Annotated in this window: 52 protein-coding genes, 2 pseudogenes and 1 riboswitch (1 of these 55 running past the window's edge); of the genes and pseudogenes, 30 read left to right on the top strand and 24 right to left on the bottom strand. The window is 73.5% G+C overall.

Going from position 1 to position 55,961, the window contains the following annotated elements:
* Positions 1-626 carry the 5' portion of a protein-methionine-sulfoxide reductase catalytic subunit MsrP gene (msrP, locus tag L7N97_RS14000; protein WP_237478968.1) on the bottom strand. It extends 373 nt beyond the left edge of the window, so the window shows 626 of its 999 coding nt (coding positions 1-626); its start codon is at positions 624-626; the stop codon falls past the left edge of the window.
* Between the two features lie 159 nt (positions 627-785).
* Here msrP and L7N97_RS13995 point away from each other — a divergent pair, with 159 nt between their 5' ends.
* Together L7N97_RS13995 and L7N97_RS13990 are read left to right on the top strand one after the other, a co-directional pair.
* Positions 786-1,220 (top strand): protein tyrosine phosphatase family protein, encoded by a 435-nt coding sequence (locus tag L7N97_RS13995; protein ID WP_237478967.1) that lies wholly within the window; start codon positions 786-788, stop codon positions 1,218-1,220.
* A 179-nt stretch (positions 1,221-1,399) separates the two neighbouring features.
* A complete protein-coding gene (locus tag L7N97_RS13990) occupies positions 1,400-3,193 on the top strand; it encodes an ABC transporter ATP-binding protein/permease (protein ID WP_237478966.1) in 1,794 nt (597 codons plus the stop codon).
* Between the two features lie 112 nt (positions 3,194-3,305).
* On the opposite strand, the gene L7N97_RS13985 is transcribed toward L7N97_RS13990, so the two are convergent.
* The gene (locus L7N97_RS13985) at positions 3,306-4,646 is read right to left on the bottom strand and encodes a sodium:proton antiporter (protein WP_237478965.1); all 1,341 of its coding nucleotides are present in this window, start codon (positions 4,644-4,646) and stop codon (positions 3,306-3,308) included.
* A 430-nt stretch (positions 4,647-5,076) separates the two neighbouring features.
* On the opposite strand from L7N97_RS13985, the gene L7N97_RS13980 reads away from it, so the two are divergent.
* Positions 5,077-5,253 (top strand): hypothetical protein, encoded by a 177-nt coding sequence (locus L7N97_RS13980; RefSeq protein WP_237478964.1) that lies wholly within the window; start codon positions 5,077-5,079, stop codon positions 5,251-5,253.
* A 140-nt stretch (positions 5,254-5,393) separates the two neighbouring features.
* Complete coding sequence (locus L7N97_RS13975) at positions 5,394-5,996, top strand: DNA-3-methyladenine glycosylase (protein WP_237478963.1); 603 nt, start codon at positions 5,394-5,396, stop codon at positions 5,994-5,996.
* Here the strand turns inward: L7N97_RS13975 and L7N97_RS13970 are convergent.
* Entirely contained in the window at positions 5,941-6,393 is a 453-nt protein-coding gene (locus L7N97_RS13970; RefSeq protein ID WP_237478962.1) for a DUF5615 family PIN-like protein, read from the bottom strand. The two genes, L7N97_RS13975 and L7N97_RS13970, sit on opposite strands and share 56 nt — an antisense overlap.
* Positions 6,394-6,492: 99 nt before the next feature.
* Here L7N97_RS13970 and L7N97_RS13965 point away from each other — a divergent pair, with 99 nt between their 5' ends.
* Entirely contained in the window at positions 6,493-7,728 is a 1,236-nt protein-coding gene (locus L7N97_RS13965) for an MFS transporter (protein ID WP_237478961.1), read from the top strand.
* 32 nt (positions 7,729-7,760) lie between these two features.
* Positions 7,761-9,227, top strand: a complete 1,467-nt coding sequence (locus L7N97_RS13960; protein ID WP_237478960.1) for an MFS transporter — start codon at positions 7,761-7,763, stop codon at positions 9,225-9,227.
* 168 nt (positions 9,228-9,395) lie between these two features.
* Here L7N97_RS13960 and L7N97_RS13955 read toward each other — a convergent pair whose 3' ends face one another.
* From L7N97_RS13955 to L7N97_RS13945, 3 genes are all read right to left on the bottom strand, one after another.
* Positions 9,396-11,054, bottom strand: a complete 1,659-nt coding sequence (locus L7N97_RS13955; protein ID WP_237478959.1) for a class I SAM-dependent methyltransferase — start codon at positions 11,052-11,054, stop codon at positions 9,396-9,398.
* A 124-nt stretch (positions 11,055-11,178) separates the two neighbouring features.
* On the bottom strand, positions 11,179-12,630 hold the full coding sequence (locus L7N97_RS13950; RefSeq protein ID WP_237478958.1) for a mannose-1-phosphate guanylyltransferase/mannose-6-phosphate isomerase: 1,452 nt from the start codon (positions 12,628-12,630) through the stop codon (positions 11,179-11,181).
* A 150-nt stretch (positions 12,631-12,780) separates the two neighbouring features.
* The gene (locus L7N97_RS13945; protein WP_237478957.1) at positions 12,781-13,209 is read right to left on the bottom strand and encodes a hypothetical protein; all 429 of its coding nucleotides are present in this window, start codon (positions 13,207-13,209) and stop codon (positions 12,781-12,783) included.
* A 133-nt stretch (positions 13,210-13,342) separates the two neighbouring features.
* Here L7N97_RS13945 and ade point away from each other — a divergent pair, with 133 nt between their 5' ends.
* From ade to folD, 5 genes are all read left to right on the top strand, one after another.
* Complete coding sequence (gene ade / locus L7N97_RS13940) at positions 13,343-15,058, top strand: adenine deaminase (protein ID WP_237478956.1); 1,716 nt, start codon at positions 13,343-13,345, stop codon at positions 15,056-15,058.
* A 125-nt stretch (positions 15,059-15,183) separates the two neighbouring features.
* A complete protein-coding gene (locus tag L7N97_RS13935) occupies positions 15,184-15,396 on the top strand; it encodes a hypothetical protein (protein WP_237478955.1) in 213 nt (70 codons plus the stop codon).
* Positions 15,397-15,498: 102 nt separating this feature from the next.
* Positions 15,499-15,711 (top strand): hypothetical protein, encoded by a 213-nt coding sequence (locus tag L7N97_RS13930; RefSeq protein WP_237478954.1) that lies wholly within the window; start codon positions 15,499-15,501, stop codon positions 15,709-15,711.
* Positions 15,712-15,840: 129 nt separating this feature from the next.
* A complete protein-coding gene (gene purU / locus L7N97_RS13925; RefSeq protein WP_237478953.1) occupies positions 15,841-16,740 on the top strand; it encodes a formyltetrahydrofolate deformylase in 900 nt (299 codons plus the stop codon).
* Between the two features lie 129 nt (positions 16,741-16,869).
* A complete protein-coding gene (gene folD, locus L7N97_RS13920) occupies positions 16,870-17,775 on the top strand; it encodes a bifunctional methylenetetrahydrofolate dehydrogenase/methenyltetrahydrofolate cyclohydrolase FolD (protein ID WP_237478952.1) in 906 nt (301 codons plus the stop codon).
* A 28-nt stretch (positions 17,776-17,803) separates the two neighbouring features.
* On the opposite strand, the gene L7N97_RS13915 is transcribed toward folD, so the two are convergent.
* From L7N97_RS13915 to L7N97_RS13905, 3 genes are read right to left on the bottom strand one after another with little or no spacing between them, the layout of a single operon-like run.
* Positions 17,804-19,423, bottom strand: coding sequence for a DHA2 family efflux MFS transporter permease subunit (locus tag L7N97_RS13915; protein WP_237478951.1), 1,620 nt, complete (start codon positions 19,421-19,423; stop codon positions 17,804-17,806).
* On the bottom strand, positions 19,416-20,705 hold the full coding sequence (locus L7N97_RS13910) for an HlyD family secretion protein (protein ID WP_237478950.1): 1,290 nt from the start codon (positions 20,703-20,705) through the stop codon (positions 19,416-19,418). Before L7N97_RS13910 ends, L7N97_RS13915 begins: the two co-directional genes overlap by 8 nt.
* Positions 20,698-21,111 (bottom strand): MarR family winged helix-turn-helix transcriptional regulator, encoded by a 414-nt coding sequence (locus L7N97_RS13905; protein ID WP_237482235.1) that lies wholly within the window; start codon positions 21,109-21,111, stop codon positions 20,698-20,700. Before L7N97_RS13905 ends, L7N97_RS13910 begins: the two co-directional genes overlap by 8 nt.
* A 231-nt stretch (positions 21,112-21,342) precedes the next feature.
* Here L7N97_RS13905 and L7N97_RS13900 point away from each other — a divergent pair, with 231 nt between their 5' ends.
* Positions 21,343-21,684 carry a hypothetical protein gene (locus L7N97_RS13900; protein ID WP_237478949.1) on the top strand — a complete coding sequence of 114 codons (342 nt, stop codon included), beginning with the start codon at positions 21,343-21,345 and terminating at the stop codon, positions 21,682-21,684.
* Between the two features lie 28 nt (positions 21,685-21,712).
* Here the strand turns inward: L7N97_RS13900 and L7N97_RS13895 are convergent, their stop codons facing one another.
* The 4 genes from L7N97_RS13895 to L7N97_RS13880 all read right to left on the bottom strand — a co-directional run bounded on the left by L7N97_RS13895 (position 21,713) and on the right by L7N97_RS13880 (position 26,398).
* On the bottom strand, positions 21,713-22,639 hold the full coding sequence (locus L7N97_RS13895; protein ID WP_309242798.1) for an NAD(P)-dependent oxidoreductase: 927 nt from the start codon (positions 22,637-22,639) through the stop codon (positions 21,713-21,715).
* A gap of 43 nt (positions 22,640-22,682) precedes the next feature.
* Positions 22,683-23,837, bottom strand: a complete 1,155-nt coding sequence (locus L7N97_RS13890; protein WP_237478947.1) for a serine hydrolase domain-containing protein — start codon at positions 23,835-23,837, stop codon at positions 22,683-22,685.
* Positions 23,830-25,155: an LLM class flavin-dependent oxidoreductase gene (locus L7N97_RS13885; RefSeq protein ID WP_237478946.1), complete on the bottom strand. Its 1,326-nt coding sequence runs from the start codon at positions 25,153-25,155 to the stop codon at positions 23,830-23,832. The genes L7N97_RS13890 and L7N97_RS13885 overlap by 8 nt, the downstream gene beginning before the upstream one ends.
* A 187-nt stretch (positions 25,156-25,342) precedes the next feature.
* The gene (locus tag L7N97_RS13880; protein ID WP_237478945.1) at positions 25,343-26,398 is read right to left on the bottom strand and encodes an NAD(P)-dependent alcohol dehydrogenase; all 1,056 of its coding nucleotides are present in this window, start codon (positions 26,396-26,398) and stop codon (positions 25,343-25,345) included.
* Between the two features lie 231 nt (positions 26,399-26,629).
* On the opposite strand from L7N97_RS13880, the gene L7N97_RS13875 reads away from it, so the two are divergent.
* Entirely contained in the window at positions 26,630-27,007 is a 378-nt protein-coding gene (locus L7N97_RS13875; RefSeq protein WP_237478944.1) for a winged helix-turn-helix domain-containing protein, read from the top strand.
* 40 nt (positions 27,008-27,047) lie between these two features.
* On the opposite strand, the gene L7N97_RS13870 is transcribed toward L7N97_RS13875, so the two are convergent.
* Positions 27,048-28,199, bottom strand: coding sequence for an aminotransferase (locus L7N97_RS13870; RefSeq protein ID WP_237478943.1), 1,152 nt, complete (start codon positions 28,197-28,199; stop codon positions 27,048-27,050).
* A gap of 287 nt (positions 28,200-28,486) precedes the next feature.
* Between L7N97_RS13870 and L7N97_RS13865 the strand changes: the two genes are divergently transcribed.
* Entirely contained in the window at positions 28,487-29,545 is a 1,059-nt protein-coding gene (locus tag L7N97_RS13865; RefSeq protein WP_237478942.1) for an HD-GYP domain-containing protein, read from the top strand.
* A 1-nt stretch (position 29,546) separates the two neighbouring features.
* On the opposite strand, the gene L7N97_RS13860 is transcribed toward L7N97_RS13865, so the two are convergent.
* From L7N97_RS13860 to L7N97_RS13840, 5 genes and pseudogenes are all read right to left on the bottom strand, one after another.
* Positions 29,547-30,167, bottom strand: a complete 621-nt coding sequence (locus tag L7N97_RS13860; RefSeq protein ID WP_237478941.1) for a thiamine phosphate synthase — start codon at positions 30,165-30,167, stop codon at positions 29,547-29,549.
* Positions 30,164-30,952, bottom strand: a complete 789-nt coding sequence (thiG, locus tag L7N97_RS13855) for a thiazole synthase (RefSeq protein ID WP_237478940.1) — start codon at positions 30,950-30,952, stop codon at positions 30,164-30,166. Before thiG ends, L7N97_RS13860 begins: the two co-directional genes overlap by 4 nt.
* 1 nt (position 30,953) lies before the next feature.
* Positions 30,954-31,250, bottom strand: coding sequence for a sulfur carrier protein ThiS (gene thiS, locus L7N97_RS13850; RefSeq protein ID WP_237478939.1), 297 nt, complete (start codon positions 31,248-31,250; stop codon positions 30,954-30,956).
* Entirely contained in the window at positions 31,247-32,467 is a 1,221-nt protein-coding gene (thiO, locus tag L7N97_RS13845; protein ID WP_237478938.1) for a glycine oxidase ThiO, read from the bottom strand. Before thiO ends, thiS begins: the two co-directional genes overlap by 4 nt.
* Positions 32,468-32,518: 51 nt before the next feature.
* A riboswitch (TPP riboswitch) is annotated at positions 32,519-32,642 on the bottom strand.
* Between the two features lie 216 nt (positions 32,643-32,858).
* Positions 32,859-33,527: pseudogene (locus L7N97_RS13840) on the bottom strand (response regulator transcription factor); the annotation flags it as partial.
* Between the two features lie 425 nt (positions 33,528-33,952).
* Here L7N97_RS13840 and flgB point away from each other — a divergent pair.
* From flgB to L7N97_RS13800, 8 genes and pseudogenes are all read left to right on the top strand, one after another.
* Positions 33,953-34,330 (top strand): flagellar basal body rod protein FlgB, encoded by a 378-nt coding sequence (gene flgB, locus L7N97_RS13835; protein ID WP_237478937.1) that lies wholly within the window; start codon positions 33,953-33,955, stop codon positions 34,328-34,330.
* Positions 34,331-34,340: 10 nt separating this feature from the next.
* Entirely contained in the window at positions 34,341-34,760 is a 420-nt protein-coding gene (gene flgC / locus L7N97_RS13830; RefSeq protein ID WP_237482234.1) for a flagellar basal body rod protein FlgC, read from the top strand.
* Positions 34,757-35,092 carry a flagellar hook-basal body complex protein FliE gene (fliE, locus tag L7N97_RS13825; protein ID WP_305069257.1) on the top strand — a complete coding sequence of 112 codons (336 nt, stop codon included), beginning with the start codon at positions 34,757-34,759 and terminating at the stop codon, positions 35,090-35,092. The genes flgC and fliE overlap by 4 nt, the downstream gene beginning before the upstream one ends.
* Before the next feature lie 169 nt (positions 35,093-35,261).
* Positions 35,262-36,053 (top strand): flagellar basal-body rod protein FlgG, encoded by a 792-nt coding sequence (gene flgG / locus L7N97_RS13820; RefSeq protein ID WP_237478936.1) that lies wholly within the window; start codon positions 35,262-35,264, stop codon positions 36,051-36,053.
* Positions 36,054-36,058: 5 nt separating this feature from the next.
* Positions 36,059-36,535, top strand: coding sequence for a flagellar basal body P-ring formation chaperone FlgA (gene flgA / locus L7N97_RS13815; RefSeq protein ID WP_237478935.1), 477 nt, complete (start codon positions 36,059-36,061; stop codon positions 36,533-36,535).
* A complete protein-coding gene (gene flgI / locus L7N97_RS13810) occupies positions 36,535-37,644 on the top strand; it encodes a flagellar basal body P-ring protein FlgI (RefSeq protein ID WP_237478934.1) in 1,110 nt (369 codons plus the stop codon). The genes flgA and flgI overlap by 1 nt, the downstream gene beginning before the upstream one ends.
* Before the next feature lie 91 nt (positions 37,645-37,735).
* Positions 37,736-38,779 (top strand): annotated as a pseudogene (locus L7N97_RS30275) (GGDEF domain-containing protein); the annotation flags it as partial.
* A gap of 252 nt (positions 38,780-39,031) precedes the next feature.
* Positions 39,032-40,213, top strand: a complete 1,182-nt coding sequence (locus tag L7N97_RS13800; protein ID WP_237482232.1) for a M20 aminoacylase family protein — start codon at positions 39,032-39,034, stop codon at positions 40,211-40,213.
* Between the two features lie 21 nt (positions 40,214-40,234).
* Here L7N97_RS13800 and L7N97_RS13795 read toward each other — a convergent pair whose 3' ends face one another.
* From L7N97_RS13795 to L7N97_RS13785, 3 genes are read right to left on the bottom strand one after another with little or no spacing between them, the layout of a single operon-like run.
* Positions 40,235-40,495: a DUF6111 family protein gene (locus L7N97_RS13795; protein WP_237478933.1), complete on the bottom strand. Its 261-nt coding sequence runs from the start codon at positions 40,493-40,495 to the stop codon at positions 40,235-40,237.
* On the bottom strand, positions 40,495-41,163 hold the full coding sequence (locus L7N97_RS13790; protein WP_237478932.1) for a CoA pyrophosphatase: 669 nt from the start codon (positions 41,161-41,163) through the stop codon (positions 40,495-40,497). Before L7N97_RS13790 ends, L7N97_RS13795 begins: the two co-directional genes overlap by 1 nt.
* Positions 41,156-41,779: a DUF1285 domain-containing protein gene (locus L7N97_RS13785; RefSeq protein WP_237478931.1), complete on the bottom strand. Its 624-nt coding sequence runs from the start codon at positions 41,777-41,779 to the stop codon at positions 41,156-41,158. The genes L7N97_RS13790 and L7N97_RS13785 overlap by 8 nt, the downstream gene beginning before the upstream one ends.
* A gap of 157 nt (positions 41,780-41,936) precedes the next feature.
* Between L7N97_RS13785 and L7N97_RS13780 the strand changes: the two genes are divergently transcribed.
* The 4 genes from L7N97_RS13780 (at position 41,937) to L7N97_RS13765 (ending at position 49,181) form a co-directional block, all read left to right on the top strand.
* Positions 41,937-42,935, top strand: coding sequence for an AAA family ATPase (locus L7N97_RS13780; protein WP_237482230.1), 999 nt, complete (start codon positions 41,937-41,939; stop codon positions 42,933-42,935).
* A 98-nt stretch (positions 42,936-43,033) separates the two neighbouring features.
* Positions 43,034-43,954 carry a DUF58 domain-containing protein gene (locus L7N97_RS13775; RefSeq protein ID WP_237478930.1) on the top strand — a complete coding sequence of 307 codons (921 nt, stop codon included), beginning with the start codon at positions 43,034-43,036 and terminating at the stop codon, positions 43,952-43,954.
* Positions 43,955-43,963: 9 nt separating this feature from the next.
* Positions 43,964-46,834, top strand: a complete 2,871-nt coding sequence (locus tag L7N97_RS13770; RefSeq protein WP_237478927.1) for a DUF4159 domain-containing protein — start codon at positions 43,964-43,966, stop codon at positions 46,832-46,834.
* A gap of 241 nt (positions 46,835-47,075) precedes the next feature.
* Positions 47,076-49,181: a hypothetical protein gene (locus L7N97_RS13765; protein ID WP_237478925.1), complete on the top strand. Its 2,106-nt coding sequence runs from the start codon at positions 47,076-47,078 to the stop codon at positions 49,179-49,181.
* 188 nt (positions 49,182-49,369) lie between these two features.
* Here the strand turns inward: L7N97_RS13765 and L7N97_RS13760 are convergent, their stop codons facing one another.
* Entirely contained in the window at positions 49,370-50,119 is a 750-nt protein-coding gene (locus L7N97_RS13760) for a dienelactone hydrolase family protein (protein ID WP_237478924.1), read from the bottom strand.
* A 151-nt stretch (positions 50,120-50,270) separates the two neighbouring features.
* Between L7N97_RS13760 and L7N97_RS13755 the strand changes: the two genes are divergently transcribed.
* Together L7N97_RS13755 and L7N97_RS13745 are read left to right on the top strand one after the other, a co-directional pair.
* Entirely contained in the window at positions 50,271-51,074 is an 804-nt protein-coding gene (locus L7N97_RS13755; protein WP_237482228.1) for a PAS domain-containing protein, read from the top strand.
* Between the two features lie 69 nt (positions 51,075-51,143).
* The gene (locus L7N97_RS13745) at positions 51,144-52,229 is read left to right on the top strand and encodes a PAS domain-containing sensor histidine kinase (RefSeq protein WP_428980993.1); all 1,086 of its coding nucleotides are present in this window, start codon (positions 51,144-51,146) and stop codon (positions 52,227-52,229) included.
* Positions 52,230-52,488: 259 nt separating this feature from the next.
* Here L7N97_RS13745 and mutM read toward each other — a convergent pair whose 3' ends face one another.
* The gene (mutM, locus tag L7N97_RS13740) at positions 52,489-53,415 is read right to left on the bottom strand and encodes a bifunctional DNA-formamidopyrimidine glycosylase/DNA-(apurinic or apyrimidinic site) lyase (RefSeq protein ID WP_237478923.1); all 927 of its coding nucleotides are present in this window, start codon (positions 53,413-53,415) and stop codon (positions 52,489-52,491) included.
* 98 nt (positions 53,416-53,513) lie between these two features.
* On the opposite strand from mutM, the gene ubiE reads away from it, so the two are divergent.
* A complete protein-coding gene (ubiE, locus tag L7N97_RS13735) occupies positions 53,514-54,287 on the top strand; it encodes a bifunctional demethylmenaquinone methyltransferase/2-methoxy-6-polyprenyl-1,4-benzoquinol methylase UbiE (RefSeq protein ID WP_237478922.1) in 774 nt (257 codons plus the stop codon).
* Positions 54,288-54,292: 5 nt separating this feature from the next.
* A complete protein-coding gene (gene ubiB, locus L7N97_RS13730; RefSeq protein ID WP_237478921.1) occupies positions 54,293-55,861 on the top strand; it encodes a 2-polyprenylphenol 6-hydroxylase in 1,569 nt (522 codons plus the stop codon).
* The last annotated feature ends 100 nt before the right edge of the window (positions 55,862-55,961 follow it).

Below are 55,961 nucleotides of genomic sequence, written 5' to 3'. Positions count from 1 at the left end.
CCCTCGACGTAAGGCCACTGCAGGATGAAGCTCCGCTGGCCCGGCGCCATCTTGGGGTCCTTGAAGGTCTTCAGCACGATGTACTTGGCCGAGCCGAGCGGCTTGGCGAAGTCGACGAGCTTCTTCACCGGGAAGCCCGTCCACGGCACCTGCATGGCCCAGGCCTCGACGCAGCGGTGGCGGTAGAGCCGCTCCTCCAGCGTCATGGCCTTGAGGAGGTCGTCGATGCCCACCTCCTGCGGCTTCTCGACGAGGCCGGTGAACTTCACCGTCCAGGGGCGCACGCGCAGCATCTGCGCGGCCGCGCTGACGTTCTTCGACGTGCCGTATTCGTAGAAGTTGTTGTAGGTCGTGTTGTCGACCTCCGGCGTCACGGGCCCGGAGATCGTGTAGGCCGGGTTCCGCTTGGCCGGGTAGAGCGAGGCCGAGGGGTCCGGCGCCTCGGGGGCGGCCGGGGCCGCGTCGCCGCCGCCGAACAGGCTGAAGGCCCGCGCCGGGCCGCCCGCCAGCGCGCCGGCGCCCAGCGCAGCGCCGCCCGCGACGAGGGACCGGCGGTTCAGGAACAGGTGCTCGGGGGTGGCGTCGCGCTCGGGGATTTCCCAGGACCGGCGATGGCGGATCAGCATGTTGTCGACCTCCCGTGACGTGCGGCCCGGCCGCGTCTTCCCGCTGGATATGGGGATGCCGGGGCGGGACCGCCCGCCTCCGGCTCTCGATTTCCGCCCCGCTTTGGTGCGGCGCACATCTGCGCTACGGTCCGGCCCGGAACCCCACGCGAGGACGCCATGCACACCGTCAAGCTTTCCGCCGACGTCACCGTCGCGAGCCAGCCGGACCTGTCGGAGTTTCGCGGCATCGCGGCCGACGGTTACGTGGCCGTGGTCAACAACCGGCCGGACGGCGAGGATCCGACGCAGCCGGGCTCGGAGGCCGAGGAAGCCGCCGCCGAGGAGGCCGGCCTCGCCTACGCCCACATCCCCATGGGCCCCGTGACCGAGAGCACGGTGCGCCACTTCCAGTCCGTGGTGCACGGCGCCGCCGGCCCCGTGCTGGTCCACTGCCGCTCGGGGACGCGCTCGGCCAACCTGTGGGCCATCGGCGAGGTGCTGGACGGGCGCCTGGAGATCGCGGACCTCGGCCCCCTGTCCCGCCAGATCGGCCTCGACCTGTCGGGGGCCGCGGGCTGGCTCCGTCAGCACGCCGCCGACGCCAGGGCCTAGGCGCGGCGGAAGGCCACGGCCCGGCGCCGAAGGCTTAGCATTGCCGAAGCTTCACGTGCGGGGTGGCCATCTTTCCGCTTTGATGCGCCGCGACGAGACGGCGGCACCGGGCTCCCCCGGCGCCCCCGACTGAAACCGATGACGAAGCCGGATGCGCCCCGGCCGCGAAAGGTCGATCGATGACGCACTTCGCCCGGGACGTGAAGGACATCTGGCGCCTCGCGATCCCGTACTTCCGTCGCAGGACGCCGGGCGAGATCCACCTGTGGCTGATCGGCCCGGTGCGGATGCCCGAGAACTGGATCGGCCTCGGCCTGCTCGGCTGCGTTGTCGGCCTGGAGGTCGGCGCCTCCTACATGTCGAAGCTGCTCAACAACTGGCAGGAAGGCTTCGGCGACTCCATCCAGTCGAAGGACTGGCACGCCTTCCTGTGGTCGCTGGCGATCTTCTGCGCCATCGCGGTGCCCTACGTGCTGGTCGCGGCCTTCAACAACTACCTCAACCAGGTGCTGCAGATCCGCTGGCGCAAGTCGATGACGGACGACTTCGTCGCCCGCTGGCTGTCGCCCGCCCAGCACTTCCGCATGCGCCTCGTCGCCGGCCCGGCCGACAACCCCGACCAGCGCATCTCCGACGACATCCACCAGTTCGTCGGCAACACCATGGTGCTCGGCATCGGCTTCTTCGGCAACTTCCTGCGGCTCGGCATCTTCCTGCAGGTGCTGTGGGCCATGTCGACCGCCTTCCCGATGACGAGCTTCGGGCTGTCGTTCAACATACCGGGCTATCTCGTTTGGCTCGCCGTGATCTACGCCGGCGCCGGCACGGCCATCACCTACCTGATCGGCCGGCGGCTGGTCGGCCTCAAGTACAACCAGGAGCGCTTCGAGGCGAACTTCCGCTTCGGCATGGCGCGCATCCGCGAGAACTCCGAGCAGATCGCGCTGCTGGGCGGCGAGGGCGCCGAGCGGGCGGCGCTGGGCGAGCGCTACCAGTCGATCCTCGCCAACGTCTACGGCGTGGTGCGGCTGCAGCTCAACCTCACCTTCTTCTCGCAGTTCTTCGGCCTGTTCTCCTCCGTCTTCCCGTTCCTGCTGCTGGGGCCGGCCTTCTTCTTCGGCAAGGCGACCTACGGCATCCTGATGAAGGCGGTGGGCACGTTCAGCCGCGTGCAGGACGGCCTCACCTGGTTCGCCGACTCGTTCCAGCTCCTCGCCAACTACCGCGCCATCGTGCAGCGCCTCGTGAGCTTCGAGGAGGTGATGGCCAAGAGCGACGCCGCCGCGGCGGCCCTGCCCAACATCGCCACGCGGGCGACCTCGGGCGAGGCCTTCGCGGCCGAGGGCGTGGTGGTGAGCCTGCCCGACCGCACGCCGCTCTCCGCCGTGCCGGCCTTCAGCCTGCGCGCGGGCGACCGCGTGCTCCTGTCCGGCCGCTCGGGCGCGGGCAAGACCACGATCCTGCGCGCCTTCTCGGGCGTGTGGCCCTACGGCGAGGGCAAGGTCGAGGTGCCGGACGGCACCCGCACCCTGGTGCTGCCGCAGCGCTCCTACCTGCCGCTCGGCACCCTGCGCCAGGCGCTGAGCTACCCCAACACGCTCGACGCCTATCCGGATGCCGCGGTGCGCGAAGCGCTGGCGGCCGTCGGCCTGGAAGCGCTCGCGGCCGAGCTCGACCACGCCGACAACTGGCCGCAGCGCCTGTCGGGCGGCGAGCAGCAGCGCGTCGGCGTGGCCCGCGCCCTGCTGTCGAAGCCCGACTGGCTGTTCCTCGACGAGGCCACCTCGGCGCTCGACGAGGCCGGCGAGGCGGACCTCTACCGGACGCTGATCGAGCGCCTGCCGGAGGCCGGCATCGTGTCCATCACCCACCGCCCGACGCTCGACGCCCTGCACAACCGCCGGGTCGAGATGACCAAGGGCGCGAACGGGCTGTTCCAGGCCGGGGACGCCCTGCCGCAGGCGGCCGAGTAGGGGCTGGCGGGGGAAGGCGTCGTGCCATGGCGCTTCCCCGTCCCGCCGTCGTCGCTGGCGGAGCGACGACGGATGGAAAGGGGGCAGGACCTTCGGGAAATCTCTGCCGGCCTCAGAAGAACACGGCCGTCAGCAGCCCGAACAGCGGCAGCAGCACCAGCCCCGACCACGCCATGTAGCCGAAGAAGCCCGGCATGCGGATCTCCTGCTCCTCGCAGATGGCCTTGACCATGAAGTTCGGCGCGTTGCCGAGGTAGGTGTTGGCGCCCATGAACACCGCGCCGCAGGAGATGGCGAGCAGCGTCGTCGCGCCTTCGCCCATCAGCCGCGCCGGGTCGCCGCCCGCCATGTCGAAGAACACGAGGTAGGTCGGCGCGTTGTCGAGCACCGACGACAGCGCCCCCGACAGCCAGAAGTAGCTCGCGACGACCGGCGTGCCGTCCGGCCGGTTGACGAGGTGGAGCAGCGGGCCGAACGGCCCGGCCGGCCCCGCCGCGAGCGCGTCGAGCACCGGGATGATGGTGACGAAGATGGCGGCGAACAGGATCGCCACCTCGCGGATCGGCACCCAGGTGTAGGCGTTCTCGATGCGGACCCGCGCCGGCGTCACGGCGAAGGACAGCAGGGCCGCGGCGAGCAGCAGCGCATCGCGCGCGAGCCCCTCCCAGCTCACGCTGACGCCGAGGCCGAGCGGCACGGAGCGCCCCGGGTGCCACAGCCCGCTCAGCAGCACGGCCCCCACCGCCACGACGAGGAACAGGACGTTGTAGCCGCCCTCGACCTCAAGGCGGAACGGGTGCCGCTCCCCGGCCAGCGGCTCGCGCCGCCAGTACCAGCGGTCGATGGCGGTGAAGACCACCAGCAGCAGCCCCGAGGACAGCAGCATCGGCCCCGCCATGGCGCGCAGCGTCCAGCCGAAGTCGACCCCCCTCAGGAAGCCCAGGAACAGCGGCGGGTCCCCGAGCGGCGTCAGCGAGCCGCCGATGTTGCCGACCAGGAAGATAAAGAACACGAAGACGTGGGTGCGGTGGCGCCGCCCGGCGTTGGCGCGGATCAGCGGCCGGATCAGCAGCATGGCGGCGCCGGTGGTGCCGAGCAGGCTCGCCAGGAGCGTGCCGAGCCCGAGCAGCGCGAGGTTGGTGTTGGGCGTGCCGACGAAGGCGCCGCCGACCCGGATGCCGCCCGCCACCACGAACAGCGCGAGCAGCAGCAGGATGAAGGGCAGGTACTCGTGCGCCACCGTGCCGAGCAGCGCCGCGCCCGCCGCGTCCGGCCCGCGGGCCGCGGCGTAGGGCAGGGCAAAGAGAAGCGCCCAGCCCGCCGCGACGAGCGGGAAGCGCCGCTCCCACCAGTGCGGGGCGAGGAGCGGCATGAGCGCGATCGACAGCAGCAGTCCCGCGAAGGGCAGGCCGAAGGCGAGGGAGGGCGCGCCGGCGGCGGGATCTGAGGGCATGGCGTCTCGTGGAGGCGAAGCGGGGCCCGTTCTAATCGGCGATGGGCGGGCCTGGTTCAACGCCGAGGGGCACGGCGACGCCCGACCTCCGCGCCGGCCCTTCCGGGGCCAGCGAGACGAACCCTTAAGCATGGGGTGTGGGCACGGCCGATCGATAAAATCGACATGATCTGATTTAGCTCATGCCCAAGTCGACGACGGTAGCTTCCTCTGCGTCAGGCAAGAGATGAAAGCTGCGACCATGGCTATCTCCACCGCGATCGGCTCCGCCCCAAGCACTTCGGCATTATCCGGCATCGGCATCGGCGGTCTATTGTCGGGCAACTCTCTCCTGGGCGGCCCGTCGAGTCCCGCTTCGACTCGGTCTTCCGCGACCGGCAATGCACTCCATGCGTCGATGATCGATGCCGCTCGCGCGGAGACTTCCACGTTGGAGGGCGTCGCCGCGCTCAGGCAGAGCCTGTTCGACGCCCTCGTCATGCTGGGGGAAACGATCCAAGCCGGCAGGCCGAACGCGCCCGGCCCCGCGGAGGCGCCCCGCTCCGAACGCGCGCGCGCCATGGAGGCGAAGCTCGCGGCCACCATCGCGAGCTACTTCCAGCACTGACCGGACGCGGTGAACGAGCGCCGGGACCGGCTGCGGACCGCGGGCGCCCCCGGCGGGCTTGCCGCGGGCGGCGCACCGCCCCATCGTCCGCGAGGCCCCGCCTCGCCCTGCCCGGGGTGCAGTCGCCGGCCCGGACCAGCATGACCCGAGCCTTCGAACCCGCAGCCCCCTTCGCCCGCCCCGTGCTCGACCTCGCCCGCGCGCTGGTGGGGGCCGAACTGCTGCTCGACGGCGTCGGCGGGGTCATCGTCGAGACGGAGGCCTACGCGCGCCACGACGCCGCCTCGCATTCCTGCCGCGGCCCGACGCCCCGCAACCGCGCCATGTTCGGGCCGCCGGGCCGCGCCTACGTGTACCGCTCCTACGGCATCCACTGGTGCTTCAACGTGGTGGGCGGCGAGGAGCCGGGCTGCGCCGTGCTGGTCCGCGCGCTGGAGCCCACCCGCGGGCTCGAGCGCATGCGGGCGCGCCGCGGGCTCGACGACCCGCGCCTGCTCTGCGCCGGGCCGGGGCGCCTGTGCCAGGCGCTCGGCCTCGACGCGTCGCACGACGGGGCGGACCTCGGAAGCGCCCCCTTCGCGCTCGCCTTCGGCGCGGGCGAGCCCGCGCTCGTCGCCGGCCCGCGCATCGGCATCAGCCGCAACGCCGAGGCGCCCTGGCGCTTCGGCCTCGCCGGCTCGCGCTTCCTCAGCCGGCCGTTCCCGCGCGCGCCAGCGCGTCCAGCCGCGCCCGCATCCGCCTGACGTGGGAGCCCGGCCAATAGACCCGCCCGCAGGCCGGGCAGCGGTGGAACGGGCCGCCGCGCGCCCGCGCCGCCTCCGGCACCTCCTCGGGCAGCGCCGCCTCCAGCATCGCGCCGTCGACGAGGCAGCGGGTGAAGGGGGCGGCGAGCCAGTCGAGGCCCAGGCGGCGCGACAGCTCGGCGGCCTGCCGGTCGAGCGCGTCCGCGCCGAGCGCCACCACGTCGAGCCCGGCGGCGCGCGGGGCGGCGAAGTCGCGGTCGCGGGTGAGGAGCACGCGCCCGTCCCGCCGCGCCTGCGCGGCCACCATCGCGTCGGAACTGCCGCGCGGCAGCACGGCGACGTCGTGCCCCGCGGCGCGCAGCCAGCGCGCGAGCCCGGCCAGCATCTCGTCGCACAACAGCCGCCGGATCGCGCCCCTCGCCGTGACAGGATATTTAAGCGGCCCCGCGCCCGCGCACAGGCATAGAAGGATCGTCCTCCGGAGTTCCGCCGCCCCGTGCCCGACGCCGCCCCGCCGCCGCCGCCCCTGCGCCAGCCCGCCTTCCTCCGCTTCTGGCTCGCCCGCTCGCTGTCGGCCGGCGCCTTCCAGATCACCGCCGTCGTGGTGGGCTGGCAGGTGTTCTCGCTGACCGACTCGACGCTGGAGCTCGGCCTCATCGGCCTGATGCAGTTCATCCCGATGATCGTCCTGACGATCCCCGCGGGCCACGTGGCCGACGTCTACGACCGGCGCGGGATCGTTCGCGTCTGCCAGGCCGTCGAGGCGGCGGCGGCGGCGCTGCTGGCCTTCGGCAGCGCGGGCGGCTGGCTCGGCGCCCACGGCATCTTCGCCGCCGTGGCGCTGATCGGCGCGGCCCGCACCTTCGAGAGCCCCACCACCTCGGCGCTGCTGCCGGGCGTCGTGCCGGCGGCGTCGCTGCCCTCCGCCTTCGCGCTGTCGGCCTCGGCCCTGCAGACCGCGACGATCATCGGCCCCGCGATCGGGGGCGCCCTCTACATCGCCGGGCCCGCCTTCGCCTACGCGGCGGTCGCGGCGCTCTGGGCCGGGGCGAGCCTGCTCGTCGGCGGCATCCGCCTCGACCACGCGCCGCCCAAGCGCGAGCCGCCGACGCTGCGCTCGCTCCTGTCGGGCTTCACCTACATCCGCGACCATTCGGTCGTGCTCGGCGCCATCTCGCTCGACCTGTTCGCGGTGCTGCTCGGCGGCGCCACCGCGCTCCTCCCCGTCTACGCGCAGGACATCCTGCACACGACGCCGGTGGGCCTCGGCGTGCTGCGTGCGGCCCCGGCGGTCGGCGCGCTGCTCACCTCCTTCGTGCTGGCGCGCCGCCCGCTGCGGAGCCGCGCCGGGGCCAAGATGTTCCTCGCCGTGGGGCTGTTCGGCCTCGCCACGGTGGGCTTCGGCCTGTCGACCTCGTTCCCGCTGTCGCTCCTCGCCCTCGCGGTGATGGGCGCCGCGGACGTGCTGTCCATGGTGGTGCGCTCCTCGCTCGTGCAGCTGCAGACGCCGGACAACATGCGGGGCCGCGTGTCGGCGGTGAACTCGATGTTCGTCGGCACGTCGAACCAGCTCGGCGAGTTCGAGTCGGGCCTCACCGCCACCCTGTTCGGCACCGTGCCGGCCGTGGTGATCGGCGGCGTCGGCACCGTGCTGGTGGCGATCCTGTGGAGCCGCCTGTTCCCGAGCCTGCGCGAGGTCGACGACCTCGCCAAGGCCGGCGCACCGGGCTAGACCCGCACCAACGAAGGGCGGGGAGCGGAACCATGGCGCAGGCGGGCACCACACGGGCGGACCACCGCGACGACCCCGCGGCCCACGCGGCCTCCCACGCCCGCGCCGCGGCGGAGCTCGCCGCGCGGCTCGACCGGCTGCCCGCCACGCGCTCGCTGTGGGCCACGGTGGGGCTGCTGTCGCTGGGCGCCCTGTTCGAATATTACGACCTCTTCTACACCGCCTACGTGGCGCCCGGCATGGCCAAGAGCGGCCTCTTCACGCCCGCGAGCCTCGGGCCCTTCGACGCGCTGGCGGGCATCGGCGTCACCGGCTTCGGCACCTTCGTCTTCGCCACCTTCGCGGGGCTCTGGGTCGGCACCACCGCCTTCGGCGGCGTGGCGGACCGCTACGGGCGCCGCGTCGTCTTCACCTGGTCGCTCGTGTGGTACTCGGTCGCGACCCTGGCCCTGGCGTTCCAGACCACCGGCTTCGGCGTCGACCTGTGGCGCTTCGTGGCCGGCATCGGGCTCGGTGTCGAGCTCGTCACGGTCGACACCTACATCGCCGAGATCGTGCCGGCCGCGATCCGCGGCCGCGCCTACGCGCTGAACCAGGTCGTCACCTTCCTGGCCGTGCCGATCGTGGCGCTGCTGGCGTGGCTGCTGGTCCCCCACGCGCCGCTCGGCCTCGACGGCTGGCGCTGGGTGGTGCTGGTCGGCACCGTGGGGGCGGTCTTCGTGTGGGCGATCCGCCGCGGCGTGCCGGAATCGCCGCGCTGGCTCGCCCGCCGCGGCCGTCTCGACGCCGCCGAGCGCGTGGTCCGCGCCTTCGAGCGCCGGGCGGAGCACGACCTCGGCCGCGCGCTGCCCGCTCCGGCGCCGGTCGCGGCCGTGCCGGCCCCCGAGGGCCGCGCCTCCTTCGCCGAGATCTGGAGCCCGCGCTACCGGGGCCGCACCGTCATGATGAGCGTGTTCCAGTTCTGCCAGACGATCGGCTTCTACGGCTTCGCCGCCTGGGTGCCGACGCTGCTGATCGCCAAGGGCATCGACGTCACCAAGAGCCTGCAATATTCCTTCACCATCGCGGTGGTGAACCCGTTCGGGCCGCTGCTCGGCCTGCTGATCGCCGACCGCATGGAGCGGAAGTGGCAGATCTGCACGGCCGCGGTCGCGGCGGCCTGCTTCGGCCTGCTGTTCGGGCAGGCGGCCGGCTTCTGGACCGTGATCGCCTTCGGCGTCCTCGTCACGCTCAGCAACAACTGGATGTCCTTCGCCTTCCACGGCTACCAGGCCGAGCTGTTCCCGACGCGGGTGCGGGCGCGGGCGGTGGGCTTCACCTACTCGTGGAGCCGCCTGTCCGGCGCCTTCGCGGGCCTCGTCATCTCGGCCCTGCTGGCGCGCGAGGGCGTCGGCGCCGTCTTCGCCTTCATCGCGGGCGCCATGGCGATCGTGGTGCTGGCCATCGGGATCTTCGGGCCCCGCACGCTCGACCGGCCGCTGGAAGAGATCTCGGGCTGACGGGCGCGGCCGGCCCGCGGCCGACTCCCGGCCTTCGCCTCCTTTCCCGGACGGGTCGAGGCGACGGACAACGCCCGTGAGCGCGACCTCCGCCCGGCGGTGATCCAGCGCGAGAACACCAACGGCTGCCGCGCCCCCGGGCTACAGCCTTTCCCACGCCGTCCGCCCTCATCGGATCGTCAGCGGGATCGCCATGCGGTGCGAGCGCCCGCCGGCGCTGCGCAGGGTGACGGCGAGCCGGTGCCGACCCGGCGCGAGCCCGGTCAGATCCACCGTCGCCGAGAAGGCGGTCTGTCTCGCGTTCCAGTCGCGATGGGGAGCGCCGGGCTCGAAACGCGCCGCCGCGCGGACCGCGCCGCCGTCGACGGCCACGTCGAGCGACCTCGCTTCGTCGTCCCGGAACACCACCCAGCCCTCGATCGCGTGGTCCGCCCCCGGCGCCCGCAGGTCGAGGCCGTAGCTGTCGCGGTAGGGCCGGCGGGCGTCGATCTGGGGCAGGATGGTGCCGAAGGCGTCGGGATCGTGGTCCTGCTCGGTGCCGAACCTCAGAACCGGCACATCCGTCCGGATCGGGGCCCCGACCTCGGGCTTCCGCATGACGAGGAACGACTGATAGTTCATCAGCCCGTCGACGGCGATGTAGTCGATGTCGAAGATGCTGCCCCAGAAGCGCTTGAGCCAGTCGGGCGACACGAAGATCATCGGGCCGCCGTCGTTCCAGTTCTGATGCGGGCCCTTCACATACATCCCGAAGTCGTCGCCGCGCGTCCAGTAGGGCTCGCCCAGCATGTCCATCATGGCCATGGGGCCCAGGAATGAGGCGAAGAAGACGCCGCCGGCCTTGAGGACGCGGCGGATCTCCATCAGCCACTGGTGCCAGGTGGTGTGGATGTGGCTCAGCACCGAGACGGCGGTGACGAGGTCGAAGCTGTCCGCCTCGAAGGGCAGGGTCGGCACCTCGCCGATCTGGAAGAAGCGGAACGGCGGCGACAGGTTCTGCACCGACCAGCGGATGCTGGGCCCGTCGATGTCGCAGCCCCAGAACTCGCCCTGCCGCGCTTCGGGCTCGAAGTGGCGCAGCGCCCGCCCGACGCCCGAGCCGAAATCGATGCAGCGCGCTCCCGCCCAGGCGAAATCGGCCGGCAGGGCCCGGACGATGGCTTCGCGGATGCCGCGGCCGCTGGCCTCGAAGTCGTCGAGCGTGACGGAGCCGATGCGCCGGGCGAGCCGCAGCGGCGGCAATGGTAGGCCGCCGCCCGGCCCGGGGGCGTCGCGGGCGAGGAGCGGGAAGTGGACGTGGTCGGCGCGCGCGCCCTGGTAGAGGGTCGCGGCTGGCCCGGACAGGGCCTGCGCCTTGGCCCTGACGCCCGCCTCGAAGGCCTCGGCCTCGTCGTAGGGCGTCGCGATCCGCCCCTCGTGACGCCCGAAGCGGAGATAATGCAGCAGCGGGTTGATGTTCGCCGCCCCGACCTCGGGGTTCTGGGCGAGGTAGTAGGCCGTGTCGAAGTCTGGGCCCACGCTGCGGCCCTCGGACCAGCCGGTCTGCTGGTAGTGGAGCAGCGGGTTCAGGCCCGCCGCGCGGACGTCCGGGTTGGCGTCGAGGTAGTGGCGCGTGCTGAAGCAGGGGTTGGGGTCGCGGCCCGCCGCGGCGCCGCGCGACGCATAGTCCTCGACCGCGTCCGCCTCCGGGCCGACCGCGTCCGGGTAGGTGCCGCGGTACCAGGCCTCGTCGACGAGCCCGCCGGCCCGCAGGACGTCAACCAGCCCGTCGCCCGCGGCCCGACCCTCGGATTCCGGCCCGCGGCGTCGCAGTGACCATGGAGCCATGCCTGGTGTCCCCCTCGCCTCGCCGGCCGCGGTCGATCCCGCCCGGGCCTGGACCATTCCTCATCGCTTCGACGGGCCGCAGCGATGCGCGGCGCCCGCGGGCCCGGGAAGAAGGCCCGACCGGTCAGCGCCCGTAGACGTCCTCGAAGCGGACGATGTCGTCCTCGCCGGTGTAGCTGCCCACCTGCACCTCGATCATCTCGAGGTCGATCTTGCCGGGGTTGGCGAGGCGGTGCACCGAGCCGATCGGCAGGTAGGCGGCCTCGTTCTCGTGGCGCAGGATCACCTGGTCGTCGATCGTCACCTCGGCGGTGCCGCGCACCACCACCCAGTGCTCGGCGCGGTGGAAGTGCTTCTGCAGCGACAGGCGGTGGCCGGGCTTGACCGTGATGCGCTTGACCTGGAAGCGCGAGCCGATGTCGATGCGCTGGTAGGAGCCCCAGGGGCGGTACATCTTGAGATGGTCGTCGGCCTCGGGCCGCCTGCCGGCCTTGAGCTGCCCCACGAGGTCCTTCACCGCGTCAGAGCGCTCGCGCGAGGTCACCAGCACGGCGTCGGGCGTCGCCACCACCACGACGTCCTCCAGCCCCACCACGGTCGTGAGCACGCCGTCCGAGTGCACGAGGCTGCCCCTCGTGCCCAGCACCTCCACCGGGCCCTTCAGGGCATTGCCGGCCCCGTCGCGCTCCGACGCTTCCCAGATCGCGCCCCAGGTGCCGATGTCGGACCACGAGAAGGAGACCGGCAGCACGCCGGCGCGCGCCGTATGCTCCATCACGGCATAGTCGATCGACACCTTCGGGGCCTTGGCGAAGCTGTCGGCCCCGAGGCGCAGGAAGTCGAGGTCGCTGGCAGCCGCCTCCACCGCGGCGCGGGCGGCGCGGATCACGTCGGGCGCGTGGGCTTCGAGCTCGGCCAGCATGGCGTCGGCGCGGAACAGGAAATTGCCCGAGTTCCATAAGTAGCCCTGCTCGATGTAGCGGGCCGCGGTGGCGGCGTCGGGTTTCTCGACGAACCGCTCGACGCGCAGCGCGCCCGTGTCGGCGATGGGGCGGCCCGGCTGGATGTAGCCGTAGCCGGTAGCGGGCCCCGTGGGCGTGACGCCGAGCGTCATGATGTAGCCCTCGCGGGCGCCCTCGGCGGCCGCGACGCAGGAGGCCACGAAGGCGTCCATGTCGCTGATGAGGTGGTCGGCCGCCACCACCAGGGCGACCGTGCCGGGGCCGCGGCGCTCCGCCAGCAGGGCCGCGACCGCGACGGCGGCGGCGGAGTCGCGGCGCATGGGCTCCAGCGCGATCTCGGCCTCGACCCCCACGGCCGCGAGTTGCTCGGCCACGATGAAGCGCACGTCGTTGCCGGCGACCACCAGCGGCTTGCCGAAGGCCGGGTGGGCGAAGCGCTTGGCCGTGAGCTGGAAGTTCGACAGCTCGTCGAGCAGCGGGATGAACTGCTTGGGCATGCTCTCGCGCGAGGCCGGCCACAGGCGCGTGCCCGAGCCCCCGCACATGATCACGGGCAGGATCTTCCGGATGTCCGGGGCGGAGCGCGATCGATCGGCGGCATCAGTGTCGGTCATCGATGAGGTCCCAGGATAGAAGGGTGAACGGGTCGGGGCGGCGGTGGAGGGTCATACGAGCAGCGCCGTGACGTCGTCGGCGAGGCGATCGACGTCGAAATGCGGGACGCGCCGTCGGGCGGGGCCGCCGCGAGGGGCGGAAAGGCCAGCTCACCCGTAGGGTCCCGTGAACAGATCGCCCATCGCCCGCCGCGCCCGCACGGTCACGGCCCGGCGGCGGCGGTGCTCGGGGGCGTCGTGCAACAGGTGGCAGCGCTGGCACAGCGCGGCGAGGTTGCCCGGCGCGTTGTTCTGCGGGTCGTGATCGAGGTGGCAGGTCGAGAGCACCACGCGGGTGCGCCGCATGGGCAGGATGGTGCTGTGCGGCGGCCGCAGGCGCCGGAGCCGCCTGCCCTGCCCGCAGCGCCAGCGCCCCACGTCCTCGTCCCACCAGCGCCCGTCGCCGAGGTGGACCACGTCCCGCCCGTGCGGCCGGCCGCAGCGCTCGCACCGGCCGCCGGCGCGGCGGAACCGGATGGCGGCCGACAGTTCGCGCCAGTCGATCGGGTAAAGCCAGCGGTGGCGGCGGAGGATCGGCACGGGGCGGCGCTCGAGGTGGGTCCTCCCGAGACTACGCGGTCGGGCCGGAGCGGGAAAGGCCGATCGACCAGGCCGCTTGCCCGCCCGCGGCGCCCGCACCATGCTGCGCTGCGGAACGGCACGGGGGCCCGGCATGGCGGCATCGGCGGAGACGATCGCGCGGCGCATCGCGCAGGGGCGCGGGCTGGAGCCCGCCGACCTCGTGATCCGCGACGTGCGGCTCCTCGACCTCGTCACCGGCGCCCTGACGGAGACCGACATCGCGGTCTGCGGCGACACGGTGGTGGGCACCTACGGGAGCTACGAGGGCCGCGCCGTGCTGGAGGGCCGCGGCCGGATCGCCGTGCCGGGCTTCATCGACACCCACCTCCACGTGGAGTCGTCCCTCGTCACGCCGCTGGAGTTCGACCGCTGCGTCCTGCCGCACGGCGTCACCACGGCGATCTGCGATCCCCACGAGATGGCCAACGTGCTGGGCACCGCGGCCTTCGACTATTTCCTCGCCTGCGCCGAGCGCACGATCATGGACCTGCGGGTGCAGCTCTCGTCCTGCGTGCCCGCGACGCACCTGGAGACGGCCGGCGCCGACATCCCCGCGGCCGACCTCCTCCGCTACCGCGACCACCCGAAGGTCATCGGCCTCGCGGAGTTCATGAACTTCCCAGGGCTGCTCGGCGCGGATCCCGGCTGCCTCGCCAAGCTCGCGGGCTTCGCGGGGCGGCACGTCGACGGCCACGCGCCGCTGCTGGGCGGCCTCGACCTCAACGGCTACGCGGCCGCCGGCATCCGCACCGACCACGAGGCGACGGGCGCGGCGGAAGCGCTGGAGAAGATCCGCAAGGGCATGACGGTGCTGATCCGCGAGGGCTCGGTGTCGAAGGACCTCGCCGCCCTGGCGCCGCTGCTCACGGTCGAGGCCTCGCCCTTCCTCGCCTTCTGCACCGACGACCGCAACCCGCTCGACGTCGCCGAGGAGGGCCACATCGACGGGATCATCCGCATGGCGATCGCGCGGGGCGTGCCGCCGCTGGCCGCCTACCGCTCGGCCTCCCTGACGGCGGCCCGCGCCTTCGGGCTCCGGGACCGCGGCATGGTGGCGCCGGGCTACCGCGCCGACGTGGTGCTGATCGACGCGCTCGACGCCTGCGCGGTGTCGGACGTCGTGTCGGCGGGGCGGGTCGTCGGCGAGGCGCTGTTCGCGGCCCGCACGGCCGTGCCGCCGATCGGCCTCGACAGCATGAGGGCGCGGGCCGTCGCGGCCTCCGACTTCACCGTGCCGGGCGACGGGCGGTCGACGCCCGTGATCGGCGTCGTGCCGGGGCGCATCATCACCGAGCACCTGACGCGCGACCTGCCGTCGGCGGGCGGCGCGGTCCGCCCCGACGCCGCGCAGGACGTCGCCAAGGTCTGCGTGGTGGAGCGGCACGGGCGCAACGGCGCGATCGGGCGCGGCTTCGTCCACGGCTTCGGCATGGAGCGCGGCGCCATCGCGTCCTCGGTCGGCCACGACAGCCACAACGTCTGCGTGGTGGGCCTCGACGACGCCGACATGGCGGCGGCGGTGAACCACCTCGCCACGACCGGCGGCGGCTTTGCCGTGGTCGAGGGGGGCGTCGTGCGGGCCGACCTGCCGCTGCCCGTCGCCGGGCTGATGAGCGACCGCTCCCACGAGGAGGTGCGGGCGGCGCTGCTGCCGCTGCGCGCGGCGGCGCGCGCCCTCGGCGTGACGCTGCCCGAGCCCTTCCTGCAGGTCGCCTTCCTGCCCCTGCCGGTGATCCCACACCTCAAGATCACCGATCGGGGCCTGGTGGACGTGGACCGGATGGCGCTGATCGGTGGGAGCGGCTGAGCGGCACCCGGAGCGCAGATCCCCGTCCGGCGGGCGATCGACCCGCTTGCAGTTTGGAACCGATCCAGACTATAACCGTTCCAGACAACGACGGGGCTGCGGCTCCGCCTGCTGGAGACGATCCCATGATGTCCAAGTCCGGTTCCTGCGGCTCCTGCGCCTTCTTCGACGAGCACAGCGCCGCCGCCGCGGCGGGCCACGAGGGCCTGTGCCGCTTCAACCCGCCCGTGTCACAGCCCACGGCCGAGGCGCACGGCCTGTGGCCCGTGGTGACCGAGAAGGACTGGTGCGGCCACTTCGCCCCCGAGACCACCGCGGGCGCCGTCGCGGCGGAGTGATCCGCGGCAGCGATGCCGCATCGCCCAGTCTGGAACCGCTCCAGTCTGTTCGCGTTCTAAACTTCAGACGGGCCGACGCCCGGCACTTCCAAGGAGAGCACCATGGCCTCGAGCGCTTGCGGCAACTGCGCCTTCTTCGACGACCACCACGGCAACAACGCCGCCACGACGCAGGACGGCGGCCTGTGCCGCTACAACCCGCCCGTGTCGCAGCCGACCCCCGAGGCCCACGGCCTGTGGCCCGTCGTGTCCGAGAAGGACTGGTGCGGCCACTTCGCGCCCGAGGCCGTCGGCGGCATGACGGCGGCCGAGTGACCCGCTGATCCCGAGGCTTCGATCGGAAGAGCCCGGCCCCCGCGCCGGGCTTTTTCGCGCCCGCGGATTGCCCCGCCGCGCGGATCGGGGCAGGACAGGGGCCGGAGATCTCAGGGGCCCCCACGACGCATGACCGCGGCCGACACGCCTTCCTCGACCCCGCGGGCCGCACCAGCCCCGGCCGACCGGACCCACATCCTCAACCTGTCGTGCACCGACCGGCCCGGCATCGTGGCGCGCGTCACGACGTCGATCGCCGCCGTCGGCGGCAACATCGCCGAGAGCGCCCAATACTGGGACCGGTCGACGGACCGCTTCTTCATGCGGATCCTGTTCACCGCGCCGGCCGAGGTCGGCCACGGCGTGATCCGGGGGGCGCTGAAGAGCGCCATCGACGGCTTCGGCATGGACGTCAGCCTGACCGACGGCGACGCGATGCCGCGGCTGTTGATCCTAGTGTCGAAGTTCGACCACTGCCTGCTGAACCTGCTCTACCAGATCCGCGTCGGCTGGCTGAGGGCGGAGGTCGTCGCGATCGCGTCGAACCACCCGGACGCGCGCCCCATCGCCGAGCAGCACGGCGTGCCGTTCCACCACCTGCCCGTCACGAAGACCACCAAGCCCGAGCAGGAAGCGCAGGTCCTCCAGCTCTACCGCGACACGGGCGCGGACCTCGTCGTGCTGGCGCGCTACATGCAGGTGCTGTCCAACGAGCTGTCGACGGCGCTCAGCGGCCACGCCATCAACATCCACCACTCGTTCCTGCCCTCGTTCAAGGGCGCCAAGCCCTACCACCAGGCCCACGAGCGCGGCGTGAAGCTGATCGGCGCCACGGCCCACTACGTGACCCCGGACCTCGACGAGGGCCCGATTATCGAGCAGGAGACCGAGCGCGTCACCCACGCCCTGTCGGCCGACGACCTCGTGGCGGTGGGCCGCGACGTCGAGGCCCGCGTGCTGGCGCGCGGCGTGAAGCTGCACCTGGAGCGGCGCGTGCTGCTCAACGGCCACAAGACCGTGGTGTTCTGACAAACCGAACCGGTTTCGAGAGGCCCAGGCGTTTCGCGGGGTCCGGGGCGGAGCCCCGGCACAGCCTTCCGGCGCGGCCCCGAGCCCTGCCGGAGCGCCCGCCCTGTGGACGCCGACCGAGGAAGACGCATGACCGCAGCCACCATCATCGACGGCAAGCTGGCCGCCGCCGCCGTCATCGAGACCGTGACGGCCGGCGCCGCGGCACTCGCGGCCCGCACCGGCGTCAGGCCCGGCCTCGCCGTGGTGATCGTCGGCGAGGACCCGGCGAGCCAGGTCTACGTCGCCTCGAAGGGCCGCATGGCGGAAAGCTGCGGCTTCAAGTCGGTCAAGCACGCGCTGCCGGCCGACACCGCGCAGGCCGACCTCCTCGCGCTGATCGCGGCGCTCAACGCCGACCCGACGATCCACGGCATCCTGCTGCAGCTCCCCCTGCCGAAGCCGCTCGACCCGCTGCCGGCCATCGCCGCCATCGACCCCGCGAAGGACGTCGACGGCCTGAACGAGGTCAACGCCGGCCGCGTGGCGCTCGGCGACTTCGGCCGCGCCTTCGTGCCCTGCACGCCGGCGGGGTCGATGGCGCTGATCCGCTCCGCCCTGCCGGACCTCCGCGGCCGGCACGCGATGGTGATCGGCCGCTCCAACCTCGTCGGCAAGCCGGTCGCGGCGCTGCTGCTCGCCGCCGACTGCACGGTGACGATGGCCCATTCCCGCACGGCCGACCTGCCCGCCCTGTGCCGGACCGCCGACGTGCTGGTGGCGGCCGTCGGCCGGCCCGAGATGGTGAAGGCGGACTGGATCAAGCCCGGCGCGGTCGTGATCGACGTCGGCATCAACCGCGTTCCGGCGCCCGAGAAGGGCGAGGGCAGGACGCGGCTCGTCGGCGACGTGGATTTCGCCGGCGCGCTGACGGTCGCGGGCGCGGTGACGCCGGTGCCGGGCGGCGTCGGCCCGATGACCATCGCCATGCTGATGGAGAACACGCTGATTGCGGCGACGCGGGCCGCGGGGGTGAGCGGCCCGCCTCACCGATAGGACCCACGCGCCTCGACGGCCGGGAGGGTCACTCCATCACGGCGGAGTGGTCCACCTCCACCGGTCCGCTCGCCTTCCTGAGCAGGAACACCAGCGGCATGGCGCAGAGCGCCATGATCATCAGCAGGCGGAAGTCGTCGATGTAGGCCACCATGGTGGCCTGGGTCGTGACCACGGAGTCGAGCGCCGCGCGGCCGTGCGCCGTGTAGGGGTTCCACATCCGCGCGATGGCGGGCAGGTGGAACATCGGGTTGAACGGCGTCACGTAGCCGGCGATGTCGGCGTGGTTGGCCTGGACATTCTCGGCAAGCAGCGCCGTGACGATCGAGATGCCGACCGACGAGCCGATGTTGCGCGACAGGTTGTAGAGGCCGGTGCCGTCGCCGCGCTGCGCCGCCGACAGCGTCGAGAAGGTGACCACCGACAGCGGCACGAACAGGAAGCCCAGGCCCGCGCCCTGCACGAAGCCGGTCTCGACCACCTGCCACTCGCTCACGTCGCGCGTCCAGCCCGACATGTCGTCCATCGCCCAGGCGGTGAGGACGAGCCCCACCAGCAGCAGCCAGCGCACCTCGACCTTGCCGATCAGCTTGCCCACGAAGAACATGCTGACCATCGTGCCGATGCCGCGCGGCCCCATCACGAGGCCGGCCGTGACGATGGGGTAGTCCATCAGCGTCTGCAGGTAGGGCGTCATCAGCGCCATCGAGGCGAGGTAGGTGACGCCGACGATGAAGATGAAGACCATGCCGACCGCGAAGTTGCGGTCGAGGAACAGCCGCGCGTCGACGAAGGACGCCTTCGCGGTGAAGGTGTGCACGAGAAAGACGTAGAAGGAGCAGGCCGCGACCAGCGCCTCGATCCGGATCTCGCCGGACGAGAACCAGTCGAGCTGCTCGCCCCGGTCGAGGAAGATCTGCAGCGACGCGATAGTGAGGCCGAGCGCCGCGAAGCCGGTCCAGTCGAGCTTGGCCCCGAGCTCCCGCCGCGTCTCGTTGACGAAGGCCGAGATGCCGAGGAACGCCACGGCGCCGATGCCGAGGTTGATGTAGAAGACCCAGCGCCAGGAGATGTTGTCGGTGAGCCAGCCGCCGATCACGGGCCCGAGCACGGGCCCCACCATGATCGACACGCCGTAGACCGCCATGGCGGAGCCGCGCTCCTCGGGCGTGTAGATGTCGAGCAGGATGGCCTGGCCGAGCGGCACCAGCGCGGCGCCGAACATGCCCTGCAGCAGGCGGAAGCCGACGATCTGCACCAGCGACTGCGCGATGCCGCAGAGCACGGAGGCCACCACGAAGCCCGCCACCGAGATCAGCAGCACGCGCTTGCGGCCGAAGGTCTTGGCGAAGTAGCCGGCCGCCGGCGTCATGATGGCGGCGGCCGTGATGTAGGAGGTCAGCACCCAGTTGATCTGGTCGGCCGAGGCCGACACGCTGCCCTGGATGTAGGGCAGCGCCACGTTGGCGATGGTGGTGTCGAGCGCCTGCATCACCACGGCCAGGATCACGCAGGCCGTGATGGCGCCGCGGTTGGGGGCCTCCGGCCCCGCGGTCGCCTCGGGCGAGGGGACGGCGGCGGCCGGCGACGCGATGGGCAGGGCGAGGTCGTCCGGCGCGGGCGCCCCCCGGAGGACGACGCTAGACATGATAGCGCTCCCGCAGCGCGGCGGCCTCGCCGCGCAGCCAGTCGAGCCCGTGCTGCACGGAATCCGGCAGGCCGCGGGCGTGGCCGGTCTCGACGTCCACGACCGCGCTCATGCCGACGCGCAGCGGGGGCTTCTTGGGGTCGTAGTCGACGTGGACCCGCATGGGGATGCGCTGCACGACCTTGACCCAGTTGCCCGTGGTGTTCTGCGCCGGCAGCAGCGAGAAGGACGAGCCCGAGGCCGGGCTGATGCTCTCCACCGTGCCGTGCCACACCACGCCCGGGTAGGTGTCGACGCTCACGTCGGCGGCCTGGCCGGGGCGCACGTAGGTGAGCTCGGTCTCCTTGGGGCTCGCCTCGACCCACGCGTCCGTGTCCGAGATCAGGCTGAAGGCGGCCTGCGCGGCCTTGAGGTAGCCGCCGACCTGGAGCGCGTCGACGTTGGTGACCGTGCCGGCGAAGGGCGCGCGCACCACCGTGTCGTCGAGGTCGCGGCGCGCCTCGTCCACCGCCGCCCGGGCCTGCCGGTAGAACGGGTTCATCTCCACGGGCTGGTCCGCGTCGTCGCCGAGCTGCGCCAGCATGGACTGAGCCTGCGCGGTCGCGACGGCGACGCGCTGTTGCGTGGCGGTGACGTCGTGCTCGGCCGTGTCGTAGGCCGCCTTGGAGGCGAACCTGTTGGACAGGAGGTCCTTCTGACGGTCGAAGGTCGCCTGGTAGAAGGGCAGGTCCGCCTTGGCCTGGGCGATGGCGGACAGCGACTGCTCGTAGCTGGCCTTGAGGGTCAGCACCTGGTTGCGCACCGTGCCGAGCTGCGCTTCCGCGCCCTCCAGCGCGATGCGGAAGCTGTTCGACTTCAGCCGGAACAGCACCTGCCCCTTCTCGACGTGCTGGTTGTCGTGGACCTCGATGGCCCCGACCGTGCCGGACACGTCGGTCGACACGCCGAGCGAGCGCGCCTGGACGTAGGCGTTGTCGGTCGACATCACCTGCCCGCCGGTGACGTATCGGTAGCCGCCGACGACGAGCACCACCGGCAGGGCCGCGAAGAGCAGCGGCCTGAGGCGGCTCTTCTTCGGGCGCGTCGCCGAGGGCACTGCCGCCGCCGCCATGGGGGGCGCCGCGGGCGCCGGCGCGGAGGCCGCGGGGACGGGCGCGGGCGAGCGCGCCGCGGCGGCCTGGGCCCGCGGGCTCACGCGGCCGGAAGCGCCCCGCTCCTCCTCGTCGTGGCGCTCCAGCGGCTCCGCGTCGGAGAAGTCGCGCCCGGACATACCCTCAACCATGCTGTGCCTCGTCGTCGACCGCCGGCTTCGCGCAGGCGTCGGCCAGGTTGGTCTTGAGGCGGGACAGGGCGCCCACGAGGGCGTCGCGCTCCGCGTCGGAGAAGCCCTGGAGGGCTTCGGCCCGCGTCCCCTCCCCGATGTCCTGCAGCAGGGCGAGGCTCGGGTGGGCGGCGGGGGTCAGGTGCAGGCGCCAGCAGCGCCGGTCGGCGGCGTCCTGCCGGCGCTCGACGAGGCCGCGCGCCTGGAGCTTGTCGAGGATCCGCACGAGCGAGATCGGCTCGACCTCAAGGATGTCGGCGAGGCCCGCCTGGTGGATGCCCTCGTTGCGGCTGAGGTGCAGCAGCACCTGCCACTGCGCCCGGGTGAAGCCCAGCGCCGCCGCGCGCTGCTCGAAGCGCCGCCGCATCAGCCGCGCCACGTCGTGCAGCAGGAAGCCCACGGGGGAGGACGGAAAGTTCAAGGCCGGCTCCACGCGCTCCGGGGCGGACCGGCGCCGCCCTGCCCGTCAGCATGCGTTTCATAGACATGCTTATGATCCGCATGTAACGGTTCAGCATTCGTCGGACAAGCGGGGCGGCGTCCGGGCTGGCATGCCGGGGCCGCATGGGCCGGGCCGACTGCGCAGCGGAGGATCGCGATGAGGAAACGGGGATGGCGGACGGCGCTGGCGGCGCCGGGACTCCTGGCGCCGCTGCTCGCGCCGGGCGCCGCGATGGCGGGGCCGGCCTTCTCCTGCGGCGGCTTCGCCCAGCTCGGCGGCGCGCAGCTCCTGTGCAGCCATGTCGACCCCGCGGCGCCGACCCAGATCTGCACCTATTCCTGGACGCTCGCCACGGCGGGCGGCTCGCCCAGCGTGGTGCAGGGCTCGTTCATGCTGACGCGCGGGCAGCAGAACGTCACCGTCTACCAGGACACGGGCTTCGCCAACGCGCTGGCGACGCCCGTGGTGCTGTGCCAGGGGCGCAAGGACGGGCCGTGAGGGCGGGGTCGGCCGCCCTCGACCGTCTTCAGCTCCGGGCGACGCCGTTGGCGTCCCCGACGATGTCGGACAGCATGGGGACGTAGTCGGCGCCGCGCCCGCCCGCCACCGCGGCCGCGAAGCTGTTGCGCACCGCGGCGCCGACCGGGTTGGCCACCTCGGCCGCCTGCGCGAAGCCCGCGAGGTAGGTCAGGTCCTTCAGCGCGTTGGACAGGGTGAACTTGTGCGCGTCTCGGTCCCGTTCGAGCACGTAGGTGAAGAACGTGTCGTAGAACGGGCAGTGCATGCGCCCCCCGCGGATCACCGCGTCGAACACCTGCGGGGTCAGCCCGGCCTTGGCGCCGAGCATCAGGGCCTCCGAATAGATGGCCGCGTAGCCGAGCGACACGAAGTTGTTGAGCAGCTTCATCGTGTGGCCGGTGCCCACGGGCCCGGTCGGCACCACGCGGCCCGCGAAACAGTCGATGATCGGGCGCACCCGCGCGACCGCGGCCTCGTCGCCCCCCACCATCACGTCGAGGTTGCCCGCCCAGGCGTCCTTGGGCGTGCGGCTCAGCGGCGCGTCGACCAGCGCGATGCCGTGCGGCTGGAGCGCGGCGGCGAGGCGCACCGTCGAGGCGGGCTCGGAGGTCGAGCAGTCGACGACCACCAGCGGCACGCCCGCGGAGGCGAGCCCGTCCGGCCCCTCCACCAAGGCCTCGACCTGGCGCGAGCCCGTGACGCAGAGCACCACGACGTCGCTGTTCTCCGCGAGCTCGCGCGCCGAGCGGACCTCACGGGCGCCGTGCGCCACGAGGTCCTCGACGGCCTCGCGCCGCTTGTAGCCCAGCACCGACAGGGGCCAGCCCTTGTCGACGATGTTGCGCGCCATGCCGTGGCCCATCAGGCCCACGCCCACGAAGCCGACCCGTTCCTTGTCCATGGTGTCCCCTCCCCTGCCGTCGCTCGATACCACGCCTCGCGGCCGGCGGGCTCGGGCTCGGCGCGGCCGGAGCGCGTCAGTCCAGCGCGGCGTAGACCATGGCGCGCGCCAGCGTGCGGTAGCCCTGCCGCTGCTCGGCCGACGACGACTGCAGCATCAGCACGGCGAAGAGGTCCCGCGCCGGGTCGACCCAGAAGTAGGTGCCGCCGACGCCGCTCCAGAAGACGTCGCCCGGCGTGCCCGGGAACGGCGCCTCGCCGGCCGCGACCCGCACCGCGAAGCCCAGGCCGAAGCCGTAGCCCGGCCCCGGCGGGTAGTAGCTGGCGCGCCCGGTGTCGCGCCCGAGGTGGTCGGCGGTCATCAGGGCCAGGGTGGCGGGGCCGAGCACGCGCGCGCCCTCGAGCGTGCCGCGGCCGAGCACCATCCGGCAGAAGCGCGCGTAGTCGGCCGCCGTCGAGACCAGCCCGCCGCCGGCGCTCTCGTGGCGGCGGGGGATGCAGGGGTCGAAGAAGCGGGGCCGTGCGCCCGGCGGCTGCGGCAGCGGCTCGGCCACGCGGGCGCGGTCCCGCTCGGGCAGCAGGAAGCCCGTGTCGGCCATGCCGAGCGGATCGAGCACCAGCGCGCGCAGCGCGGCGCCGAGGCCCAGCCCCGTCGCGACCTCGACCGTGCGCCCGAGCACCTCGGTGGCGTGGCTGTAGTGCCAGAGTTTTCCGGGCTGATGTTCGAGCGGGAAGCCGGCGAGGCGCTCGACGAGTTCCCCCAGCGGCAGGTCGGCGCCGAGGAAACCGTCGCGCGCCAGCGCCCGCCCGGCCGGGCCGCCGTCGAGGTAGCCGTAGGCGAGGCCGGCCGTGTGGCGCAGGAGGTCCTGCACGGTCGGGGCGGCGGCGGCCGGCACGGTGCCGCCGCCCGGCGCCGCGACCCGGAGGTCGGCGAAGGCGGGGATCAGCTCCGCGACGGGCTGGTCGAGCCGCAGCTCGCCGCGCTCGACCAGGACCATGGCGGCGACGCTGACGATCGGCTTCGTCATGGAGAAGATGCGCCACACGGCGTCGGGGCGCAGCGGGTCGCGCGCGGCGGCGTCGCGCCAGCCGGCCGCGTGCTCGAAGGCGACGCCGTCGCGGCGCCCGACGACGACCTGCGCGCCGGCGATCAGCCCCGCCGCGGCGTCGCGGTCGAGGCGGCGCGCGAGGGCGTCGAGGCGGTCGGTGCGGAGGGCGGGACGCTTAGGCAAAGAAGCGGTTCGCAGGCCGCGGCAGGCCGAGGTTGTCGCGCAGCGTCGGGCCCTCGTAGTCGCGGCGGAACAGGCCGCGGCGCTGCAGCTCGGGCACGACGCGCTCCACGACGTCGTCGAGGCCGGCCGGCAGGTCGGAGAACATCAGGTTGAAGCCGTCGCAGGCGTCGCCGTCGAGCCACTCCTCCATGCCGTCGGCGATCGTGGCGGGCGTGCCCACGAAGGCGAGGCCCGCGTAGGAGCCGGCGCGGGCCGCGAGCTCGCGGATGGTGAGCCCCTCCTCGCGCGCCATGGCGACCATGCGGGCGCGGCCGCTCTTGCTGGCCTCGGTCTCGGGGATCTCGGGCAGCGGCCCGTCCGGGTCGTAGCCCGACACGTCGGTGCCCAGCATGCCGTTGAGCGAGCCGATGCCGCTGTCGTAGTGGACCAGCGCGTCGAGCCGCGCGCGCTTGGCCCGCGCTTCCTCGACCGTGTCGCCCACCACCACGAAGGCGGCGGGCAGGATCTTGCAGTGGTCCGGGTCGCGGCCGAGCGCGCGCATGCGCCCCTTCACGTCGGCGTAGAAGCCCTGCGCCTTGCCGAGCGAGGCCTCGGCCGCGAACACGACCTCGGCGGTCTCGGCCGCGAGCTGCCGGCCCGGCTCGGAGGAGCCGGCCTGCACCACCACGGGCCAGCCCTGCGGCGCGCGGGCGATGTTGAGGGGCCCGCGCACCTTGAGGCTCGGGCCCTCGTGGCCGAGCACGTGCATCCTCCCGGGGTCGAAGTAGACCCCGCTCTCGACGTCGCGCACGAAGGCGTCATCGGCGAAGCTGTCCCACAGGCCCGTGACGACGTCGTAGAACTCGCGCGCCCGCTTGTAGCGGTCGGCGTGGTCCATCTGCCCGTCCTGGCCGAAGTTCAGCGCCGCGTCCGGGTTGGCGGTGGTGACGATGTTCCAGCCCGCGCGGCCGTTCGAGATGTGGTCGAGCGAGGCGAAGCGGCGCGCCACGTGGTACGGCGCGTCGAAGGTCGTCGAGGCCGTGGCGACGAGGCCGATGCGCTCCGTCACGGCCGCGAGGGCGGACAGCAGCGTGAAGGGCTCGAAGGAGGTCACGGTGTGGCTGCGCTTCAGCGCGTCCACCGGCATGTTCAGCACGGCGAGGTGGTCCGCCATGAAGAAGGCGTCGAACTTCGCGGCCTCCAGCCGCTGTGCGAAACGCTTGATGTGGGCGAAGTTGAAGTTCGCGTCCGGATAGGCGCCGGGATAGCGCCAGGAGCCGGTGTGGATCGCGACCGGGCGCATGAAGGCGCCGAGGCGCAGGCGGCGTGTGCGGCTCATGGAGCCTCCGGGTGGCGGCGGGAGCGCGTCCCGTCGCCGCCATGGTGCACCGCGGCGGCGCGAGGGGCAACGCCGGGGGTTGAACGGGCCGCGACGGCGCCGGCCTGCCGGCACCGCGGACCCGGAAGCCGACCCGCCGTTCCCGGCCGGGAACAGCGAGGCGCCGTCCGGCCCCGCGGACGGCCGCTCAGGCGGCGGCGGGCATCGTCGCCATGTCGATCACGAAGCGGTACTTCACGTCGCTCCGCACCATGCGGGCGAAGGCCGCCTCGATCTCCTCCATGCGGATCATCTCGATGTCGGCCGTGAGGCCGTGCTGGCCGCAGAAGTCGAGCATCTCCTGCGTCTCGGCGATGCCGCCGATCAGCGAGCCCGCGAAGTTGCGGCGCTTGAAGATCAGGCCGAAGGCGTTGGTGTCGAGCGGCTGGTTCGGGGCGCCGACCTGGCACAGCGTGGCGTCGCGCTTCAGGCAGTTCAGCAGCGCGTTGATGTCGTGCTTGGCCGCCACCGTGTCGAGGATGAAGTCGAAGGTGCCGGCCTGCGCCGCCATGGCGTCGGGGTCGCGCGACACCACCACCTCGGCGGCACCGAGGCGCCTGGCGTCCTCGGCCTTGCCGGGCGAGGTCGTGAACAGCACCACGTGGGCCCCCATGGCGTGGGCGAGCTTGACGCCCATGTGGCCGAGGCCGCCGAGCCCGACGATGCCGACGCGCTGGCCGGGGCCGACCTTCCAGTGCTTCAGGGGCGAATAGGTGGTGATGCCGGCGCAGAGCAGCGGCGCCACGGCCTTGAGGTCGAGGTTCTGCGGGATCTTGAGCGTGAAGCCCTCGTCGACCACGACGGCCTGGCTGTAGCCGCCGAAGGTCAGGCCGCCCGACACCTTGTCCTCGCTGTTGTACGTGAAGGTCTGGCCCTTCTCGCAGTAGTTCTCCAGCCCTTCCGCGCACGACGGGCAGTCCCGGCAGCTGTCGACGAGGCAGCCCACGCCGGCGAGGTCGCCGACCTTGAACTTGGTGACGTCGGATCCGACCGCGGTGACGCGGCCCACGATCTCGTGGCCGGGCAGGCAGGGATAGAGGGTGTTTTGCCACTCGTTGCGGGCCTGGTGCAGGTCGGAATGGCACACGCCGCAATACTGGATGTCGATGCGCACGTCCTTCGGGCCGGGGTCGCGGCGCTCGAAGGAGATGGGGCCGAGCGGCCGGTCGGCCGCCGAGGTGGCGTAGCCTACGCAGGTGAACATGGGTCGAGTCCCGTCTCATGAACGAAGGCGCCGGCGACCTGTCGGCCGCCGGCGTCGTATGCGACAACGCACAGCGACAGCCGCGTGTCCACCGCCGCATGCCGCGGCCGCGGCCGGCGCGGCGGATTGACAAGCCGAGGGTGGCCCGTGTTCGCTCCCCTGCCCCGCAGCGGCGGCATCGGGACGAACGGGCACATGGGCGACGAGGCAGGCCGGCGCGGAGGGATGTGCGTGGCGTCGCTGAGCCTCAGGATCGACCTCGATCCCGGCGGGCGCATCGGCCCGGGCAAGATCGAGCTGCTGGAGAAGATCGCCGCCTTCGGCTCCATCTCGGCGGCCGGGCGCGCCATGGACATGTCCTACCGCCGCGCCTGGGAGCTGGTCGAGGAGATCAACACCATCTTCGGCAAGCCCGTGGTCGAGTGCCAGGCCGGCGGGCGGCGGGGCGGGGGCGCGCGGCTCACGGCCCTCGGGCTCGCGCTGGTGACGCGCTTCCGCGCCGTCGAGCGCGCGGCCGCCCTGGCGGCCGCCGACCACCTCGCGGCGCTGCAGGTCGAGGTGGAGCGGCCGGCGCCGCCCGAGGCGGCCCCCGAGCCGCCCGCGGCCTGACGCGCTTCCCGGACGGGCGGTCGGCTCGTCCGGGGAGGCTTCAGGCGGCGCGCCCCGCCACCCCGTCGAGCCGCTCCAGCGCGCTGTCGAGCGTCGCGTCCGTCTTGGCGAAGCAGAAGCGCGCGACGCTGCGCACGGGATCCTCCGCGTAGAAGGCCGACACCGGCACGGCCGCGACGCCGCGCTCGGCCACCAGCCGCTCGCAGAAGGCGGCGTCGTCCGTCACGCCGAGCGGCCCGAGGTCGACGTTGAGGAAGTAGGTCCCCGCCGTCGGCAGCACCGTGAAGCCGCGCTCGGACAGGCCCGCGCTCAGCCGGTCGCGCGAGCGCTGCAGCGCCGCGCGCTGCTCGTCGAGGTGCGCGCCGTCCTTGCCGAGGCCATACGCGACGGCGCTCTGCAGGTTCGGCGGCGTGGTGAAGGTGAGGAACTGGTGGGCCTTGGACAGGACGCGCATCAGCCGCGGCATCGCCACCGTGAAGCCGACCTTCCACCCCGTGAGGCCGAAGATCTTGCCCGCCGACCCCACCTTGACGGTGCGCTCGCGCATGCCGGGCAGGCTCATCATCGGCACGTGCTCGGCGCCGTCGAAGGTGATGTGCTCCCACACCTCGTCGCAGAGCGCGACCGCGTCGTGGGCCGCGCAGAACCGCGCCAGCCGCTCCAGCGCGGGGCGCGCGAACACCGTGCCGGACGGGTTGAGGGGCGAGTTGAACAGCACGACGCGGGTGCGGGGCGAGAAGGCGCGGGCGAGGTCCTCGTCCGAGAAGTCCCACTGCGGCGGCCGCAGCGTGACGAAGCGCGGCACGCCGCCGGCGCGGCGCACGAGCGGCAGGTAGGCGTCGTACATGGGCTGGAACAGCACCACTTCGTCGCCGGGTTCGATCAGCGCCAGCAGCGCGCCCGCGAGCGCCTCCGTCGCCCCCGACGTCACCATGACGTCCTCGGCCGACAGGGCGAGGCCCTGGTGCCTGCCGTAATGGTCGGCGACGGCCTGGCGCAGCTCGGGCAGGCCCATCATGGGCGGGTACTGGTTCCAGCCGTCGACCACAGCCTCGGCGGCGCGCCGGCGGAGGTCGAGCGGGCCGGGGTCGTCCGGGAAGCCCTGGCCGAGGTTCACGGCCCCGTGCTGGCGCGCCAGGCGCGACATGGTCTCGAAGACGGTGGTGGGCAGGTCGGCGAAGACGGGGTTCACGGGCGCGGCCTCCGCGGTCGATCGTGGCCCCGCTGTCGCGGTTCGGGCCGGCTTTGGCAAGCCGCGGCGCCGGAGCGGGTGCGGATGGCGGGCCGGCGCGGCGATCCGCTGCATGCAAGAGAACCTTCACCCTGTTCAAGGGAGCGGCGCCCGGCCCTGCGCCGCCCCGTTGCGGGGTTTCGGGGCGCGGCGTAGTCTGACCAGCCCGAGCCGCCCGGGATCGACCACGCGGCAGGATGCCCCCTCCCCTCGCGGCCGGGGCGTCTGCGGACCGGAGGACCCCGCGGGTGCTTTTGCTGACGGACCGGCTGAAGGAAGGCCACCGGCTTCGGCAGATCATGGATGCCGTCGAGCCCTGCACCCTGGTGGGTCCGGGGCAGAGCGCCCCCGCGTCGGCCGAGCACGGCCTCATCGTCTGCGACGCCGCGCTCGACGACCCTGCCGCCCTGGCGGCCCTGCAGGCCGTCCTGGCGCACCACCGCGTCGATCCGGGCGTCCCCGTGCTGTGCCTCGCGCGGAGCGACGGCCCGGACGCCATGGCGCAGGCCGAAGCGATCGAGGCCACGGCGGTGCTGCCGCGCGACGCCTCCGACGCCCAGATCCTGTTCACCGCCAAGCAGATGGTCGGGGCCGGCCGCGCCGCACCCCGACGCCCGGCGCTCCCCCCCGCCGCGGTGGCGAGCGCGCGCGAAGCGGCGGCGGCCTTCGGCGACATGTTCGAGGCCGCGCGGCGCGGCCGGCCGATCGCGCCCGCCAGCCTGGAACAGGGGGCCGGCGCCGTGATGGCGGGCGTCGGCGGCGGGCGCATCGGCGCCTGGCTCGACGTGGTGCGCTCCTACGACGACGTCACCTACCAGCACTGCCTGCTCGTGGCGGGGCTCGCGGCCGGCTTCGCGGCCCGCCTCGGCGTGACCGTGAAGGGGCAGCGGCTGATCGCGCAGGCGGCGCTCGTCCACGACATCGGCAAGGCCGCCATCCCGCACGCGGTCCTCAACAAGGCCGGGCCGCTGTCGCCCTCGGAGGCGGAGGTGATGCGGACGCACCCGCAGGTCGGCTACGACATGCTCGTCCGGCAGGGGGGCTTCGACCCGCAACTGCTCGACATCGTGCGCCACCACCACGAATACGTCGACGGTTCCGGCTACCCGGACGCGCTCGGCGGCGAGAAGGTGTCGCCGTTGACGCGCCTAGTGACGATCTGCGACATCTACGCGGCGCTGATCGAGCGGCGCCCCTACAAGGCGCCGAAGCCGCCGCGGGACGCCCTCGCCGCCCTGGTCGCCATGGGCGGGAAGCTCGACGCGGGGCTGCTCCGATCGTTCCACGGGCTGGTGGGGGCGGGATAGCTCATCGCACCGCCGGCCACCCCGCGACGAAGCCCGCCCCGCCCCGCATCGCATCGCCCATCACGGCGGCGCCGGCGGCGCCGGCCTCCAGGCACCCGCCCGCCATCCCCGCCGTGATCCCGCCGAGCGCCAGCACCGGCAGGCCGACCGCGGCGGCGGCCCGCAGCCCGTCGAGCCCCAGCGCCGGCCCGTAGCCGGGCTTGCTCCGCGACGGGAAGACCGGGCTCAGCGTCGCGTAGTCGGCGCCGGCGTCGCGCGCGGCGCGCAGGTCGGCGAGGGAATGCGCCGACACGCCGACGAGCGCGCCCGGCCCGAGCCGCCGCCGCGCCGCCGCGACATCCGCCCCGGCGCCGAGCTGCACGCCGGCGCCGACCTCCACGGCCAGCGCGACGTCGGCCCCCACCGTCAGCGCGGCGCCGTGCTGCGCCGCGCGGGCCGCGAGGTCGAGCGCCAGCGCGCGCCGCTCCGCCGGGGGTAGGTCGCGGTCGCGCAGCCACAGCCAGCGCAGGCCCGCGGCGAGCAGCGCCCCGCAGAGTTCGGGCAGCGGTTCCGCCGCCTGGTGCCGGTCGGTGACGACCAGCAGCCTCCCCGGCAGAGGCCTGCCGGAGACCGGAAGCGTCACGAGCCGAGGAGGCCCATCTGCGGGCTCGACGGCTCGGCGCGGCGGCGGGCCGGGATGCGGCCGGCGCGGTGCGCGAGGCGCCCGGCCTCCACCGCGTGGCGGAAGGCGCGAGCCATCAGCACCGGATCGTCGGCCTTGGAGACCGCCGTGTTGAGCAGCACCGCGGAGGCGCCGAGCTCCATGGCGATCGTCGCGTCCGAGGCCGTGCCGAGGCCGGCGTCGACGATCACCGGCACGGGCGAGCGGCGGCACAGGTGCTCCAGCAGCGCCGGGTCGGACACGCCGAGCCCCGAGCCGATCAGCGAGCCGAGCGGCATCACGGCCGCGGCGCCGCGGTCGGCTAGGCGCTGGCACAGCACGGGGTCGGAGAAGCAGTAGGGCAGCACGACGAAGCCGAGTTCGACCAGCTTCTCCGTCGCCTTGAGGAGTTCGACCGCGTCGGGATAGAGGGTCTCGCGGTCGCCGATGATCTCGAGCTTGACCCAATCGGTGCCCAGCGCCTCGCGGCCGAGCTCGGCGGTGAGGATGGCGTCGCGCGCCGTCTCGCAGCCCGCCGTGTTGGGCAGGAAGCGGCGGCCCTTGAGCAGGCTCACCGTGTCGGAGCCGTGGCCGTCGAGCGAGATGCGCCGCATCGACACCGTGACCATGTCGCAGCCCGAGGCCTCCACGGCGTCGGCCATGATGCGCTGCGTCGGATAGCCGGCCGTGCCGAGGATGAGGCGCGACGAGAAGCGCTGCCCCGCGATGACCAGCGCGTCGTCGACCTGGTGTGCGTCGTCCGTCATGTCAGCCTCCCGCCACGGCGCGGATGATCTCCACCCGGTCGCCCTCGTTGATCCTCGTGTCGTCCCAGCGCGCCGCCCGCACCACCTCGCCGTTCAGCGCGATGGCGAAGCCGCGGCGCGAGGGCGGCTCAGGGGCGCCAGCGGGCGCGGGTGCCCCCTCTCCTGCAGCTTCGTCCCCCGTGCTTCCCCAAGCACCCGCATCCGTGGGAACCCTCAGATGCGCGGTCTCCGCCGCCCACAGCGCCGCGAGGTTGCGGGCCTCGGTGTCGCGCGCCTCGCCGTTGACCGTCAGCCTCATGCGTCCCTCCCCGCGAACCGTCCGATGCCGAACCCCGCCGCCGCGCCCGCCACCGCGCCCTCGATCACCAGTTCCTCGACCGCCCGCGCCGTGACGGGGGCCAGCAGGTAGCCGTTGCGGTGGTGCCCGGCCGCGAAGGCGAGCCCCGGCACCGCGCAGGCGCCGAGCGCCGGCGCGTCGTCCTCCGTGGTCGGGCGGAAGCCGGCCCACACGCCCTCGACCGCCATCTCCTCGACGCCGGGCAGGACGCGCCGCACGCCCTCCAGCAGGGCGTAGAGCCCGCCCGCCGTGACGTGGGGGTCGAAGCCGGCCTCCTCCATGGTGGCACCGACGATCATGCGGCCGTCGGACTTCGGCGCGATGTGGACCTCGGCGGTCCAGACGACGTGGTCGAGCGGCAGCGGCTGGTTCCGGCCGAACCGCGGCCGCGGCCTCAGCGCCATGGACTGGCCCTTGAGCGGGCGCAGCGGCAGGTGCAGCCCCGCGGGCAGCAGGCCGCCCGAGGCCGCGGCGGCGCCGCTGGCGATCACGACCGTGTCGGCCCGGCAGACTCGCCCGCCGATCGTGATGCCCGCGACGCGTCCCCCCGACAGGTCGAGCGCATCCACCGCGGCGCCCTCGACCAGGCGTCCGCCGCGGCGGACGAAGGCCGCGCGCAGGGCCGCGACGGTGAGGCGGGGGTCGACCTGATGGTCGCCGGGGCAGAAGATGCCGCCCGACACGTTGGGGCGCAGGCCGGGTTCGAGGTCGAGCACCGCGGAAGGGCCCATCCAGCGGGCGTCGAGCCCGGCGCGGAGCTGCAGGGCGTGGCGGGCGCGCAGGCGGTCCACCTCGTCGCGGCCGACCGCGACCACCAGCGTGCCCTTCTCCCAATAGTCGATGGAGAGGCCGGCGTCGGCTTCGAGCTCGTCGCGGAAGGCGGGCCACAGCGCCAGGCTTTCGAGGCAGAGTCCGAGCAGCGGGTCGCCGCCGGGCTCGTGCTCGGCTTCCGCGGCCAGCATGCCGGTGGCGGCGGAGCTGGTGCCGCCGCCCGCCACGCCGGCGTCGAAGACCGCGACGGTGAGCCCGCGGCGGAGCAGCCGCCATCCGACCGACAGGCCGATCACCCCGCCGCCCACCACGGCCACGTCGACGCGCGCCGGCACCTCCGGCGCGGGGCCGGGGGGGGCCGCGGGCAGCGGGCCCAGGGCGTTGAACAGGACGGGTGCGCCCGCCATCGTGCATCACTCCCCGACACGGCGGGGGTGAGGGGACCGGCTTGTGCGACGAGGCGGGGCCGGTTCCATTCCCTACGCCGGTGCGAACCGGATCAGGTTCTATGGATTTCCGCGCCGCCCGGTGCCGGGCCCAGCGGTGTCTCAGCCCCTTGGCGGGGATCTCCGTGGAACATCGGGAAAATGGAGGGCCGGCGGGGACGGGTCAAGGCCCTTCGCCCGCGGCCGACCTCGCGGCGCGCGTACGGCCGCCGGGGCTCGTCCCTCGGCGGCCGTGCTTGGTTCGAGGAAGGCTCCGTCCGCCTCAGGCCGCCGCGGCCACCAGCGCCCGCCCGGCAACGTTGGCCTGGTCGCCGTCCCACAGGCCGGCCGGCGCGGCCGCCGCGGGGTCCTCCAGGCAGTAGCCGAGGTAGCGCTTGGATTCGATCGGGTCGTAGCCGAGCTTGGCGCGCAGCTTCTTGCGCAGCTTCGACACGTGGCTTTCCACCACGTTCTCCTCGATGTTCTCGTCGAAGATGCCGTAGATGGCGTTGAAGATCTGCGTCTTGGACACGCGGCGGCCGCGGTTCTTGACGAGGTATTCCAGGATGCGGCGCTCGCGCCGCGGCAAGAGGAAGGCTTCGCCGCGGATCTCGGGGTCGCGGCCGTCGAAGAACACGCGGATCTCGCCCACGGCCACGTCGTCGCGCTTGGCGGCGCCGGCCGACACGCGGCGGCGGATGGCGTCGATGCGGGCCAGCAGCTCGCGCACGTGGATGGGCTTGCGCACCACGTCGTCGAAGCCGGCCGCGAACAGGTCCAGCGTCTGGTCGAGCGACTGCGTCTCGTTGATGGCGATGATGGGCGCGTTCGAGCGCTCGCGGATCCAGCCCGGGTAGCTCCCGCGGTCGCGGCAGTTGCCGATCAGGAAGGCCTCGACGGCCTGGAGGTCGTGGTCCGCCACCGTCTCGACCCAGCCGCGGAAGTCGGCCGGGCAGAATCCCGTCGAGCACACGCCTTCGGACTTGAAGCCGCCGGCGTAGCCCACCGCCACGATTTCCCGGTCGTCGATCAGAATCAGCATCGGGGTCACCCTTCTCGGCGGCGGGGCGGGCCCGCTCGACCGGGCCGCGCTCAGATTTCGTTCACCAACTGAGGAAGTTTTTAGGGGCGTCATGCTTAAGAAAGCGTTTCCCGCCCGGTGCGCCTCGTGCGGGGGATCACAGAGGGAAACGGGCGCGTGGGGAAGCATCTTCCGCCGCGCCATGCCCGGCTCCGGACGACGATCATGTCACGATGCGGGATGCGGGGCCGCCGATCGAGCAACGCGAAATTAACATTCGACATGACGGGCCGCCTCGGCCCGTTGCGATCGTCGCATACTCGTTCTCGAGCCGGGCGGGCGCGTCCTCGTCTTCGGGATCGCCCGCGAAGACCCGAAACAGCCCCGTGCAAGTTTGAGGCGGCACGGTCGACCCCGTCCTCCAACACGAGCCGGGGAGCTTCGCCGTGGACCCCATCCACCTGTTCGACCTCGCCGGCCGCCAGGCCCGCTGGCTGTCGACCGATCAGTCGGTGATCGCCTCCAACGTCGCCAACGCGTCGACGCCGGGCTACCGCGCGCAGACGCTGCAGCCCTTCTCCGAGGTGCTCGACAAGACCGAGCTGCAGCTCGCCTCCACGGCCCCGAACCACATGGCCCTCGACCCGATGCAGGCCCAGGCCGCCGCCATCAAGGAGGAGGCGCCCTGGGAGGTGACGGAGTCGGGCAACTCGGTCGCGCTGGAACAGGAGCTCATCAAGGCCGGCGACGTGAACCGGGCCTATTCGCTCAACACCGGCATCGTGAAGAGCTTTCACGCCATGCTGATGTCGGCCGCCAAGTGAGGGCACGATGATCGACGCCCTCCAGGCGGCGCTGCGCGTCGCGGGCTCCGGCCTGTCCGCCCAATCGGCGCGGCTGCGCGTCGTGTCCGAGAACCTCGCCAACGCCCAGTCGACCGGCGCGACGCCGGGCGCCGACCCCTACCGCCGCAAGACCATCACCTTCGAGAACACCTTCGACCGCATCGCCGGCCAGGACGTGGTGGCGGTGAAGGACATCGGCGAGGACCCGTCCGCCTTCCAGGTCCAGCAGGACCCCGGCAACCCCGCCGCCGACGAGAAGGGCGCGGTGAAGATGCCCAACGTCAACATGATCTCCGAGATGGGCGACATGCGCGAGGCCAACCGCTCCTACGAGGCGGACCTCCAGGTCATCAAGCAGTCGCGCGACCTGATCTCCATGACCATCGACCTCCTGAAAGGAAACTCATGATCGTCGCCGCCCTGCCGCTCGTCACCTCCGCCCTGTCGAGCCTCGCGCCCTCGCTCGGCTCGACCGCGGCTTCGGCGGCCTCGGCCGCCGCCAGCTCCGCCACGGCCGCCGGGGGCGCCGACTTCGGCTCCGTGCTGTCCCAGGTGACGGGCGACACCGTGAAGAAGATGAAGGCCGCCGAGGCGGCCTCGATCTCCGGCATCGAGGGCAAGGCCTCGACCCAGGACGTCGTGCAGTCCGTGATGTCGGCCCAGGAGTCGCTGCAGACCGCGCTCGCCATCCGCGACAAGTCGGTGGCGGCGTTCCAGGAGATCAGCCGGATGGCGATCTAGCCGGCTCCCCGCCGTCGGCGACGCATCGCCGACGGCCCCGCGCCCGCGCCGGCGCGCCGTCGCGCTCGCCGACGGACCTCGCCGAGGACCGTCGGCCTCCCTCCGTGTCCGAGTAACAGCAACGAGCCCGAGCGCGTGTCAGCGCCGAAGGGCTCCGGGGACCCCCTGAATGCGCGCCCTAGCCATCGCCGCCACCGGCATGTCGGCCCAGCAGACCAACGTCGAGGTCATCGCCAACAACCTCGCCAACATCAACACGACGGGCTTCAAGCGCGGCAAGGCGGAGTTCTCGGACCTGATGTACGAGGCCGAGCGGCTGCAGGGCGTGTCGAACCGCGGCTCGGGCAACACGATCCCCGAGGGCGCGCAGCTCGGCCTCGGCGTCCGCATGGCGGCGATCCGCAACCTGCAAACGCAGGGCTCCTTCACCAACACCGGCAACACCTTCGACCTCGGCATCCAGGGCCGCGGCTGGTTCCAGCTCACCGGCCCCAACGGCGACACGGTCTACACCCGCGCCGGCGCGTTCAACACCAATGCTAGCGGGCAGCTCGTCAGCCTCGACGGCTACGCGGTGAGCCCCTCCATCATCGTCCCGCCGAACAGCACCAACGTGACGATCTCCTCGACCGGCATCGTGACCTGCACGGTGAACGGCGCCACGACGCCCACGCAGCTCGGCCAGCTCACGCTCGCCAACTTCGCCAATGAGACGGGCCTCGACCACCTCGGCTCCAACATGTTCCGCGAAACCGCGGCCTCGGGCACGGCGGTGGTGGGCGTGCCGGGCGATCCCAGCATCGGCACGATCAGCCAGGGCTACCTCGAGGCCTCCAACGTCGACCCGGTGAAGGAGATCTCGGACCTGATCTCGGCCCAGCGCGCCTACGAGATGAACTCCAAGGTGATCCAGGCCTGCGACCAGATGGGCTCGACCCTCACCACCGGCACCCGAGGGTGACGCGCGTGGACCGCTGCCTCTGCCCCCGCCTACGCGCCGCCGCGCTGCTGCTCGCCGCCTCGACCCTGCCCGCCGCGGCCGCGCAGTTCGTGCCCGTCCCCGCCGTGGTGATCTACCCCGGCGACGTCATCCGCGACGGCATGCTGACCGAGATGCAGATGCCGGACGACTTCGCCGGCCGCTCCGCCGCCGTGCTCGACCGGGGCGCGCTGGTCAACAAGACGTCGCGGCGCACGCTCCTGCCGAACCTGCCCATCCCGAAGAACGCGATCGGCGAGCCCAAGGTCGTGTCGCTGAACGCCATGGTGCGCATCGTGTATTCCGAGGGCGGCCTCACCATCGCGACCTACGGCTCGGCCCTGCAGGCGGGCGCGGTCGGCGACGTCATCCCGGTGCGCAACCTGGAGTCCGGCCTCACCGTCGCGGGCACGATCGGGGGCGACGGCGCCGTGCACGTGGCGCCGAGCGGCGGGCCGGGCTGATGCGCCGCGCCGTCCTGCTCGCCCTCGCCGCCGCGGCGCTCGCCGGCGCGGCGGCCCCCGCCGCCGCCGCGGTCCGCATCAAGGACATCGCGACGCTGGCCGGCATGCGCGACAACCAGCTCGTCGGCTACGGCCTCGTGGTGGGGCTGCTCGGCACCGGCGACACGATGCGCAACGCCCCCTTCACCGAGCAGGCCGTGCAGTCCATGCTCGACCGCATGGGCGTCAACGTCCGCAACATCCCGCTGCGCAACCGCAACGTCGCGGCCGTGATCGTCACGGCGCAGCTGCCGCCGCTCGCCGGCCGCGGCCAGCCGCTCGACGTCACCGTGTCGTCCCTGGGCGACTCCACGTCGCTGCTCGGCGGCACCCTCATCATGACGCCGCTGATGGGCGGCGACGGCCAGACCCACGCCGTGGCGCAGGGGTCCGTCTCGGTGTCGGGCTCCTCCGCGGCGGGCGCCGCCGAAACCTACAGCCAGGGCGTGCCCACGGCGGGCCGCATCGCCAACGGCGCCATCGTGGAGCGCGAGGCGCCGGGGAGCTTCGGGCCGGGCGGCGCGCTCGTGCTGGAGCTGAAGAACCCCGACTTCAAGACCGCCGTGCGGATCGCGGACGCCGTCAACGGCTTCACCCGCACGCGCTTCCACATGCAGGCGGCGCGCGAGCAGGACCTGCGGCGCGTGTCGCTGCTGTGCCCGCCGAGCGTCGGGGCGGCGCGCTTCATGGCGGAGATCGGCGACCTCACGGTCGAGCCCGACATGCCGGCGCGCGTGGTCATCGACGAGCGGACCGGCACGGTGGTGATCGGCGAGGACGTGCAGATCTCCACCGTCGCCGTGACGCACGGCAGCCTGACCGTGCGGATCACGGAATCGCCCCAGGTGTCCCAGCCCGAGCCGCTGTCGGGCGGCAAGACGCAGGTCGTGCCCTCGACCGCCATCTCGTCGTCGGAGCCCAAGGGCACGCTGAACGTGCTGCACGGCACCACCCTGAAGACGCTGGTCAACGGGTTGAACCAGATCGGCCTCAAGCCCTCCGGCATCATCGCCATCCTGCAGGCCATCAAGTCCGCCGGCGCCCTGCAGGCCGACCTCGTGGCGCAGTAAGACATCACAGGATATCGCGCGCAGGGGGTGTTAACCGACGCGCCTTTATCGTGGTTCCGACTCACGCGACCGCCCCCGGACTCCGTCGGCAATGGCATTCGACCCCGTCACCTTGCTCACGATGTCCGTCGCCGTGCTGCTCGCGCTGGGCGCGCTGATGCTGCACCTGTCGCGCGCCGGGCGCGGCGGCGAGCGCTCCTGCCGGCTGCTGCGCTGGTCCGGCGCGGCCTTCCTGTGCCTCGGCGCGGGTTTCGCCCTGATCCTGCTCGCGCCGACGGACTTCCGCGCCCCCGTGCGGGTGCTCGGCAACGCCGCCCTGATGCTGCCCTACGGGCTCCTGTGGGGCGCCGTGAGGCGCTTCGAGCGCCGCTCCGCGCCCTTCGAGGCCGTGTCGGCGGGCGCTCTCCTGTGGATGCTCGTCGCAGCCCTGCTCGACCCGCCGCAGGGCGCGCGCATCGCCCTGACCTCGGCGATCGTGGCGGCCTACAGCTTCGCCATCGTCCGCGAGCACCGCCGCGGCCGCGACGGGCTGCAGGCCCAGCGCCACGCCGCCTGGGTCTTCGGCCTGCACGGCGGCTTCTTCGCGCTCCGCACCGTGCTCGGCCCGACCTTCGGCTTCGCGAGCTTCGGGCCCAACGTGGCGCAACTGTGGGGGGCGCTGCTCGGGATCGAGACCGTGACGATGGCGGTCGCGGTCGCGGTGGCGTCGGTCGGCATGAGCCGCGAGCGCACCGCGAAGGAGCACCGCCGCGAGGCGCTGGAGGATCCCCTCACCGGCATCGGCAATCGGCGCGCGCTCAACCGCTCGGGCGAGGCCCTGCTCGGCGCCTGCCGGCGCGACGGCCGGCCCGCCGCGCTGCTGCTGATGGACCTCGACGGCTTCAAGCTCGTCAACGACCGCCACGGCCACCCGGGCGGGGACCGGCTGCTGGTCGCCTTCGCGCGCCTCGCCCACGACTACCTGCCGCCGACCGCCCTCGTGTGCCGCGTCGGCGGCGAGGAGTTCGCGGCCCTGCTGCCCGGCGCCGACCTCGTCCGCGCGCGGGCCGTGGCGGACGAGATCCGCGCGCTCTTCGCCCACGTGGTGCTGGACGGCCCGGCGGGCGCGCTGCGCACCACGGTCAGCATCGGCGTCGCGGGGGAGACGGACGGGCGGGACGCGGCGGCGGGGACGGCCTCCTCGCGCTCGTCGGCCGGGCCGACCTCTGCCTCTACGCGGCCAAGCACGGCGGGCGCGACCGCGTGGTGGTCGAGGGCGACGCCGCGGCGAGCCCGGCCGGGGCGCACCGCTCGGCGGCGTGACCGGCGGGAGGCCCGCGGCGGCATCGAATTTGCCTGCGTTGCATGCGATACAGCATCGCGCGCCGCCGATCCCGGACCCCATCCCATGCCCATCCAGAACCGCATCGCCGACTTCGAGGCCGACATGACGGCGTGGCGCCGCGACCTCCACCGCCACCCGGAACTGGCCTTCGCCGAGCACCGCACGAGCGCGGTGATCCGCGAGAAGCTCGAAGGGTTCGGCGTCGACGAGGTGCTGACGGGCTTCGCCGGCACCGGCGTCGTGGGGGTGGTGCGCGGGCGCGAGCCCTCGAAGGACGCGATCGGGCTCAGGGCCGACATCGACGCGCTGCCCATCCTGGAGGAAACGGGGCTGCCCTACGCTTCCGCGACCCCCGGCGTCATGCACGCCTGCGGGCACGACGGCCACACGGCCATGCTGCTCGGCGCCGCCCGCTACCTCGCCGAGACGCGCAACTTCGCCGGCACGGTCTACCTGATCTTCCAGCCCGCCGAGGAGCAGGGCGGCGGCGGCCAGGTGATGGTGCGGGACGGGCTGTTCGAGCGCTGCCCGATGGACCGCGTCTTCGGGATGCACAACTGGCCGAGCGAGCCGACGGGCACCTTCAACTGGCGCGTCGGCCCCACCATGGCGGCCTCGGCGGAGCTGACGGTCACGGTGCGCGGCGTCGGCGCCCACGGCGCGCAGCCGCACAACGGCATTGACCCGATCGTGGTGTCGGGCGCGATCGTCTCGGCGCTGCAGTCGGTTGTGGCCCGCAACGTCCGCCCGACCGAGACGGCGGTGCTGACGATCGGCGAGATCCGCGGCGGCCACGCCTTCAACGTCATCCCGCCCGAGGTGACGATGCGCGGCACGGCGCGCTGGTTCACCCCCGCGGTCGGCGACCTCCTCGAGGAAGCCTTCACCCGCATCGTCCGCGCCACGGCGGAGGCCTACGGCGCCCGCGCGGAGAGCGGCTTCGCGCGCTCCTACCCGGCGGTGGTGAACGAGGAAGCCTCGACCGCGATGGCGCGCCGCGCCGCCGCGGCCGTGGTGGGACCCGACCGCGTGGTGCCGATGGAGCAGCCCACCATGGGGGCGGAGGACTTCTCCTTCATGCTGAACGAGCGGCCCGGCAGCTACATCATGCTCGGCGCCGCGCGGGACGGCGCCAACCCGCAGGTCCACCACCCGGCCTACGACTTCAACGACGCGGTCCTCACCACGGGCGCGGCATACTGGGCCACGCTGGCCGAGCAGTTGCTGCCGCGGCGGGGGACGTAGGGGCCACGGCGGGCGGCCCCTTCACTCCATCCGGCCGGGGACCAGCACCCCGTTCTCCAGGTGCGCCGGCACGTAGTCGCCCCGCCCGCGGGGCCCGAACAGCCCCGCGGCGAGCAGCGACAGCACGGCCAGCGCCAGCCCGCCCACCACCAGCGCGGCGAGCGGGCCGCGCGACCAGGCCGACAGCACGAAGGGATAGCGGCGCCGCAGCAGCAGGTAGGCCGCGTAGCCGGCGAAGGGCACCAGGAACGGCACCAGCACGTCGAGCAGCAGGCGGCCCATCAGCCGTAGAGCCTCTCGTAAAGGTTGCGCAGCATGCCCGCGGTGGCGCCCCACACGACGCGTTCCCCGTGCGCCATGGCGTAGAAGTGCCGCGCCCGGCCCATCACCTGCCGCGCCTCGCGGCGGTGGTTGGCCGGGTCCATCAGGAACGGCAGGGGCACCTCGAAGGCGTCCGCCACCTCGGCCGGGTTGACGGTGAGGCGCAACGGCGGGCGGATCAGGCACACGGCCGGCATCACCATGAAGCCCGTGCCGGTGAGGTAGGCGTCGAGGTAGCCGAGCGGCACGGCGGCGGCGCGGTCGAGCCCCACCTCCTCCTCGGCCTCGCGCAGCGCCGCGGCGAGCGGCGAGGCGTCGGCGGGGTCGATCTTGCCGCCCGGGAAGGCCACTTGGCCCGAATGCTGGCGCAGGCTCGCAAGCCGCGTCGTCAGCAGCACGGTCGGCACGGGGTGGTGCGTCACCACGCCCACCAGCACGGCCGCCTGGCGCGGCACGCCGGTGAAGAAGGCGCGGCCGTCGAGCACGTGGTCGCCGCCCCCCGAAAGGCCGTCAGCGCCGTCGATCTCGGCCCAGCGCTCGGGCAGGTCGAAGGAGAGCCGCGCCCGCGCCCGCGCCTCGAAGTCGCCCGCGGTGATCGCGGCCGGCGGGCCGGCGTACCCCTCAGCCAAGCGCCGGATCCGCGCCGAGGCCGTCCAGGGCGTCGGCGTCCATCATGGGGAAGAAGCTCGCCCCGGAGGCGACGCCGAACCGGTCGACGCCGTCGACCGGCCGCACCTCGCCCTTGTCGACCAGCTCGTAGAAGACCGGGCGGCCGACCAGCGCCCACAGGTCGCCGCGCACGCGCGCGTAGGGCTTGAGCGACCCCGCCGGGCCGGGCTCGAAGCGCAGCGGATGCGCCGCGTCGATCTCCACCCACTCGTCGAGGTTGGTGCGGAGCCGGAAGCCCTCGCCCGGCGAGCCGGCCAGCTCCACGCCCACGAAGGGCGCGTCCTCGACCGCGATGCCGAGCTTCTCGACCGGCGTCACCAGCACGTAGCGGTCCCGGTCGCGCCGCAGCACCGAGGCGAAGAGCCTCACCAGCGCGGGCCGGCCGATGGGCGAGCCCCGGTAGTGCCAGGAGCCGTCGCGCGCGATCCGCATGTCGATGTCGCCGCAGAAGGGCGGGTCCCACAGGTGGACGGGCGGCGGCCCGCGGCGCACGGCCGCGTCGGCGATCAGCGACGACAGGCCGGGGGAGGCGCCCGGCAGCCCGCCACCCGGCGGCCCGTCACTTGCTTTCGCCATCATCGCACGCCATTGCGGCCCCGCCGGTCGGGCCGATCCCCTCAGAGTTATGCGACAGGTCCGCATATCGACAAGGGGCCGGTCCGGCGTAATCTGCCCCGCCCGCGCCCGCCGTCGGGCCGCCACAGGAACACCGCCGATGCCGGTCCAGGACAACATGCAGGCCGCCGGCGTCGTCTCGGTCGAGGAGGGCGCGGTTCGCGCCGCCGAGGCCGCGCTCGGCTCCATCGCGGCGGCCCGCGCCGCCGTCGGCACCGTCATCTTCGGCCAGGAGACGGTCGTCGAGGAGGTGATGGTGTCGGTCCTGTCGGGGGGGCACGGCCTGCTGGTCGGCCTGCCGGGCCTCGCCAAGACGCGGCTCGTGGACGCGCTCGGCACCGTGCTCGGGCTCGACGCGCGGCGCGTGCAGTTCACCCCCGACCTCATGCCCGCCGACATCCTCGGCTCCGAGGTGCTGGAAGAGACCGAGGGCGGCCGGCGCGCCTTCCGCTTCGTGCGCGGGCCGATCTTCGCCCAGCTCCTGATGGCGGACGAGATCAACCGCGCGAGCCCGCGCACCCAGTCGGCGCTGCTCCAGGCCATGCAGGAGCTGCACGTGACCGTGGCGGGCGAGCGCCACGACCTGCCGCGGCCCTTCCACGTGCTCGCCACGCAGAACCCCATCGAGCAGGAGGGCACCTATCCGCTGCCCGAAGCCCAGCTCGACCGCTTCCTGATGCAGATCGACGTGCTCTACCCGGACCGCGCCTCCGAGAAGCGCGTGCTGATCGAGACCACGGGCGACCGCGAGGCCACCGCCAAGCAGGCCATGACGGCGGACGAGCTGATGGGCATCCAGCGCCTCGTGCGCCGTCTGCCCGTCGGCGACCGCATCGTGGAATCGATCCTCGACCTCGTGCGCTCGGCGCGGCCCGGCGAGGACGCCGCCCTGTCGAAGCACATCGCCTGGGGCCCCGGCCCGCGCGCCGCCCAGGCGCTGATGCTGGCCTGCCGGGCCCGCGCGCTGATCCAGGGCCGCCTGTCGCCCTCGCTCGACGACGTCGCGGCCCTGGCCCTGCCGGTGCTGAAGCACCGCATGGCGCTCAACTTCGCGGCCCGCGCCGAGGGCGAGACCGTGCCCGCCATCGTGGCGCGCCTCGTCGCGCGGCTCGGCTGAGGGCTCCCACGCCAACACGTGCTTCGCTTCGCGAAGCGCCTCGACCACGGAGGACTCACGGCGATGAAGCACTTGCTGGTGTGGGGACCCTGACGCGCGTGGCGACGGCGCCCGCCGCCGGCCGCACCGCGGGCGCCTCCCAGGCCAAGGCGGCGCTCGACCTCGCCCGCCGCCTGCCCGAGCTCGCCGTGTCGGCGCGCGAGGCCGCGTCCAGCGTCATGCACGGGGTGCACGGCCGCCGGCGTTCCGGCACGGGCGAGGCCTTCTGGCAGTTCCGCCCCTTCACCATGGGCGAGTCCGCGGCGCGCATCGACTGGCGCCGCTCGGCCCGGGACGACCGCACCTACGTGCGCGAGCGCGAATGGGAGGCGGCCCAGACCGTGTGGATCTGGGTCGACCGCTCGCCGTCCATGGATTTCGCCTCCGACCTCGCGCGGGTCACCAAGCGCGACCGCGCGCTGGTGCTCGGCCTCGCCACCGCCGACCTCCTGGTGCGCGGCGGCGAGCGCGTGGCGCTGACGGGCCTCACGCGGCCGGTGGCGGCCCGCAACGTCGTCGACCGCTTCGCCGAGGTGCTGTCGGGGCCGGACGGCGCCCGCTCGGCCGCCGACGAGCTGCCGCCCGCCGAGCCGCTGCCGGCCCGCTCGCGCGCGCTCGTCGTGTCCGACCTCCTGTCGGGGGCCGACGAGGTCGCGTCCCGCCTGGCGCTCATGGGCTCGGCCGGCGCGCTCGGCCACGTGGTCGCGGTCTGCGACCCCGTCGAGGAAACCTTTCCCTTCTCGGGCCACGTCGAGTTCGCCGACACGGACGGGCCGTCTCGGCTGCGCCTGGGGCAGGCCGCGGCGCTGCGGGACACTTATCTGCGCAAGCTCGTTGCCCATCGGGACCGCGTCGCCGAGGCCTGCCGCCGGCAGGGCTGGACCTTCGCGGTCCACCGCACCGACCGGCCCGCCACCGAAGCGCTGCTGCGCCTCGCCACGCTGCTGGCGGACGGCGGCGACACCGCCTCCACGCGATAGGCACCGCCGATGCTGGGTCTCCCCCTCGCCTTCACGGTCCCGGCGGTGCTGGGCGCCCTGGTGCTGCTGCCGGCGCTGTGGTTCCTGCTGCGCGTCACGCCGCCCCGGCCGCGCCGGCAGGCCTTCCCGCCGCTGCGCCTGATCCTCGACGAGCGCCCGCGGGACGAGACGCCGGCGCGCACGCCGCCCTGGCTCCTGCTCCTCCGGCTCGCGGTCGCGGCCGCGCTCGTGCTCGCCATGGCGGGGCCGATCTGGAACCCGCCGCCGCCCAGCCTCGGCGGCTCGGGCCCTCTGGCGTTGCTGCTCGACGACGGCTTCGCCGCCGCGCCCGACTGGGACGTGCGGGTCGCCGCGGCGGCCGAGCGGCTGGGCGAGGCCGGCCGCGCCGGCCGCCCCGTCGCCCTCGCGGCGCTGTCCGAGGGCCCGCGCGCGCTCGCGCCCGTCACGGCCGCGGCGGCGCTCGACCGGCTGCGGGCGCTGAAGCCCCAGCCCACCCTCGTCGACCGCGCGGCGGCGCTGCCGGCGGTCCGCGACTTCGCGGCCGCCCACCCCGACGCCGACGTGGTGTGGATCGCCGACGGGCTGGAGAACGGCGGCGCCCGCGCCTTCGCCGAGGGGCTCCGCTTCGCCCGCCCCGCCACCGTGCTGGCCGCCGCCGCGCCGCCGCTGGCGCTCGCCGGCGCCGAGAACCGGCCGGACGCCCTGGCCGTGACGGTGCTGCGCGCCGACGCCCGCGCGCCCGGCGCGGGCACGCTGCGCGCCTACGACCTCAAGGGCCTCGCCCTCGGCGACGCGCCCTTCTCGTTCGACGGAACCGCGGCCAGCGCCACGGCCTCCTTCGCGCTTCCCGTCGAGCTGCGCAACGAGGTCGCGCGGGTCGACGTGCTCGGCGAGGCATCGGCCGGCGCCGTGACGCTGCTCGACGGCCGCTGGAAGCGCCGGCGCGTCGACGTCGTCACCGGCGCCAGCGCCGACGTGGCGCAGCCGCTGCTCAGCCCCGGCTACTTCGTCACCAAGGCGCTGGCCCCCTTCGCCGAGGTGCGCGAGGTGCCGCCGAACGTCGCCGACCCGATCGGCGCGGCGCTCGACGAGAAGCCCTCCGTGCTGGTGCTGGCCGACGTCGGGCAGGTGACGGGCGCGGACCACGACAGGCTCGCGCGCTTCGTGGACGAGGGCGGGGTGCTGCTGCGCTTCGCCGGCTCGCGCCTCGCCGGCGCGCCGGCCGACGACCTCGAGCCCGTGAACCTGCGCCGCGGCGGCCGCACCTTCGGGGGCGCCCTGTCGTGGGACAAGCCGAAGAGCCTGGCCCCCTTCGACCGCGCGAGCCCCTTCTTCGGGCTCACGGACCGGCGCGACGTGACGGTGTCGCGCCAGGTGCTGGCCGAGCCCGACGCCGGCCTGCCGGCCCACACCTGGGCGGCGCTCGACGACGGCACGCCGCTCGTCACCGCCGACCACCGCGGCAAGGGCACGATCGTGCTGTTCCACGTCACCGGCGACACCACCTGGTCGAACCTGCCGCTGTCCGGCCTGTTCGTCGACATGCTGCGGCGCGTCGTGGCGCTCGGCGGCGAGACCGCCAAGGCGGACGACGCCGGCGCCGCGGCCGCGAAGCCCGGCGAGGCCGCCGCCCTGCCGCCGACCCGCATCCTCGACGGCTTCGGCGCGCTCGGCGCGCCGCCCGCCACCGCCAAGCCCGTGCCGGCCGCCTTCGCCGGCCCGGGCACGGCGGACCACCCGCCGGGCTTCTACGGCCCGGCCGACGCGCTGCTCGCCGTGAACGCGCTGAACCCCGGCGCCGCGCTCCTGCCCGCCGACCTGTCCGGCCTCGGACTCGCCGCGCTGCCCCTCAAGGCCGCTGAGCCGGTCGACCTCCGCGCGGCGCTGCTCGTGCTGGCCGTGGTCGGCTTCCTCGCCGACGCGGTGGCGACGGCGCTGCTCGGCGGCGGCTTCACGGGCCTCGGCGCCCGCCTGCCGCGCCTCCCCGGCACGGGGGGCCGCGGGGCGGGCACGACCGCCGCGGCCCTGGCCGTCGCGGCGCTGCTCGCGGCCGGGCCCGGCGCCCGCCCGGCGCGGGCCGCGGAAAGCCTGCCGCCCGCCGCCGTCGCGGCCCTGAGACAGGACCACGTGCCGGAACGCGACATGGAGGCGGCGCTGCGCACGCGGCTCGCCTACGTGGCCTCGGGCGACGGCGCGGTCGACGAGGAAAGCCGCGAGGGCCTGCGCGGCCTGTCGCGCGCGCTCACCAACCGCACCTCGCTCGACCCCGGCGACCCCGTCGCGGTCGACCCCGCGCGCGACGACCTCAGCTTCTACCCGATGATCTACTGGCCGGTGGTCGCCACGGCGCCGCAGCCGCCGCCGGCCGCGGTCGCGAAGCTGTCGGCCTACATGAAGAACGGCGGCACGGTGCTGTTCGACACGCGCGACGCGCTGTCGGCCCGCGCCGACGGGCCGCCGACGCCGGAGGCCCACTGGCTCGCGACCCTGCTGACCGGCGTCGACGTGCCGGAGCTGGAACCGGTGCCGCGCGACCACGTCATCACCAAGACGTTCTACCTCATCGACAACTTCGTCGGGCGCTACAACACGGCGCCGACCTGGGTGGAGGCGCTGCCGCCGGCGCCGCCCGAGGCCGTCAACCGGCCGGCGCGCTCGGGCGACAGCGTGTCGCCCATCGTCATCACGGGCAACGACCTCGCGGCCGCCTGGGCCTCCGACCCCGACGGCGAGCCGCTCTACCCGCTGGTGCCGGGCGGCGCGCGCCAGCGCGAGCTGGCGATCCGCGGCGGCGTCAACCTCGTGATCTACACGCTGACCGGCAACTACAAGGCCGACCAGGTCCACGTGAAGGACCTGCTCGAAAGGCTGGCGCACTGATGGGGGTCTGCACCGGCCGTCGTGCGCTGATCCTCCCCTGCGGAGCGGGGGAGGGGGACCGCGCGAAGCGCGGTGGAGGGGGCGCTGGTGCCGCCCTCCCCGGAAGCCCCGGCACCCCGTTACCCGCACACGGCCGCCGTCGCACCCGGTCCGCCCCCTCCACCGGCCTGCGGCCGGTCCCCCTCCCCCGTTTCACGGGGGAGGATCAGCGCACGCCGCGCATCGCTGAAACGACGCCTCCATGACCCGCTTCGCCCTGTCCTTCGCCCCGCTGGTGCCGGCCGCCCTGCTGGGAGTCCTCGCGGCCGCGGCCGTCGCCGTGGTGATCCTCGGCCTCCTCGGGCGGCGGCGCGGCACGCTGCTGCGCGGGCTCGGCCTCGCGCTGATGATCCTGGCCCTCGCCGACCCGAGCCTCGTGCGCGAGGACCGGCGCGGCGAGAAGGACGTCGTCGCGGTGGTGATCGACCAGAGCGGCAGCCAGACCATCGGCGAGCGCGCCGCCCAGACCGCCAAGGCCCGCGCCGCCCTGACCCGGGATCTGGCGGCGCTCGGCAACGTCGAGCCGCGCTTCATCGAATCGGGCCGCTCCGACGCCGAGAACGACGGCACCCGCCTGTTCTCCGCCCTGTCGAGCGGCCTCGCCGACGTTCCGCCGGAGCGGGTGGCCGGCGTCCTCATGGTGACGGACGGGGTGGTCGACGACATCCCGCCGGACCCGGCGGCGCTCGGCTTCAAGGCGCCGCTGCAGGTGCTGGTGACGGGCCACGCCGGGGAGCGCGACCGGCGCGTCGAGCTCGTCGAGGCGCCGCGCTTCGGCATCGTCGGCAAGGACCAGACGATCAGCCTGCGCGTGCTCGACACGGACGACCGCGGCGAGCCCGTGGCCGTCACGGTGCGGCGCGACGGCGTCGAGGTCGCGCGCCGGCAGGCCCGCGTCGGCGAGCGGATCGACGTGCCGGTGCGCGTCGACCACGCGGGCCCCAACGTCGTCGAGGTGGACGTGCCGACGATCCCCGGCGAGTTGACCGCGCTCAACAACAAGGCCGTCGTGACGATCGACGGCGTGCGCGACAAGCTGAAGGTGCTGCTCGTGTCGGGCGAGCCCCACGCGGGCGAGCGCATGTGGCGCAACATCCTGAAGTCGGACGCCAACGTCGACCTCGTCCATTTCACCATCCTGCGCCCGCCCGAGAAGCAGGACGGCACGCCCATCAACGAGCTGGCCCTGATCGCCTTCCCGACGGGCGAGCTGTTCGGCTCCAAGATCGGCGACTTCGACCTCATCATCTTCGACCGCTACTCGAACCAGTCGATCCTGCCCTACGCCTACTTCGAGAACATCGCCCGCTACGTGCGCAACGGCGGCGCGCTCTTGATGGCGGTCGGCCCCGACTATTCGGGGCCGGACGGGCTCTACTATTCCCCGCTCGGCGCCATCGCGCCGGTGCGGCCGGACGGGCGCGTGATCGAGACGCCGTTCCGCCCGCGCGTGACGGCGGACGGGGAGAAGCACCCCGTCACCCGCGGCCTCGCCGGCTCGGACGCCGACCCGCCGGCCTGGAGCCTGTGGTTCCGCCAGGTCGACGGCGACGCCACCAAGGGCATGCCGGTGATGTCGGGCGCGGAAGGGCGGCCGCTCGTGGTGCTGTCGCGCGAAGGCAAGGGCCGCGTGGCGCAGATGCTGTCGGACCAGATCTGGCTCTGGGCGCGCGGCTTCGAGGACGGCGGCCCCTACCTCGACCTCACCCGCCGCCTCGCCCACTGGCTGATGAAGGAGCCCGACCTCGAGGAGGAAGCGCTGCGCGCCACCGCGCGCGGCCGCGACATCGCGATCGAGCGGCAGAGCGTGAAGGGCATCACCGCGCCCGTCACCGTCACGGCGCCCTCGGGCGCGACCTCAAGCGTCGATCTCGCCGCGGCCGAGCCCGGCCTGTCGCGCGGCACGGTCAGGACCGACGAGCTCGGCCTATACCGCCTGACCGACGGCACCAATTCCGTGCTGCTCAACGTGGGCCCCGAGAACCCGCGCGAGTTCCAGGAGGTGGTGTCGACCACGGAGAAGCTCCGCCCGCTGGCGGAGGCCACGGGGGGCAGCGCGCGGCGCATCGGCACCGGGGACGGCGACGCGATCGCCATGCCCCGGCTCGTCGCCATGCACGAGGCGCCGAGCTACAGCGGCTCCGACTACATCGGCATCAAGCGGACGGACAGCAGCACGGTGGCGGGCATCGGGCTGCTGCCGCTGGGCGTCGGCGGCATCGGCCTCCTCGCGCTGCTCGGCTCGACCGTGCTGGCCTGGGTGGCCGAGGGACGGGGCTTCCGGCGGCGCGGCGGCGGCTCCCTGTGAGGCTCGCGGCGATCCGGTCGGTCGCGCTTCGGGCGGCCTGGGTCGAGCCGGCCGACCGATAGCGATCCGTCGCCCCCGAGCGGGTGAACTCCCAAAGGGAGCCCCCTCCACATAGGCGGGGGCGATCCCCTGTCCTGGTCCTCTCTGGCTCAGGATCGACGGAGGAGGGCCGGGACGGGCGGCTCGCTTCAGGCCCCGTGCAGCGTCCGCCCGAACAGGGCCAGCATCCAGCCGACCGCCTGGAGGAACAGCGCCGGGTCGTAGCGCGGGCCCTCGTCGCGCAGGAAGGCGTGGGCGGCGTTGACCTCGTGCCACGCGTAGGCGGCGCCGACGGCCTCCAGCCGCGCCCGGATCGCCTCGCGCCCGGCGAAGGGCACGTGGGGGTCCTGCCGGCCGAACACGAATAGCGCCTCCGCCTTGAGCTCGCCGAGCCGCGCGAGCGTGTCGTCGGACCTGCCCAGGCCGAGCGTGCCGGAGTGGACGTCGGTCGGGTAGAAGCAGGCCGCGGCCGTCACGGTGGGGTCGAGCGCCGCGCGTAGCGCGAGGTGGCCGCCGAGGCACACGCCGAAGGTGGCGAGGCGCCCCGTCGAGGCCGGGTGGGCGCGCAGACAGGCGAGCCCGGCCGCGGCATCCGCGTCGTAGGCCGCCACGGGCTTGCCGAACTTCAGCGCGTTGCCGCGGTCCGTGCCCGCCTGGTCGTAGCGCAGGACCGTGCCGGCCGGCTCGTGCTCGTGGTACACCTCCGGCACGCCCACCACGTAGCCCTGCCCCGCCACCAGCGCGGCGAGGCGGCGGATCGGGTCCGTGACCTGGTAGATCTCCGAGAAGAACAGCACGGCGGGGAAGCGGCCCGGCACGGCGGGCCGGAACAGGTGCACCCGCATCGGGCCCGCGCCCGCTACGGGCACGTCCTCGTGTTCGTCGCCGCGGATGATCATCGCTCGCTCCCGTGCTGGCTCGGCATCGCGCCCCGTCGTTGACAGGCCCGGAGGCGCGTGGGAAGCCCGCAACCCCGCGTCGCCCGGCGGCGTTCGCGTCTTTCGAGGGCCCGGCGGGCCCGTCCGCCCCCGGAGGGCCGCCGTGACCGAGATGCAGCCGCCGGACGCCCGGCCTCCCCGCGCGGCCGCGCCGGCCCCCTCCGCCCCGCCGGACGCGCTGTTCCTCGACGCGCTGGGCGACGGCATCTACGGCGTCGACGCCGACGGCCGCTGCACCTTCGTCAACCGCGCCGCGCTCGACATCCTGCGCTACGGCTCGGCCGAGGAGCTGCTCGGACGCAACATGCACGCGCTGGTCCACCACATCCGACCGGACGGCTCGGCCTATCCCGTGCTCGACTGCCCGCTGCTGCACACGCTGACCACGGGCCGGCCCGTGCGGCTCGACAACGAGCTGCTGTGGCGGCGCGACGGCAGCTCGTTCTTCGCCGAATATTCGTCCTTCCCCGTGATGGTGGACGGGGTGGCGACGGGCAGCGTCGTCACCTTCGTCGACCTGTCGGTGCGGCGGGACGGGCGCCGCCGCCTCGCCGCCCAGCACGCCGTGGCCCAGGTGCTGGCGGGCGAGGCCGAGGCCGACGACGTGCGGGAGCGGCTGCTCGCCGCGATCGGCTCGGGCTTCGGCTGGACCGCCGGCGCGCTGTGGCTCGCCGCCGCGGGCGGCGGGCTCGACCGCGCCGCGACTTGGCGCGCGCCCGGAGCCGCCGCCGACGCCCCGAGCGAGGGACTGGCGGGCCGGGCCTTCGCCGGGGGCGCGCCGCTGGCCGACGCGGACGATGTCGCCTTTCCGGCCAGCACGGACGGCGAGCGCCTCGGCGTGCTGGCCTTCGCGGGCGCCGGCGCGTCCGACCTCGCCGACGGCGGCCGCGACGCCCTGGCGACGCTGGGCCACTAGGTCGGGCAGTTCCTGAAGCGGCGGCAGGTCGAGGCGGCGCTGCGGGACAGCCGGGCGATCCAGACCGCGGTGCTCCAGACGGCGCTCGACTGCGTGGTGGTGATCGACGAGGGCACCCGCATCCGCGAGTTCAACCCGGCGGCCGAGCGCACCTTCCTGCGCTCGCGCGAGGCCTCGCTCGGGGAGGAGCTCGGCGCGCTGATCCTGCCGGCCGACTTCCTGGTCGGTCACCTCAAGAAGTTCGCGCATTTCCTCGACGAGGGCGAGGCCTCGGCCGTGAACCGCTACGTGGAATGCGAGGCGGAGCGGGCCGACGGCACCCGCTTCCCGGTCGAGCTGTCGGTGACGCCCCTCAAGGTGGGCGGGGAAGCGCTGTTCACCGCCTACCTGCGCGACATCACCGAGCGCAAGGCGGCCGAGCACGAGCTCGCCGCGGCGCGCGACGCCGCCGAGGAGGCCAACAAGGCCAAGAGCCAGTTCCTGGCCAACATGAGCCACGAGCTGCGCACGCCGCTGTCCGCCATCATCGGCTATTCCGAGATGCTGCAGGAGGAGATGGAGGACGGCACTGAGCCGGCCGGCCTCGCGCCCGACATGCACAAGATCGAGACCAACGCGCGCCACCTGCTCGGCCTCATCAACGACGTGCTCGACCTCAGCAAGATCGAGAGCGGCAAGATGGAGGTCTTCGTCGAGGCCTTCGACGTGGAGGCGACGGTGCGGGACGTGGCCGCCACGGTGGCGGCGCTGGTCGAGAAGAAGAACAACGCCCTGTCGCTCGACCTCGCGCCGGGGCTCGGCGCTATGCGGTCGGACCTCACCAAGGTGCGGCAGATGCTGCTGAACCTGCTCTCCAACGCCGCCAAGTTCACCGAAGGCGGCACGGTCACGCTGTCGGCGTCGCGGGAGCGCGATCGACTGACCTTCGCGGTGCGGGACTCCGGCATCGGCATGACGGAGGCGCAGATGGGCAAGCTGTTCCAGCGCTTCAGCCAGGCCGACAGCTCGACGACGAGCAGGTTCGGCGGCACGGGCCTGGGGCTCTCGATCAGCCGCGCCTTCGCGATCATGCTCGGCGGCGACATCACGGTGGCGAGCACTCACGGGCGCGGCAGCACGTTCACGGTGGTGCTGCCGGCGGAGGTGGCGAGGTAGCGGATTCCGATCGCTGCGCCGGTCAGGGCGGACGAGGGCGCCCCACCGTCATCGCGAGCGCAGCGAAGCGATCCAGCCGACGCGTCCAGAAGGGGACACGCCGGGGCAGATCACGCTCCCGGGGCAGATCACGCCCCGCGGCAGCTCTCGACGGTTCTGGATCGCTGAGCTGCGCTCGCGATGACGGCTGGAAACGCGTGGTCGGCGCGGTTCACGTCTGAACCGCACGAGCGCTTCCCGCCGCCGTGCGGTGTCGCCCCTACCTCTGACATCCCGCGCAGAAGAACGTCGACCGCCCCCCCTGCACGATGCGCCCGATGACGCCCCGGCACTTCGGGTCCGGACAGGGGTGGCCCTCGCGGTCGTAGGCCCGGAACGTGTGCTGGAAGGTGCCGAGTTCGCCGTCGGCGTGGCGAAAATCCTTCAAGGTCGAGCCGCCGGCCTCGACCGCCGCCTCCAACACGGTCCGGATCGCGGAGGCCAGCCGCTTCGCCCCCGCGGTCGGCGTCCCGTCGGGCTTCGCCAGCGTGCTGGCGGCGCGCTCGGGCGACAGGCCGGCGCGGTGCAGCGCTTCGCAGACGTAGATGTTGCCGAGGCCCGCGATGAGCTTCTGGTCGAGCAGCGCGGCCTTGAGCGGCGCGGCGCGGCCGGCCATCAGCCGCGCGAGCACGCGCGCGTCGAAACCCTCGTCGAGCGGCTCCACCCCGATGTCGCGGAACAGCGGGTGAGCGTCGAAGCCGCCGGGCTCGACCAGCACCATGAAGCCGAAGCGGCGCGGGTCGTTGTAGGTGATGGTCGCCCCGGTGTCGAAGGCGAAGCGCAGGTGGTCGTGCGGGCTCGTGCCGCCGGGCCCGGTCGCCTTGCCGCGCCCGTAATAGAAGGAGCCGGGCGTCGCCTCGGCGGCGGGCTCCCCCGCTCCCCCGTCCGAGCCCGGCGCCAGCACCCGGAACGATCCCGTCATGCCGAGGTGGGCCGCCAGCACGCTCCCGTCGTCGAGCGGGATGACGAGGTATTTGGCGCGGCGCCCCACCGCCTCCACGCGCCGGCCCTGCAACCGTTCGGCGAAGCGCTCGGGGAACGGGAAGCGCAGGCCGGCGCGGCGCTGCTCGACGGCGGTGAATGTCGCACCCGTCATGGCCTGGGCCAGGCCGCGGCGGACGGTTTCGACTTCGGGAAGTTCCGGCATGGTGCTACAGCGAGGCCTCTCTCGTTTCGGGAGATGGGTGCGGCGCGGCCCCGGTGCCAGCTCGCGCCCCGCCGTCCAGAGAGGTCCAGAAGGCCACGATGACCGACCCGACAGATCCCCGCCCCGCCGCCGCGCCCACGACCCACTTCGGCTTCACCGACGTGGCGCTCGACCGCAAGCAGGGCCTGGTGGACGACGTGTTCCACAAGGTGGCCGAGCGCTACGACGTCATGAACGACGCCATGTCGGGCGGCCTCCACCGCGTGTGGAAGGACGTGCTCGTGTCCATGGTGAAGCCGTCGCGCGAGGCGCCGTTCCGCCACCTCGACGTGGCGGGGGGCACCGGCGACGTGGCCAAGCGCGTCGCGAAGGCGGGCGGGCCGCTGACCGAGGTCACGGTGCTCGACATCAACCACGACATGCTGCGCGTCGGCCGCGACCGCCTGGCCGAGAAGGCGCAGGGCTTCCGCTACGTGGCGGGCAACGCGGAAAGCCTGCCGCTGCCCTCGAACCGCTTCGACTGCTACACGATCGCCTTCGGCATCCGCAACGTGCCGCGCATCCCGCTGGCGCTCGCCGAGGCGCACCGGGTGCTCAAGCGCGGCGGCCATTTCCTGTGCCTGGAGTTCTCGGCCGTCGACGTGCCGGTGCTCGACCACGCCTACGACCTGTTCTCGTTCAAGGTCATCCCGCGCATGGGCCGGATGATCGCCGGCGACGGCGAGCCCTACCGCTACCTGGTCGAGTCGATCCGCCGCTTCCCCGGCGTCGAAACCTTCTCCGACATGATCGCCGACGCCGGCTTCCGCCGCGTGAAGGCGACGCGGCTGACCGGCGGCGTCGTCACCATCCACTCGGCCTGGAAGCTCTAGCCCCCGTGCTGGCGAGCTTCGGGCACATCGGCCGCCTGGCCCGGGCCGCCTTCGTGCTGGCCCGCGAGGGCGTGTTCTCGGGCATCGACCCGGCCAACGTGCCGGTGTCGGCGCGCCTGCCGCTGGCCCTGGCCCGGACGATCGCGCGCCGCCGCACGGCCGCGCAGGGCGCGCGGCTCGGCGTCGCCATGGGCAAGCTCGGCCCCTCCTACGTCAAGCTCGGCCAGTTCCTGGCCACGCGGCCCGACGTCGTCGGCGCCGCCGCGGTGCGCGACCTCGAAGGGCTGCAGGACCGCGTGCCGCCCTTCCCGCGCGAGGTGGCGGTGTCGATCATCGAGGCCGCCTTCGACCGGCCGCTCGCGGAAACCTTCTCGCATTTCAGCGAGCCCGTCGCGGCCGCCTCCGTGGCGCAGGTCCACAGGGCGCGGCTCACCCCCGAGCGCGGCGGCGGCGAGGTCGCGGTCAAGGTGATGCGTCCCGGCGTCGACCGCCGCTTCAAGCGCGACCTCGGCGACCTGTATTTCGCGGCCCGCACCGCCGAGCGCCTCGTGCCGGACGCCCGGCGCCTGAAGGTCGTCGAGGTGATCGACGCCCTCGCCCGCTCCGTCACGATGGAGATGGACTTCCGCATCGAGGCCGCGGCGGCGAGCGAGTTCGCCGAGAACGTCGCGGACGACCCGGACTTCCGCATCCCCGCCATCGACTGGACGCTGTGCGCCAAGGACGTGCTGACGCTCGAATGGGTGAATGGCACGTCGCTGACCGACGTGGCGCTGCTGCGCGAGCGCGGCTGCGACCTGCCGGCGCTGGGCCGCACGGTGCTGCAGTCCTTCCTGCGCCACGCCATGCGGGACGGGCTGTTCCACGCCGACATGCACCAGGGCAACCTGTTCCTCGACCACCAGGGCCGGCTCACCGCGGTCGATTTCGGCATCATGGGGCGGCTCGGCCGTCGCGAGCGGCGCTTCCTGGCCGAGATCCTGTATGGCTTCATCCGGCGCGACTACCTGCGCGTCGCGGAGGTGCACTTCCAGGCCGGCTACGTGCCGGGCAAGCACCGCGTCGAGGACTTCGCCCAGGCGATCCGCGCCATCGGCGAGCCGATCCACGCGCGCCGCGCCGACGAGATCTCGATGGCCAAGCTGCTCACGCTGCTGTTCGAGATCACGGCGCTGTTCGACATGAAGACCCGCGTCGAGCTGGTCATGCTGCAGAAGACCATGGTGGTGGTGGAGGGCGTGGCCCGCACGCTCGACCCCCGGCTCGACATGTGGGAGACGGCCGAGCCCGTGGTCCGCACCTGGATCGAGGGCAACCTCGGCCCCGCCGGCAAGGTCGAGGACGCGGCCGCGACGGTCGGCGGCCTCGTGCGCGGCGCCCTGGCACTGCCCGACCTGATGCTCCGCGCCGAGAAGATCCTCGGCCAAATGGAGGGCGCGGTGGAGGACGGCGGCCCCTTCTCGCCGGGCAGCCTGAAGGAGACCGCGGCGGCCGAATCGAGCCGCCTCACGCTCGCGGGCGTGGCGCTGTGGATCATCGCGCTCGGCGTCGCCTGGAAGGTGATCGTCGGCTGACCGGCCCGGACCATCGCCGGGCGCGGACGGCCTGCACCGCAATCGTCGCACAATTCTGTTCCAGCTTGGCCCCCCGCAGGCGCCGGACGTATGGACAGCC

The organism is Lichenibacterium dinghuense, from assembly GCF_021730615.1.
GTDB lineage: Bacteria > Pseudomonadota > Alphaproteobacteria > Rhizobiales > Beijerinckiaceae > Lichenihabitans > Lichenihabitans dinghuensis.
Note: the sequence above shows the minus strand (reverse complement) of the source record. Positions and strands in the feature narration are given on the sequence as shown.

Excerpts from the sequence above, each read along its gene's own strand:
- L7N97_RS13995 (WP_237478967.1), top strand. The coding sequence starts at position 786 with ATGCACACCGTCAAGCTTTCCGCCGACGTCACCGTCGCGAGCCAGCCG.
- L7N97_RS13990 (WP_237478966.1), top strand. The coding sequence starts at position 1,400 with ATGACGCACTTCGCCCGGGACGTGAAGGACATCTGGCGCCTCGCGATC.
- L7N97_RS13985 (WP_237478965.1), bottom strand. The coding sequence starts at position 4,646 with ATGCCCTCAGATCCCGCCGCCGGCGCGCCCTCCCTCGCCTTCGGCCTG.
- L7N97_RS13975 (WP_237478963.1), top strand. The coding sequence starts at position 5,394 with ATGACCCGAGCCTTCGAACCCGCAGCCCCCTTCGCCCGCCCCGTGCTC.
- L7N97_RS13960 (WP_237478960.1), top strand. The coding sequence starts at position 7,761 with ATGGCGCAGGCGGGCACCACACGGGCGGACCACCGCGACGACCCCGCG.
- L7N97_RS13955 (WP_237478959.1), bottom strand. The coding sequence starts at position 11,054 with ATGGCTCCATGGTCACTGCGACGCCGCGGGCCGGAATCCGAGGGTCGG.
- L7N97_RS13950 (WP_237478958.1), bottom strand. The coding sequence starts at position 12,630 with ATGACCGACACTGATGCCGCCGATCGATCGCGCTCCGCCCCGGACATC.
- ade (WP_237478956.1), top strand. The coding sequence starts at position 13,343 with ATGGCGGCATCGGCGGAGACGATCGCGCGGCGCATCGCGCAGGGGCGC.
- L7N97_RS13935 (WP_237478955.1), top strand. The coding sequence starts at position 15,184 with ATGATGTCCAAGTCCGGTTCCTGCGGCTCCTGCGCCTTCTTCGACGAG.
- L7N97_RS13930 (WP_237478954.1), top strand. The coding sequence starts at position 15,499 with ATGGCCTCGAGCGCTTGCGGCAACTGCGCCTTCTTCGACGACCACCAC.
- purU (WP_237478953.1), top strand. The coding sequence starts at position 15,841 with ATGACCGCGGCCGACACGCCTTCCTCGACCCCGCGGGCCGCACCAGCC.
- folD (WP_237478952.1), top strand. The coding sequence starts at position 16,870 with ATGACCGCAGCCACCATCATCGACGGCAAGCTGGCCGCCGCCGCCGTC.
- L7N97_RS13915 (WP_237478951.1), bottom strand. The coding sequence starts at position 19,423 with ATGTCTAGCGTCGTCCTCCGGGGGGCGCCCGCGCCGGACGACCTCGCC.
- L7N97_RS13910 (WP_237478950.1), bottom strand. The coding sequence starts at position 20,705 with ATGGTTGAGGGTATGTCCGGGCGCGACTTCTCCGACGCGGAGCCGCTG.
- L7N97_RS13905 (WP_237482235.1), bottom strand. The coding sequence starts at position 21,111 with ATGCGGCGGCGCTTCGAGCAGCGCGCGGCGGCGCTGGGCTTCACCCGG.
- L7N97_RS13900 (WP_237478949.1), top strand. The coding sequence starts at position 21,343 with ATGAGGAAACGGGGATGGCGGACGGCGCTGGCGGCGCCGGGACTCCTG.
- L7N97_RS13885 (WP_237478946.1), bottom strand. The coding sequence starts at position 25,155 with ATGAGCCGCACACGCCGCCTGCGCCTCGGCGCCTTCATGCGCCCGGTC.
- L7N97_RS13880 (WP_237478945.1), bottom strand. The coding sequence starts at position 26,398 with ATGTTCACCTGCGTAGGCTACGCCACCTCGGCGGCCGACCGGCCGCTC.
- thiG (WP_237478940.1), bottom strand. The coding sequence starts at position 30,952 with ATGACGGACGACGCACACCAGGTCGACGACGCGCTGGTCATCGCGGGG.
- thiS (WP_237478939.1), bottom strand. The coding sequence starts at position 31,250 with ATGAGGCTGACGGTCAACGGCGAGGCGCGCGACACCGAGGCCCGCAAC.
- thiO (WP_237478938.1), bottom strand. The coding sequence starts at position 32,467 with ATGGCGGGCGCACCCGTCCTGTTCAACGCCCTGGGCCCGCTGCCCGCG.
- fliE (WP_305069257.1), top strand. The coding sequence starts at position 34,757 with ATGATCGTCGCCGCCCTGCCGCTCGTCACCTCCGCCCTGTCGAGCCTC.
- flgG (WP_237478936.1), top strand. The coding sequence starts at position 35,262 with ATGCGCGCCCTAGCCATCGCCGCCACCGGCATGTCGGCCCAGCAGACC.
- flgI (WP_237478934.1), top strand. The coding sequence starts at position 36,535 with ATGCGCCGCGCCGTCCTGCTCGCCCTCGCCGCCGCGGCGCTCGCCGGC.
- L7N97_RS13800 (WP_237482232.1), top strand. The coding sequence starts at position 39,032 with ATGCCCATCCAGAACCGCATCGCCGACTTCGAGGCCGACATGACGGCG.
- L7N97_RS13795 (WP_237478933.1), bottom strand. The coding sequence starts at position 40,495 with ATGGGCCGCCTGCTGCTCGACGTGCTGGTGCCGTTCCTGGTGCCCTTC.
- L7N97_RS13785 (WP_237478931.1), bottom strand. The coding sequence starts at position 41,779 with ATGGCGAAAGCAAGTGACGGGCCGCCGGGTGGCGGGCTGCCGGGCGCC.
- L7N97_RS13780 (WP_237482230.1), top strand. The coding sequence starts at position 41,937 with ATGCAGGCCGCCGGCGTCGTCTCGGTCGAGGAGGGCGCGGTTCGCGCC.
- L7N97_RS13770 (WP_237478927.1), top strand. The coding sequence starts at position 43,964 with ATGCTGGGTCTCCCCCTCGCCTTCACGGTCCCGGCGGTGCTGGGCGCC.
- L7N97_RS13765 (WP_237478925.1), top strand. The coding sequence starts at position 47,076 with ATGACCCGCTTCGCCCTGTCCTTCGCCCCGCTGGTGCCGGCCGCCCTG.
- L7N97_RS13760 (WP_237478924.1), bottom strand. The coding sequence starts at position 50,119 with ATGATCATCCGCGGCGACGAACACGAGGACGTGCCCGTAGCGGGCGCG.
- L7N97_RS13755 (WP_237482228.1), top strand. The coding sequence starts at position 50,271 with ATGCAGCCGCCGGACGCCCGGCCTCCCCGCGCGGCCGCGCCGGCCCCC.
- mutM (WP_237478923.1), bottom strand. The coding sequence starts at position 53,415 with ATGCCGGAACTTCCCGAAGTCGAAACCGTCCGCCGCGGCCTGGCCCAG.
- ubiE (WP_237478922.1), top strand. The coding sequence starts at position 53,514 with ATGACCGACCCGACAGATCCCCGCCCCGCCGCCGCGCCCACGACCCAC.